General features: G+C 62.5%; 49 protein-coding genes (1 of these 49 running past the window's edge). 21 read left to right on the forward strand and 28 right to left on the reverse strand.

The genetic code is table 11. The features are described from left to right. Positions 1-195: 195 nt before the first annotated feature. Positions 196-1089, reverse strand: coding sequence for a LysR family transcriptional regulator (locus VKR55_RS05505; protein ID WP_324400528.1), 894 nt, complete (start codon positions 1087-1089; stop codon positions 196-198). 149 nt (positions 1090-1238) lie between these two features. On the opposite strand from VKR55_RS05505, the gene VKR55_RS05510 reads away from it, so the two are divergent. After that, positions 1239-2063 (forward strand): MBL fold metallo-hydrolase, encoded by an 825-nt coding sequence (locus tag VKR55_RS05510; RefSeq protein ID WP_324400530.1) that lies wholly within the window; start codon positions 1239-1241, stop codon positions 2061-2063. A 106-nt stretch (positions 2064-2169) separates the two neighbouring features. Here VKR55_RS05510 and VKR55_RS05515 read toward each other — a convergent pair whose 3' ends face one another. The 18 genes from VKR55_RS05515 to dinB all read right to left on the reverse strand — a co-directional run bounded on the left by VKR55_RS05515 (position 2170) and on the right by dinB (position 22714). Beyond that, the gene (locus VKR55_RS05515) at positions 2170-3003 is read right to left on the reverse strand and encodes a glucose 1-dehydrogenase (RefSeq protein WP_324400533.1); all 834 of its coding nucleotides are present in this window, start codon (positions 3001-3003) and stop codon (positions 2170-2172) included. 221 nt (positions 3004-3224) lie between these two features. Continuing rightward, positions 3225-4160 carry a sugar-binding protein gene (locus VKR55_RS05520; RefSeq protein WP_324400535.1) on the reverse strand — a complete coding sequence of 312 codons (936 nt, stop codon included), beginning with the start codon at positions 4158-4160 and terminating at the stop codon, positions 3225-3227. A 91-nt stretch (positions 4161-4251) separates the two neighbouring features. Next, complete coding sequence (locus tag VKR55_RS05525) at positions 4252-5334, reverse strand: ABC transporter permease (protein ID WP_324400537.1); 1083 nt, start codon at positions 5332-5334, stop codon at positions 4252-4254. After that, a complete protein-coding gene (locus tag VKR55_RS05530) occupies positions 5334-6098 on the reverse strand; it encodes an ATP-binding cassette domain-containing protein (protein WP_324400539.1) in 765 nt (254 codons plus the stop codon). The genes VKR55_RS05525 and VKR55_RS05530 overlap by 1 nt, the downstream gene beginning before the upstream one ends. Positions 6099-6148: 50 nt before the next feature. Then, entirely contained in the window at positions 6149-7603 is a 1455-nt protein-coding gene (xylB, locus tag VKR55_RS05535) for a xylulokinase (protein WP_324400541.1), read from the reverse strand. A gap of 98 nt (positions 7604-7701) precedes the next feature. Next, positions 7702-8745, reverse strand: coding sequence for a LacI family DNA-binding transcriptional regulator (locus tag VKR55_RS05540; RefSeq protein ID WP_324400543.1), 1044 nt, complete (start codon positions 8743-8745; stop codon positions 7702-7704). Between the two features lie 141 nt (positions 8746-8886). After that, on the reverse strand, positions 8887-9834 hold the full coding sequence (locus VKR55_RS05545) for an ABC transporter substrate-binding protein (RefSeq protein ID WP_324400545.1): 948 nt from the start codon (positions 9832-9834) through the stop codon (positions 8887-8889). A 93-nt stretch (positions 9835-9927) separates the two neighbouring features. After that, entirely contained in the window at positions 9928-10971 is a 1044-nt protein-coding gene (locus tag VKR55_RS05550; protein WP_324400546.1) for an ABC transporter permease subunit, read from the reverse strand. Further along, entirely contained in the window at positions 10964-12487 is a 1524-nt protein-coding gene (locus tag VKR55_RS05555) for a sugar ABC transporter ATP-binding protein (RefSeq protein ID WP_324400548.1), read from the reverse strand. Before VKR55_RS05555 ends, VKR55_RS05550 begins: the two co-directional genes overlap by 8 nt. A 129-nt stretch (positions 12488-12616) precedes the next feature. Next, positions 12617-14062 carry a xylulokinase gene (gene xylB, locus VKR55_RS05560; RefSeq protein ID WP_324400550.1) on the reverse strand — a complete coding sequence of 482 codons (1446 nt, stop codon included), beginning with the start codon at positions 14060-14062 and terminating at the stop codon, positions 12617-12619. Positions 14063-14155: 93 nt separating this feature from the next. Then, positions 14156-14776 (reverse strand): bifunctional nicotinamidase/pyrazinamidase, encoded by a 621-nt coding sequence (gene pncA, locus VKR55_RS05565; protein ID WP_324400552.1) that lies wholly within the window; start codon positions 14774-14776, stop codon positions 14156-14158. 57 nt (positions 14777-14833) lie between these two features. Then, complete coding sequence (locus VKR55_RS05570) at positions 14834-15916, reverse strand: HupE/UreJ family protein (protein WP_324400681.1); 1083 nt, start codon at positions 15914-15916, stop codon at positions 14834-14836. 5 nt (positions 15917-15921) lie between these two features. Continuing rightward, positions 15922-16965: a DUF4340 domain-containing protein gene (locus tag VKR55_RS05575; RefSeq protein WP_324400554.1), complete on the reverse strand. Its 1044-nt coding sequence runs from the start codon at positions 16963-16965 to the stop codon at positions 15922-15924. Then, positions 16962-18575, reverse strand: coding sequence for a Gldg family protein (locus VKR55_RS05580; protein ID WP_324400556.1), 1614 nt, complete (start codon positions 18573-18575; stop codon positions 16962-16964). The genes VKR55_RS05575 and VKR55_RS05580 overlap by 4 nt, the downstream gene beginning before the upstream one ends. Before the next feature lie 9 nt (positions 18576-18584). Then, positions 18585-19286, reverse strand: coding sequence for an ABC transporter permease (locus VKR55_RS05585; RefSeq protein WP_324400558.1), 702 nt, complete (start codon positions 19284-19286; stop codon positions 18585-18587). Then, entirely contained in the window at positions 19283-20230 is a 948-nt protein-coding gene (locus VKR55_RS05590) for an ABC transporter ATP-binding protein (RefSeq protein WP_324400560.1), read from the reverse strand. Before VKR55_RS05590 ends, VKR55_RS05585 begins: the two co-directional genes overlap by 4 nt. Before the next feature lie 108 nt (positions 20231-20338). Then, positions 20339-21229, reverse strand: a complete 891-nt coding sequence (locus VKR55_RS05595) for an N-acyl homoserine lactonase family protein (RefSeq protein WP_324400562.1) — start codon at positions 21227-21229, stop codon at positions 20339-20341. 237 nt (positions 21230-21466) lie between these two features. Beyond that, a complete protein-coding gene (dinB, locus tag VKR55_RS05600; protein WP_324400564.1) occupies positions 21467-22714 on the reverse strand; it encodes a DNA polymerase IV in 1248 nt (415 codons plus the stop codon). A 293-nt stretch (positions 22715-23007) separates the two neighbouring features. Between dinB and VKR55_RS05605 the strand changes: the two genes are divergently transcribed. Then, a complete protein-coding gene (locus VKR55_RS05605; RefSeq protein ID WP_324400566.1) occupies positions 23008-23766 on the forward strand; it encodes an SDR family NAD(P)-dependent oxidoreductase in 759 nt (252 codons plus the stop codon). A gap of 16 nt (positions 23767-23782) precedes the next feature. Here the strand turns inward: VKR55_RS05605 and VKR55_RS05610 are convergent, their stop codons facing one another. The 3 genes from VKR55_RS05610 to VKR55_RS05620 form a co-directional block, all read right to left on the reverse strand. Then, positions 23783-25108 (reverse strand): UDP-glucose dehydrogenase family protein, encoded by a 1326-nt coding sequence (locus VKR55_RS05610; protein WP_324400568.1) that lies wholly within the window; start codon positions 25106-25108, stop codon positions 23783-23785. A 66-nt stretch (positions 25109-25174) separates the two neighbouring features. Beyond that, positions 25175-26077 carry an FkbM family methyltransferase gene (locus VKR55_RS05615; protein WP_324400570.1) on the reverse strand — a complete coding sequence of 301 codons (903 nt, stop codon included), beginning with the start codon at positions 26075-26077 and terminating at the stop codon, positions 25175-25177. A gap of 19 nt (positions 26078-26096) precedes the next feature. Then, positions 26097-26849, reverse strand: a complete 753-nt coding sequence (locus tag VKR55_RS05620; RefSeq protein ID WP_324400572.1) for a sugar transferase — start codon at positions 26847-26849, stop codon at positions 26097-26099. A 783-nt stretch (positions 26850-27632) separates the two neighbouring features. Here VKR55_RS05620 and VKR55_RS05625 point away from each other — a divergent pair. The 16 genes from VKR55_RS05625 (at position 27633) to VKR55_RS05700 (ending at position 45980) form a co-directional block, all read left to right on the forward strand. Next, entirely contained in the window at positions 27633-28373 is a 741-nt protein-coding gene (locus tag VKR55_RS05625) for a metallophosphoesterase family protein (protein ID WP_324400574.1), read from the forward strand. Positions 28374-28498: 125 nt separating this feature from the next. Then, positions 28499-29080, forward strand: a complete 582-nt coding sequence (locus tag VKR55_RS05630) for a polysaccharide biosynthesis/export family protein (protein WP_324400576.1) — start codon at positions 28499-28501, stop codon at positions 29078-29080. A 469-nt stretch (positions 29081-29549) separates the two neighbouring features. Next, positions 29550-30821 carry an outer membrane beta-barrel protein gene (locus VKR55_RS05635; RefSeq protein WP_324400578.1) on the forward strand — a complete coding sequence of 424 codons (1272 nt, stop codon included), beginning with the start codon at positions 29550-29552 and terminating at the stop codon, positions 30819-30821. Then, positions 30802-33117 carry an AAA family ATPase gene (locus VKR55_RS05640; protein ID WP_324400580.1) on the forward strand — a complete coding sequence of 772 codons (2316 nt, stop codon included), beginning with the start codon at positions 30802-30804 and terminating at the stop codon, positions 33115-33117. Before VKR55_RS05635 ends, VKR55_RS05640 begins: the two co-directional genes overlap by 20 nt. Positions 33118-33248: 131 nt before the next feature. Then, positions 33249-34529: a VpsF family polysaccharide biosynthesis protein gene (locus VKR55_RS05645; RefSeq protein WP_324400583.1), complete on the forward strand. Its 1281-nt coding sequence runs from the start codon at positions 33249-33251 to the stop codon at positions 34527-34529. Between the two features lie 13 nt (positions 34530-34542). After that, positions 34543-35646 (forward strand): glycosyltransferase, encoded by a 1104-nt coding sequence (locus VKR55_RS05650; RefSeq protein ID WP_324400585.1) that lies wholly within the window; start codon positions 34543-34545, stop codon positions 35644-35646. Next, positions 35643-36689 (forward strand): acyltransferase, encoded by a 1047-nt coding sequence (locus tag VKR55_RS05655; protein ID WP_324400588.1) that lies wholly within the window; start codon positions 35643-35645, stop codon positions 36687-36689. Before VKR55_RS05650 ends, VKR55_RS05655 begins: the two co-directional genes overlap by 4 nt. Before the next feature lie 3 nt (positions 36690-36692). Then, positions 36693-38201 carry a lipopolysaccharide biosynthesis protein gene (locus tag VKR55_RS05660; RefSeq protein ID WP_324400589.1) on the forward strand — a complete coding sequence of 503 codons (1509 nt, stop codon included), beginning with the start codon at positions 36693-36695 and terminating at the stop codon, positions 38199-38201. A 190-nt stretch (positions 38202-38391) separates the two neighbouring features. Next, positions 38392-39186: a WecB/TagA/CpsF family glycosyltransferase gene (locus VKR55_RS05665; protein ID WP_324400591.1), complete on the forward strand. Its 795-nt coding sequence runs from the start codon at positions 38392-38394 to the stop codon at positions 39184-39186. After that, positions 39183-40460, forward strand: a complete 1278-nt coding sequence (locus tag VKR55_RS05670) for a glycosyltransferase (RefSeq protein ID WP_324400593.1) — start codon at positions 39183-39185, stop codon at positions 40458-40460. The genes VKR55_RS05665 and VKR55_RS05670 overlap by 4 nt, the downstream gene beginning before the upstream one ends. Before the next feature lie 10 nt (positions 40461-40470). After that, entirely contained in the window at positions 40471-41706 is a 1236-nt protein-coding gene (locus VKR55_RS05675) for a glycosyltransferase family 4 protein (RefSeq protein ID WP_324400596.1), read from the forward strand. Beyond that, positions 41703-42110 (forward strand): hypothetical protein, encoded by a 408-nt coding sequence (locus VKR55_RS05680; RefSeq protein WP_324400598.1) that lies wholly within the window; start codon positions 41703-41705, stop codon positions 42108-42110. Before VKR55_RS05675 ends, VKR55_RS05680 begins: the two co-directional genes overlap by 4 nt. A 70-nt stretch (positions 42111-42180) precedes the next feature. Further along, a complete protein-coding gene (locus VKR55_RS05685; RefSeq protein ID WP_324400600.1) occupies positions 42181-43239 on the forward strand; it encodes an endo-1,4-beta-xylanase in 1059 nt (352 codons plus the stop codon). A gap of 7 nt (positions 43240-43246) precedes the next feature. Then, positions 43247-43546, forward strand: coding sequence for a hypothetical protein (locus tag VKR55_RS05690; RefSeq protein ID WP_324400602.1), 300 nt, complete (start codon positions 43247-43249; stop codon positions 43544-43546). A 74-nt stretch (positions 43547-43620) separates the two neighbouring features. After that, positions 43621-44352 carry a class I SAM-dependent methyltransferase gene (locus VKR55_RS05695; RefSeq protein WP_324400605.1) on the forward strand — a complete coding sequence of 244 codons (732 nt, stop codon included), beginning with the start codon at positions 43621-43623 and terminating at the stop codon, positions 44350-44352. 212 nt (positions 44353-44564) lie between these two features. Next, positions 44565-45980 carry an MmgE/PrpD family protein gene (locus tag VKR55_RS05700; protein WP_324400607.1) on the forward strand — a complete coding sequence of 472 codons (1416 nt, stop codon included), beginning with the start codon at positions 44565-44567 and terminating at the stop codon, positions 45978-45980. 4 nt (positions 45981-45984) lie between these two features. Here the strand turns inward: VKR55_RS05700 and VKR55_RS05705 are convergent, their stop codons facing one another. The 3 genes from VKR55_RS05705 to VKR55_RS05715 all read right to left on the reverse strand — a co-directional run bounded on the left by VKR55_RS05705 (position 45985) and on the right by VKR55_RS05715 (position 51157). Continuing rightward, positions 45985-46827: an amidohydrolase family protein gene (locus tag VKR55_RS05705; RefSeq protein ID WP_324400609.1), complete on the reverse strand. Its 843-nt coding sequence runs from the start codon at positions 46825-46827 to the stop codon at positions 45985-45987. A gap of 92 nt (positions 46828-46919) precedes the next feature. After that, positions 46920-50000: an efflux RND transporter permease subunit gene (locus tag VKR55_RS05710; RefSeq protein WP_324400611.1), complete on the reverse strand. Its 3081-nt coding sequence runs from the start codon at positions 49998-50000 to the stop codon at positions 46920-46922. An 8-nt stretch (positions 50001-50008) separates the two neighbouring features. Then, positions 50009-51157 (reverse strand): efflux RND transporter periplasmic adaptor subunit, encoded by a 1149-nt coding sequence (locus VKR55_RS05715; protein WP_324400613.1) that lies wholly within the window; start codon positions 51155-51157, stop codon positions 50009-50011. 282 nt (positions 51158-51439) lie between these two features. Between VKR55_RS05715 and VKR55_RS05720 the strand changes: the two genes are divergently transcribed. Next, the gene (locus VKR55_RS05720; RefSeq protein ID WP_324400615.1) at positions 51440-52603 is read left to right on the forward strand and encodes a c-type cytochrome; all 1164 of its coding nucleotides are present in this window, start codon (positions 51440-51442) and stop codon (positions 52601-52603) included. 59 nt (positions 52604-52662) lie between these two features. Here VKR55_RS05720 and petA read toward each other — a convergent pair whose 3' ends face one another. Next, positions 52663-53316 carry a ubiquinol-cytochrome c reductase iron-sulfur subunit gene (petA, locus tag VKR55_RS05725; RefSeq protein WP_324400617.1) on the reverse strand — a complete coding sequence of 218 codons (654 nt, stop codon included), beginning with the start codon at positions 53314-53316 and terminating at the stop codon, positions 52663-52665. 714 nt (positions 53317-54030) lie between these two features. Between petA and VKR55_RS05730 the strand changes: the two genes are divergently transcribed. Next, positions 54031-54237: a DUF3311 domain-containing protein gene (locus VKR55_RS05730; protein ID WP_324400619.1), complete on the forward strand. Its 207-nt coding sequence runs from the start codon at positions 54031-54033 to the stop codon at positions 54235-54237. An 84-nt stretch (positions 54238-54321) separates the two neighbouring features. Next, positions 54322-55878, forward strand: a complete 1557-nt coding sequence (mctP, locus tag VKR55_RS05735; RefSeq protein WP_324400621.1) for a monocarboxylate uptake permease MctP — start codon at positions 54322-54324, stop codon at positions 55876-55878. A gap of 128 nt (positions 55879-56006) precedes the next feature. On the opposite strand, the gene VKR55_RS05740 is transcribed toward mctP, so the two are convergent. Both VKR55_RS05740 and ggt read right to left on the reverse strand, forming a co-directional pair. Then, a complete protein-coding gene (locus VKR55_RS05740; protein ID WP_324400623.1) occupies positions 56007-57044 on the reverse strand; it encodes a putative FMN-dependent luciferase-like monooxygenase in 1038 nt (345 codons plus the stop codon). 72 nt (positions 57045-57116) lie between these two features. Next, positions 57117-57671, reverse strand: the final stretch of a protein-coding gene (gene ggt / locus VKR55_RS05745; protein ID WP_324400626.1) for a gamma-glutamyltransferase. The gene runs 1068 nt beyond the window's last position; the window shows 555 of its 1623 coding nt (coding positions 1069-1623); its start codon lies beyond the right edge, outside the window — the gene reads right to left on this strand; the stop codon is at positions 57117-57119.

Here is a 57671-nt window from a genome sequence, read left to right on the forward strand (position 1 = left end):
TGTCACCAATTCGTGACACGCATTCCGAAGGCTTCAGCTATCTCGTCACCTCCATAGCTGCTCCGGCTGCTTCCGGCTGGAGCGTTTGCCGGGTGGGACTTGCACCCACTGGAAAGCGCCGCCTTCTCACGGCGCACACCCCAAGCGGACGTCGGACTTCCCTTTTTGGGGGGAAGCAGAATGTGCGCAATTCGATCAAGTGGTCCGGCGCGCCGGCCGACGAGTCATTTCATCGAGGCGGGAGCGTACGAAGGCCTGGAAATGGTCTGCGGACGGTGTCAGCTTGGCGTCGCGAACTCGAAGCACAGACACCATGTTGCGGACGTCCCACCCGCGAAGATGGATCACGGCCAATGACCCGGCGCCGAGCTCCGCGGTGACAACATAGCGACTGATGGCGCCGATTCCGTAACCTCTCTTCAGTGCAGACACGAGGGTCTCATTGGAAGACAGCTCAAGCCGACGCTTGGGAACAATGCCCAGCTGCGCCAAACGGCCATCGGAAGAGATGCGGGTCGCAGAACCTTCTTCCCGCGAAAGCCAAGTCAATTTTTCAAAACTTTCGCGCGAAAGCCGCCGGGGTGCTAAAGCCGGACTGCCGACGATGACGACTTCATACTCCAGCAAGGGCTCCGTTTCGATTTCTGGTGCCGTCACGGTCCCCGCTACGAAACCCAACTCGGCGCGATGAGATCGAAGCCGTTCGACCGCTTGCTCGGCTGATCCCACTTGCAACGTGACGCGCACTCCCGGATGCGAATATTGGAATTCGGCAATGATCTCGGGCAACAGATAAGTCCCGGTGAGTGACGACGCGACGAGTGCCACCGAACCAGGGCCGCCCTGGCGGAATTGCGCGGCACCGAGGCCTGCCTGCGCGAGGAGGGATTCGGCGCGAAGGACGTAATTCGCGACGAAATCACCGGCATCCGTGAGCACGCCGTCACGCCGTGACCGTTCCACAAGTTTGATCCCCAGCTCCTGCTCCAACTCGGCGACGTGCTTTGAGACCGCCGGCTGGCTGATGCCAAGTTCTGCAGCGGCCGACGAAAACGACCTCTTGCGGGCAAACGCCGCGAATGCGCGCAATCGTGCTTCCAGCCTCATAACCCAAGATTATACCATTGCGCCGATTATGTATTTTTTTCTTTGGCCGATCCTCGGTACCGTCGTGGCACGTCAACCAACTTGTGTTGGGCTGATCCGGATGTGTCCGTTGTAGCCAAAGGAGGAAACCCATGCCTGCCTTCATCTGCTCGACCTGTGGCACGCAGTATCCGCAAAGCGAAGCCCCACCGGCTCATTGCCCGGTGTGCGAGGACGAGCGTCAATTCATTCTGCCTGAGGGCCAGTCGTGGACAACGCTAGAGCGGCTGAAGATTTCGCACCACAACGGATTTCGCCAATACGAGCCAGGTCTTATTGGCATCGGCACGACTCCTAAATTCGCCATCGGGCAACGCGCACTGCTCTTATGTACGCCTGAAGGGAACGTCCTCTGGGATTGCATCTCCCTGATCGATGAGGCTACGGTCACCTTGATTAACGGACTTGGCGGATTGCGCGCCATCGCCATTTCGCATCCGCACTTCTACACGACGCTTGTTGACTGGAGCCGAGCGTTCGGCAATGTGCCGGTGCATCTTCACGCTGACGATGCCAATTGGGTGAGGCAGCCGGATAGTTGCATCAAGTTCTGGCAGGGCGAAAGATTCGAGTTGCAGAAGGGCATCACGTTGGTCCGCGGCGGCGGGCATTTCCCCGGTGGAGCGATGCTTCATTGGGCGGCCGGAGCGGAGGGTAAGGGAGTGGTGTGCTCGGCCGACATGGCTATCGCGAACCTTGATCGTAAATCTTTTTCATTCATGCGCAGCATTCCGAACTTCATCCCGCTTTCCGAGAAGGCCGTCCGTGCGGTCGGTGCTGCGCTGATGCCCCTCGCGTTCGATCGGGTGTACAGCCACCACTTCGAACGGGTGATCCATTCGGGCGCCAAGCAGATTTTGCAAAATTCCGTGGAGCGATACGTTGCTGCGATCGGTGGCGCCTATGACAGGATGTGAAGTGGAGACAACGCCCGCTTCTGACCCTTCGCGGCATATTGCACCGCCGTGCGGTTTTGGCCGCCAGCAGAGTTCGGACATGGCATCGTCGCGTCACGTGCGCCGGCTAGCTCGCCCAATTCTCGCGGAATTCACCGAAGAGCGTGAGACCTCCGCAGACGTAGATGGTCTGCCCCGTGATATAGCCCGCTTCATCTGACGCGAGAAACGCAAACACGCCGGCGATCTCCTCCGCCGTTCCGACACGCCCGAGCGGGATGTGGCTTTCCACGGCTGCGCGCTTGGCTTGATCGCCGGTCCATGCGGCATTGATCGGCGTGTCGATCGCGCCGGGTGCGACCGCGTTGACACGAATGCCCCGGCTGCCAAATTCGAGCGCAAGCGTGCGCGTCAGGCTGGCCATCGCGCCCTTGCTGATCGAATAGGCGAGATAGCCCGGCTTGGGGATGATCTGGTGGACGCTCGAGCAATTGATGATAGTGCCGCCTCCGCCGCGCGCCACGAAGTGCGCGAGCGCTCGCTGTGCACAGAGCACGGCACCGTTCAGATTCACGTCGAGGGTTCGACGATAGGTTTCGATATCGAGTGCCTCGCTCGGTGACTCCCTCTGGAAGCCGGCATTGTTGATGAGGCAGTCAAGCCGCGGCCAGCGCGCCAGCACGATATCGAACATCTGTCCAATGTCGGCCTCGCTGCCGATATCGGCGTGAACCACGAAATGGTCGCTGTCGCCATGCCCTCGCTCGGCAGACGCGGCCCGCACGCGGGCGAGGGTTTCTTCAGCACCTGCAGGCGGACCGACGAAATTGATCGCGACGCTCGCACCTTCCTGAGCCAGCCGGACCGCGACCGCCTGCCCGATGCCTTGAGAGGCGCCGGTCACAAGGGCGTATTGCCCGACGAGACGAGACGGGAGAGTTGACCGATCCGATTGCTGCATGATTGCTCCGGAAACGCAGGTGTCATCGACCGTTGGTTCACAACGAGCCGTCGCGCATCGAAAGGCTATCGCGGGATTCGACAGACCACCAGATCTCCGGACCGGCGGCGATGTCGTGGGGAACCTCTCACTACCCAGTCTCGTGAGTAGCAGAGGCTCCCCACCGAGCCTCTTCCGGAGCGGAAGAGGCACTGCAGGAACGCCGGGGCTGGCGAACGTTCCTACTTCAACATCTTCGCGACGTTATCCTTGGTCACGAGATCAAGACCGGTGTAAACGATCTCCGGCACCTTCTCGCCCTTCTTGATCGCAAGCAGGGTATCCATCGCTTTCTCGCCCATCTCGAACGGACGCTGGCCGACCAGGGCATTGGCATAGCCTTCGTTCAAAAGTTCGAGCTGCATCCTCAAAGTGTCGGCCACGACGAGCGTGAACTTGCCGGAGTCGATGTCCTTCTTGCTGCGGTTAGCGAACGCCTTGAAGCCTTCCGGCGCGAACATGGGCCAACCGCCGACCGGGATGATCGCAGCGAGGTCGGGGGTTGCGGTGCGCAGGTCAGTCATCTGTTGAATGGCGGCTGCAGGATCGTCGTTGCAGAACGTCGGTGATCCCCCGACTTCGGCCCACTTCGAGCCTTTGAGCGCTTCGCGGACTCCATCGACGCGCTCCGCCAGATTCGCGGCACCGGGACCGCCGGAGACCATCGCATATTTGCCGCCCCCCGGCCGGAGCTTCAGCAGTTGCTTGCCGAGCGCGAGGCCGAACTCCTTGTTGTTGGTTCCGATATAGGCGATCCGTTTCGAGCCCGGCGCATCCGAATCGAAGGTGATGACGGGAATGCCGGCGGCGGTCGCCGCCTCGATCGACTTGGTCATCGCCGCAGTGTCGGCGACCGAAATCGCAAGACCATCCACCTTCTGTGTGATGAAATCCTGGATGATCTGCGCCTGGGTCGCCGGCTCGTGCTCGACGGGGCCTTTATAGATGCATTCGATATTGCCGAGCTCCTTGGCGCGCTTCTGACAGCCGTCACGCGCGAAGTCGAAGAACGGATTGTTCATGGCCTTGGGCACGATCACGAATTTGTAGGTCTGGGCGGCGAGCGCCGGCGTCGCCATCATCGCGACGGTTATGCCGGCAAGAAGAAGTTTCCTCATTGCGTCCCTCCACATTTTTGTGTCCATCCTTTGAAAATCGCAGCTCCGGGAGGCGGACAGACAACAGCGCGTTAACCTCCAGGAAGAGCTCTCAAGCCATGCGCGAGCGAAGGCGATCGACCAGCACCGCCAGAATGATGATCACGCCCACCAGGGTCTCTTGCCAGTACGAGGAGACCTGCGCGAGCACGAGGCCGTTGCGGATCACCTCGAGCAGCACGCAGCCGACGATGGCTCCGAGCGGGCCGCCGGTCCCGCCGGCGAGATTGGCGCCGCCGATGACCGCCGCAGCAATGACATTGAGCTCGTAGGACGTCGCCATGTTTGCAGGCGCCGATCCCAGCCAGCCGGATATGATGATGCCCTGGAGACCCGCCGCGAGCGCGCAGATCACGTAAACCGCGATCTTCAGACGCGCCACCGCAATGCCGGTCAGCGCGGCCGCCTTCTCGTTGCCGCCGAGCGCGAAGACGTGACGACCGAAACCGGTGTGATGCAGCACGATTGCCATCGCGACTGCGAGCACCACGAGATAAATGAACGGCGCGGGCATGCCGTACACGTCGCCCGATGTCAGCGCGTAGAAATAATCGGCGTCCGGCCCGCCGGGAAAGCTGCCGCGGCCGTTGGAGACGACGTAGCCCATGCCGCGCACGATCGAGAGCATGCCGAGCGTGGTGACGAAGGGCGACAGCCCGAGAACGGCAATACAGAAGCCGTTGACGAGGCCGACGATCAGCGCAACGCCAAGCCCGCCAAGCACCGAGACGACCAGTATCAAGCCCGGCACGTTGGCGACGACGGTCTTGCCGTCGGCCGCCAGGTGGACGAACCACGACGCACCGGGCATGCCCGGCGTCGAAACGTCCGTCATGATCATCGACGTGATCATCGCGGAAAAACACATCATCGAGCCGACCGAGAGGTCGATGCCGCCCGTAATAATGACGAATGTCGCGCCGAGCGTGGCGATAGCGATGAAGGAAAAATTCTTCGCCACGTTCTGCATGTTGCCCTCGGTGAAGAAATACGGGCTTGCAAAGTTCATCACCACGAACAGCGCCACGAGGGCGAGCAGGACGTAGCCGGTCTGCGAGGCAAAGATTCCGGTCTGCCACCATCTGGCCTTGCCGATGTTGGTGAAAGTGATGGGAGATTCCATGGGCGCGGCCATCACGCGGCCTCCTTCGCTCCGGTGATAAGGGAGGTGACTTCCTCAGGAGTGGTGTCGCCGATCGCCTTGTCGGCGCGCTTCTCCCCTCGGCGCATGACGACGACGCGGTCGCAGACCGCGAAAACGTCGGGCATGCGGTGCGAGATCAGCATCACGGCGACACCCTGCTCCTTCAAACGATGGATCAGGCTCAGGACCTGCTCGACCTGGCGGACCGAGATCGCGGCTGTCGGCTCGTCCATCATCACGAGCCTGGCGTTGGAGAGGCGTGTCCGCGCGATCGCGACCGCCTGGCGTTGGCCGCCCGACATCTGCTTCACGAGGTCGTACGGACGGGTCTCCGAACGCAGCTCTCCAAACAGGTCCAGCGCGCGCGCCGCCATGGCCTTGTGATCGAGAAAGGCGAACGGACCGAACTTCCGCTTGAGCTCACGGCCGAGGAAGACATTGGCTGCCGCCGTGAGATTGTCGGCGAGCGCGAGGTCCTGGTAGACGACCTCGATCCCGACCGCCCGGGCATCGATTGGACGGGCGAAATGCACCAGATTGCCGTCGAAGCGGATCTCGCCATGGCTCGGTGGGAAATTGCCGGCGATGATTTTGACGAGCGTCGACTTGCCGGCGCCGTTGTCGCCCATCAGCCCAACCACCTCGCCGGGGAAAACCTGCATGTCGACGCCGTGCAGTGCGCGAATCGCGCCGAACTCCTTGCCGATCCCCGTCAACTCAAGGACCGGTTGCCCGGTTGCGGGAGGGGTTACCATGGTCCGCCTCGCTCAGACTTGCCGGCTGGCAGTTTGGCTGACGCGTTCACTTAAAGATTCTCCTTCAGCGCGGGGTAGAGCTTTCGCCAACTGTGGTAGGCCTCGTCGTAGGCGGCCGCGGCGGAGGCGCGCGGCGTGAAGGTCGCAAGGCGCCGCGGACGGGTGCACACTTCTCCGGCATTCTCGCCGGTGGCCGCGAGCCTGCCGAGGCGCGCGGCCCCGAGTGCAGCCCCCACCTCGCCCTCCTCGACGCGATGAACGGGAATGCCGAGCACATCGGCGCAAATCTGCGCCCAGAGCGCCGAGCGCGAGCCGCCGCCAACGAGATCGACCTCCGCGATGTCAGAGCTCGCATGTCCCAGAGCGGCAAGATTGTCGCGCGCCGCAAAGGCGACGCCTTCGAGCACGGCCTGCACGATCTGGTCTCGCCCGGTTGCGGCACGCAGGCCGATGAAGGCTCCGGCCGCGGCAGCGTCGTTATGCGGCGTGCGCTCGCCGTTGAGATACGGCAGGAATTTGACCGGGCTCGGCCCGTCGACCGTGTCGCCGAGCGGCATCAACAGCTCGGTGGCCGGCGTCGCCATCACGCTCGCGAGCCAGGCGAGCGAAGCAGCAGCAGACAACATCACGCCCATCTGGTGCCACAGGCCGGGAAGCGCGTGGCAAAAGGCATGCACGGCCAATGCCGGCGCCGGCGCAAATTGATCGGTGACACGGAACATCACGCCGGACGTGCCCAGCGACAGGAATGCATCGCCAGGGGTGATCGCGCCGAGCCCGATCGCGCTCGCTGCGCAATCGCCGGCGCCGCCGGCGACCACGACATCGTTCCCCAATCCCCAGCGCCGGACGAAGACAGGCGCAAGATGTGCGCTGACCTCGCTGCCTTCGACAAGCCGCGGCATGTGATGGAGATCGAGCCCCGTCGCACGCAGGAGCAGCGCGGACCAGCGGCGCTGACCGACGTCGAGCCACAGCGTTCCGGCCGCATCCGACATGTCCTCGACCATCTCGCCGGTCAGGCGATAGCGGACATAGGCCTTTGGCAGCAACACCTTGGCGACACGCTGGAAAATCTCCGGCTCGTGCCGCGCCACCCACAACAGCTTGGGTGCGGTGAAGCCGGGCATCGCCAGATTTCCGGTGATGGCGTGGAGCGACGGACAGTACCGCTCGAGCGCGGCACATTCGGCTTGGGAACGGCCGTCGTTCCAGAGAATGGCTGGCCGAAGCGGACGGCCATCGTCGCCAAGCAGGCTTGCGCCATGCATCTGGCCGGAGAGACCGATGCCGCGGACCTGGGCGACCTCGCGCGGACAGGCGGATGCAAGGTCGTCGACCGCGCCGATGGCCGCCTCGAACCAGGCATCGGGATCCTGCTCGGACCACAGCGGCGCCGGATGCGACAGCGCAAGCTCGCGCGAGGCGGTCGCGAGGATCGCGCCCGCCTCGTCCACGAGCACCGCTTTCACACCGGACGTGCCGATGTCCATGCCGAGATACACGCTTCCTCCCTTTTGGCCCGGTTTGCGGTGCGCGAACTGTGCCGCCTTTCTCGCAAATCAGCCGCTTACCAACTCTGGCTGCCAGCAGCAGCAGCCGCCTATGGCAGATTGTCCCTCATCACGATGTCGATCCGGATCTTCTCCTGTTCGCTCAGGATCGGCTCGCTCCTGGCGAGCGCGAGCAGCACGCGCACGGCGGCCCGCGCCTCATGGCCCGGGTTTTGCGAAATCGCCGCAGCCATGACGCCCTGCAGCAACAGCTTGCGCGTCAAGACCGTGACGTCATGGCCGACGAACACCACCTGCTTCTCCCGGCCCTGTTCCATCAGCGCCTTGGCGACGCCGGCTGTGCCGGCGCCGACATTGTAGAGGCCGACGATGTCTGGATACTGCCCAAGCAGCCGTGTCATGTGTCGTTCGGAGCGCTCATCCTCGTCGCGGCCTTCGAGAACGGGCAGCACGTCGAGCCCGGAAAACTCCGACGCCATCACCTGGTTGAAGCCGAAGATGCGCTCGGCATGGTCGCGCAGGCCTTGCGAGCCGGCGACGATCGCGACTTTTCCCTTGCGGCCGCCGACGAACCGGCCGACCAGTGCGCCGGCGGTACGGCCGGCGGCGATATTGTCGATGCCGACATAATGCTGGCGCCGCGACGAGGGCACGTCAGAGACCAGGGTAACGACCTTGGTGCCGGCATCGATGAGATCGTTGATGGCGGCGCGGACACTCGGATGATCCAGTGCCACCACGGCGACGCCATCGAAGCCACCGGGGAGCCGTTCGAGCGTAGCGGCCAGAACCGAACCGTCGAAGACGTCGGTTGCGATCATCTCGATCAGAAGGCGGCGGGCCGAGAGCCAAGCCGACATCTCGCCGAGATAGGACTGGATTTGCTGCATGAACGGGTTCGGCCCGGACGGCATCACGAACGCAAAGCGCCAACCCCGGCCGCGCGCGAGCTCGGCCGCCGCCATGTGGGGCTGAAAGGCATTGCGTTCGATCGCCTCCTTGACGCGGCGGATCGTGTCCGGCCGCACACCGGGGCGGTTGTGCAGCACGCGGTCCACGGTCGCCAGGCTGACGCCGGCCTGGCGCGCGATGTCCTTCAGTGTCAGCGCCGCGGGAGTGTCCGGCTCCTTCATGAGATGAGGCTAGCAGAGTTCTTGAGGCACGCAACTCATTTTGAGGGGCCGGCCGCTGCTTTCGAGTCCCGGTTGTGCCGGCAAAAGGGCATGGAGCGCCGCCCGGTAGGGCGACGCTCCGTAACGTATATCGCGGGCGCGCTACTGCGACCGGTCGGAAGTCCAGCCCTTGTATTGGGCGACGTTGTCGCGGGTGATAAGCTTCGAGGGCAGGAGCTCGACGGGTGATGCCGGCTTCTTGCCGTTGAGAATGCCAACGCCGAGCTGCACGGCGCGGCGCGCCATGAAGAACGGATCTTGCGAGGCCGAGGCCTGGATCTGCGGCGTTGCGGGGTCCTTGAGCGCGGCCTCGATGTCGGGCGCGCCATCGACCGAACTGATGACGATGCCGGAACGCTGCTGCTGGCGCGCCGCAAGATCAGTGCCGATCGCCTGGGGATCGTTGATGGCGAAGATGGCATCGATCTTCGGGAAGCGGGTCAGATAACCCTGCGCGACCGTCAAGCCACCCTCGCGCGATCCCTTGCCGTCCTGGTCGCTCGAGAGAACCTTGATTCCGGCGTTCTTCGAAAAGACGTTCTTGCAGCCCACCACGCGGTCGATCACGGCGGAGACCTGCGGGCCGTTCTCGATCACCACATTGCCTTTGCCGCCGAGCTTGTCGACAATGTACTGACAGGAGATCTCTCCGGCCTGGACATTGTTGGTCGTTACCGTCGCGTCGGCGCCTTCGGCGGCCGTATCCACGGCAACGACGACGAGGCCTGCCGCCTGCGCCTTCTTGATCGCGGGCCCGATGGCCTTCGGATCGCCGGGATTGAGGAGGATCAGGTCGACCCCCGCGGCGATGAAGTTGTCGATCTGGGTCACTTGCTTGCCGAGATCGTATTCAAAGCCGACGGTGGTGATCTTCACATTGGGATTGGTCTTCTTGGCCTCGAACTCGGCGCCCTTGGAGAGCGCCACGAAGAACGGGTTGCCCATCGAGCCGAGCGAGATGCCGATCGATTTGAGCTCCTTCGCAAAGGACGGAGCGGAGCTGAGAGCGAGCACCATTGCGGCGCCCGCGAACGAGATCGTCTTCAACATGAGCTTCCTCCCTGGTCTGTCTTCACCCCCGGGTACGGCAGACCAGATGCCGTAACCGAATCTGATGTGGCGACATCGAGCCTCGATGCTCCCTCAAGTGCGCGCCGAGCCTTGCAGCCGATAGCGATCGAGCGCCACGGCACCGATGATCACCAAACCCTTGATCACATATTGCCAGATGTCGGAGACGCCGATGAGAATGAGGCCGTTCGACAGAACCGCAATGATCAGCGCCCCGACCAGCGTTCCCCAGATCGAGCCGATACCACCGACAAAGGACGTGCCGCCGAGGATCACGGCGGTGATCGCGTCGAGCTCGTAGGATTGGCCGAGCTGCAGCCCGTTGGCGGCATAGAGCCGCGCTGCCTGCATGGCACCGCCAAGGCCGGCCAAAAGTCCCGACACGCCGTAGACGAAGGTCAGCACGGCCCACACCTTGATGCCGGCCAGGCGCGCCGCACTCTCGTTACCGCCGACCGCATAGATGTGCACGCCGAGCACGGTCCGACGCAGCACGAGCCAGGAGACGAAGATGACGAGCAATGCGATCACCGACAGCCACGGGATCGACACGACACCGGGAACGAGCGTGAGCGAGCCGTTACCAATGAAGGCATAGGGAATGGAAGGATTGAAGATGGTGGTATCGGCGCCGAGCAGGCGGGCGAGACCACGCACGGCAGTGAGCGAACCGAGCGTGACGATGAACGGCGGCAGGCGCAACAGGGCAATCAGCGCGCCATTGATGACACCGAAACCAAGGCCCGCGAGGACCGAGGCCAGAACCCAGAACGCGCTGAGGTCGGGAAGCTGGGAGATCGTCAATCCGGCCATCGCGGACGCGGCTAGGATCGAACCGACCGACAGGTCGATGCCCCCGGTGAGGATAACGAAGGTCATGCCTGCGGCGAGCACCGTGTTGACTGCGGCTTGCTGCAGAACGATGCCCAGATTCTGGCCGGAAAAGAAGCGGCCCTCCGACAGGAAATGAAAGCCAAGGCACAACAGCAGCAGCACCGGCAGCATGCCGGCTGCGCGGATCAAGAGCCTGATGCGTTGGCGCTTCGTCTCCTGCGCGGCCGCGGCGCCATTGGCCGTGGCCGGCGCGGCTCCCGCCTGCGGAGAACTGTCATGCATGAGCGTGCTCCGTCCCGGTTGCGAGCGCCATGATGTCCTCCTGGTTCAACGGCGATGCCGCGGTTCGCTCGATCTCGCCGGCAATCCGTCCAGCACGCATGACAATGACGCGGTCGCAGATGCCGATAATCTCCGGCAGATCGGACGAGATGACAAGGATCGCGGTACCCGATTTCGCGAGATTATCGATGATCGAATAGATCTCGGACTTGGCCCCGACATCGACGCCGCGCGTCGGCTCGTCGAGGATCAGGGCTTTTGGCGTGGTCGCCAGCAGCCGTGACAGCAGCACTTTCTGCTGGTTGCCGCCGGAGAGCCCGCCGGCCGGCACGCCGACATTCGCGGCGCGGATGCCGAGCGCAGCGAAGGCCCTGTTGGCACGGTCGCGGGCCTTGTCCCGATCAAGGACGTAGCCGAGCCTGGCGTCCCGGCCCAATACGGCGAGGTTGATGTTGTCCAGACATGACATGTCCAGGAACAGGCCGAGCGCCTTGCGGTCTTCGGTCAGATAGGCAATTCCGGCGTCGAGCGCCTCGCCTGGCGTGCGGATAGTGACCGGCCGGCCTTCGATCTCGAGATGGCCGGAGGTCCTGGGTGATGCACCGATGATGAGATGCGCAAGCTCGGTGCGTCCCGCCCCGATCAGGCCGGCAAGGCCGACCACCTCGCCTGCATGCACCGTGAGCGAGCAGCCCTTGACCCGCTGCCCATCGGCCATGTCGATGGCCGCAAGCACCGGATGCCCCCGCCCCGCTTCCGGATCATGATCTTTCTTGTAGAAGGACGACACATCGCGCCCGACCATCAGGCGAACGATGGTGTCGGCGCGGATTTCGGGCTTGTCGAGCGAGCCCACCAGCCGGCCGTCGCGCAGCACCGTGACACGGTCGCCGAGCGCATAAACCTCGTCCATGCGATGCGAGATGTAGATGATGGCGAGCCCCTCGGCGCGAAGCTGGCGAACCAGCGCGAACAGCCGCTCGCTCTCACCCGCCGAAAGCGCAGTGGTCGGCTCGTCCATGATCAGGATCTTTGACCTTGCATGCAACGCGCGGGCGATCTCGACGAGCTGGCGCTGGCCCATGGATAGATGCGCCACCAGGGTCGATGGCAAGAAATCAGCGCCCAGCCGCTCCAGGATCGGGCCGACGCCAACGCGCATGGCGCCGCGCGCGAGCAACCCGGACCGCGACATCTCGCGGCCGAGATAAATATTCTCCGCAACGGTGAGATTGGGGGCCAGCGAAAGTTCCTGATAGATGATCGAGATGCCGGCTGCCCGCCCACCCAGGGGGCCTTCGATCCGCACCGGCTTGCCCTCGATCCGGATCTCGCCGCCGGGATCGGGCCTGTAGGCTCCCGACAATATCTTCATCAGGGTGGATTTGCCGGCGCCGTTCTCACCCATCAAGGCATGGATTTCGCCGGCATAGACGGTGAGGTCGACACCGCGCAGCGCCTTGATGCCGAAGAAGGATTTTGAGACCCCGCGCATCTCGAGGATCGGTTCGGCCATCGTGCCTCCCGTGCACAATGCGTTTGTGATCCGCGTCTCGTTTGGAAGGCTCGCGCGGCCTATTCATTAAACAAAAAGGCGGCAGTGCAGGCAATACCAACTCGGGTATACCCGAGTTGGTTGTTCCGGCTAGTCGCGCGGCCTGTAGAGTTTGCGCCACTGCGGTAGCCGCTCGGCATAGGCATCGGCGAGCGCAGGCACAGGTTCGAATGTCTCGATGCGTCGAGGACGTGTGCAGATGGCCTCGATCGCCTCCCCGGTGACGGCAAGACGCCCCAGTCTTGCCGCTCCAAAGGCCGCTCCCGTATCACCGTCGGCAAAGCGATGGATCGGGAGGTTCAGAACATTTGCCAGGATCGACAGCCAGAACTGCGAACGGGAACCGCCTCCAATCGCGTCAGCTTCCTCGATCACGATACCGGTGTCCGCGAGCGCATCCCTGCAGTCGGCAAGTGCGAAGGCCACGCCCTCAAGCACGGCTTGCCCGATGGCGGCGCGATCGGTGCCATGACTGAGCCCCGCCAGCAATCCACGCGCCGCGGGGTCATCGTGTGGCGTACGTTCGCCGGACAGATAAGGCAGGAAGCTCACAGCCGAGGGCGCCTCCGGACGCGGACCCAGCGGCGCAAGCAGGTCAGCCTCGGACGCCCCAAATAACCGCGCGATCCAGGCGAGGCACGACGCCGCAGAGAGGATTGCCCCGGCGTGAATCCACATTCCAGGGATCGCGTGACAGAACGTATGGACAGCTCGCTCAGGGTTGGCAGCGACGACGTCGGTCGGCGCCAGCAATGCGCCCGAGGTTCCGAGCGAAATAAATGCGCTTTCGGACCTTATTGCACCGATACCGACAGCGCCCGCCGGATTGTCGCCGGCGCCTCCGGCCACCATCGGCCGTTTGGTCATTCCCCAACGCAGCGCCATGTCGCGCCGCAGCCGCGCTGCAGGCGCACACCCTTCGATGAGAGGCGGCATCTGACTGCGCGACAAGCCCGTCGCGGACAGCCCTTCATCCGACCAATCGCGCCGCGCGACATCGAGCCACAAGGATCCCGACGCGTCCGAGACATCCTCGATCGCCTCACCGGTCAGGATCAGGCGCAGATAGGCTTTCGGCAGCAAGACGAGTTTGGTGGCCGCGAAGATCTCCGGCTCGTGCTTCGCGACCCAGAGCACTTTCGGCGCAGCGTATCCGGGCATGGCCTTGTTGCCCGTCGTCACACGCAAGGCTGGCCAGCGTCGTTCCAGTTCGCGGCATTCAGCGGCGGAGCGTCCGTCATTCCAAAGGATGCAGGGGCGCAGCGGCTTGAGGTCCGCGCCAAGCAGAGTTGCACCATGCATCTGGCCCGAGAGGCCGATACCGTCAACCTCCGCCAGTTCGCGAGGACGGTCCGCCTTCAAGGCATCGAGCGTTGCAAAGGTTGCATCGATCCACTCCGCCGGCTCCTGTTCGGAATAGCCGGGACGTGGAGACATCGTCGCAAGCGATCGGCTTCGGCTTGCGACCACGCGTTGCTCATCATCAACGAGAATGGTCTTCACCGCCGATGTGCCGAGATCGATACCAAGGTACATGCTGCTTCCCGCCCGCGAATGGCTCGCCGCAAAATCATCGCGCTCGGCGGCATGCCGAATCGCGGCAACCGCATGGCGCAAGGCGAGGATGACCTAACTGATGTCGCCGATCCGCTGCACGCCGGCCTGTTGCATAGCGCTCCACGCGGATGCAAGCGAGCCGGCGAGATCGATTGCCCTGCAGCCGGACTCGACGACGATGGTCTCGAAGCCGAGCCTGCGCGCATCGACCGCGGAATAATGTACGCAATAGTCGGTCGCCAGTCCGACCAGAAACAGCCGTTGCAGGCCGCGGTCGCGCAAATAACCCGCGAGCCCCGTCGGCGTGCGCCGGTCGTTTTCGAAGAAGGCGGAATAGGAATCGATCTGGCTGCGAAACCCCTTCCGGATCGCGAGCTCCGCCCGCTCGGTCGCCAGTTGCGGATGAAAGGCCGCACCGCTCGTGCCCTGCACGCAATGGTCCGGCCACAGCGTTTGCTCGCCGTAAGGCGTTATGATGGTCTGGAACGGAGCCGAGCCGGGATGGGCCGTCGCAAATGAGCTGTGACCGGCCGGATGCCAGTCCTGCGTCAGCACCATATGGTTGAACTGCTGTGAAAGCCGATTGATCACCGGCACGACGGCATCGCCCTCACCCACCGCCAGCGCACCGCCCGGGCAGAAGTCATTCTGCACGTCGACCACAACCAGCAAATCATCCGGCCTGATCTGCATCAGCTATCCCATGTCGCAACTTTCCCGCACATCTTAGCCGAAATCCGGGCCCGCCTGCTATGCCTCGAACACGCGCGTGAGAAACCAGTAGCTGCCGAGTACGGTAATCAGTGCGGACAGCGCGTAGACCAGCGGCGCGACCCGCACCGGTTTGGTCCTGTCGACGGCCATGAGCCGGTCCAGGGCGATCAGCGCCGGCACGACGATCGAGACGATGGCCACCTGCCCGATCTCGACGCCGATGTTGAAGGCCGCAAGCGCGGTGACGACAGCGTTCGTAGGCAGGCCGATCTCGCGCAGAGCACCGGCGAAGCCGAAACCGTGAATGAGCCCGAACGCAAAAGTCACCCGCCAGCGGCCGTCGATGTTGCGCGTGAAGAAGTTTTCCATCGCGACATACACGATCGACGCCGCGATGGCGGGTTCAACAATGGTGGCGGGAACGACAACGACGTTGAGCGTGGCGAGCGAGAGCGTGATCGAATGGGCGATCGTAAATGCGGTCACGATCTTGACCACCGGCACAAGTCGGCGCGCCCACAGGACGACGGCGACCAAAAACGCGATGTGATCGTAGCCAAGGAAGATGTGCTCGATGCCGGTAACGAGATAGCGCTGCAGGGTGGAGAGCAGCGATGGCGCCGGCGCCGAAAGCGTGACGGTGGTGTTGACGGCGTCAAGCAGCGCCTGAGGGGCGTTGTCACCCTCCCCGACCAACACCACCTGGCGCGCCGAGGGATCGGTGTCGGTCAGCACCGTCGAACGGTAGACGATATCGCCCGGCGCCGCGCGGCAGGAAAAGCTGTTGCGGAAGAGAACTCCGTCGCCGTCGGGCACAAGCGTCGCCGCACCGGGCTCACACGGCTTGCCGTCGCCACCGGTCACGGCGACATGCGCACTGACGTAGGCGATGATCGACATCGCCGACACTCCGACCAGCGCCGGATCGACCCGGTCGCGCTGCGTATCGAAGATTTTCGTAGCAGCGAGGCGATCGGCGTCGCTGCCTTTCAAACCGATCTCGACGTGGACGGTGCGATTGCCCTTCAATATCACCCGCGCCGTCGACAGGTTGACCTGATGCGCGGAGGCCGCGCCGGCCATGCCAAGCGCGATCGCGGCCAATAGAAGTAATCGCATGAGGCTCACGAGCCCGCTCCCACGGCCTTGAGCAGTTCGGTCAGGCGTCGCGGCTCGAACTCGGCAACGGTGATCACCGCCCCGTCAGGCGCAAGACGGGCATAGCGGTCGAGCTTGTCGGCCGACGCGCCGAACTCGAGCCGGGCCAGCGGCGTCGAGCTGTCGCGCGCGTAGAACAGCACGATCAAGGTCGGCAGGGCGAGGCCGTATTGTGCGAGACGCGAAGGATCGGCCGCCGCCACGCGGCTCTCGGCAACGGCGGTGTCGAAGGCGCGGAAGGCGGTATCGATAATGGGCGCCTGCGCGGGATCGGCAACGTGCACAACGCCGCCGGCCGCATGGCTATGCTGGCCGACATGCTTGAACCAGGCGCCGGCGGCATCGCGCTCGAAGCGGGTGAGCTTGCCGCCGGACACGATCTCGACGGCCCATATCTCGGACATCGAGACCGGAAGCAAAAGGTCCGCACCGCGGCTCGCCACCAGCGTCTTGCCCTGCTGACGCCGCGCGATGTCGAATACCAGCCGCCACTCCTCCTCGACGTGGCGCGGCATCAGGTAGACAGTCGGCGCGCCGCCGACCCGGACATAGTGCGATGTGCCTGCCGGGTTGGGCGCGCCGAAGTTCAAGGTCGCCGCCACGCCTGCCGCGGCGTCGAGCACCACAACAAAGGCGGGTGGATCAAGCCCGAATGAAGCGAAGCTTTCGGCGGCGAGCTCGCTCGGTGGGATCTCGCGCGCAGGCTGGCTCACGTTGAGGAATTTGAGTGCGGTGCCAAGGTGGGCCGCCAGTTCGGTCGCCACAGTCCCGTTTGCACCATCGATCGACCAGCCCGCCCGCTGACGATGCAGCGCGACATTGTCGGCGCCCGATCGGATCTCGATCTCTCGAATCTCGTTCGCCGCGACGGTGACGAGTCCCTTCGGAGCGGATACCAGCTTCTTGCGCAGCTCCGGCCATTCTCCCGAAACCACCAGCGCAAGCAAGAGCGCCAGCAGGACGGCCGCCGCGAGTGGCGCCTGCCATCGCGCGGGCGCCGCGCCTGTCAACGCCGCCTCCACCACATCCCGATGCCGAACAACGCGGTCGAGAGCGGCAGCAGCACCTCCAGCACGACGAAGGTGTTGCGCATCTGGCGGCCGGTGAGCACGATTTCCGGCAGGTTGTAGGTGCGCGGCGCGAGATTTGGGGCGGCATTATCCTCGGCGAGCCAGCGTGCGATGGCGACCGACAGCTCGCCGTTGGAGACGTAAGGGAAATATTCGTTGGTAGCGAACTTGCTGGTGCCGGCGACCACCAGGCGAAAGGTCTTGCCGGGCTCAGCGCCGGGGAAGCTTCCCTCCAGGGCGACCACAAGCGGATGGGCGCCGCGGCCATCTTCCCCGGCGGCTTGTCCGCTCGTAGCAACCATCATCCCGCCGGCTGAGGAAGGCGGCCGCAAATAGCTGTCCTGGCTGCTCGCGGCGAGCACGGTGCCCTTTACCGTCGCCGGTGGTTGCGACACACGGATCGGCCTTGCCTGCGCGAACACCGTAAGCGCCAGACGCGCCGTGATCGGGTGCGAGGGATAATAGGGAACAGCAACCTTATCGGGATCGGTGCGGAAGTGATTCAGCGGGTCGATGACGATGGCGGAGTCGGTCGAGAGACCCAAAGGTTCGAGCACGCGGCTTTGCAGGTCGGGGCCGACGGGAAATTGCGGATCGATCAGCATCATCAGCCGTCCGCCGCCCTTGAGATAGTCGGCCAGAAGATCCGCCTCGCCCGATGCGAGCGCGGTCCGCGGACCGAGCTCGGCCACCACGTTGCAATCGGATGGAATCGCGTCGGTCGTGGCCGTGACCAGCTCGCGCATCGCAAAGCCGATCTCGTGCAGCGCGAGCTGAAAGCGGTCGAGTTGCTCGGGCTCGGCGACCAGCACATCGTCCGCACCGCGGATGTCGTGGCCGCGGAGCGTCTCGACATGGCTGAAATGATAGTGGCCTCGCATCGGGCGGAATGTTTCGCCGTGCCCGGTCACGAAGCAGATCGTCTGGGCGCGCTGGCGGAGGGCGCGCAGCGCTGCGTAGCCGAGCCGCGCGGCATCGGTGACATTCTCTACCATCACCTTGCGGTCCAAGGCCTGCAGCACCGCCGTGTTGTAGGAATGGACGCCGGCGTCGCGCGCCAACCCCGGCTCCTTGTCGAGATCGATGGCGCGGAACGAAAGCAGCGGATGGTCGCGGGCCGCGATCTCGATCATGTCGCGCGTCGCGAGCGCGTTCTCGTCGCTGGCGTTGTAAAAGTAAGTCAACGACAGCGGCGCATGCAGCCCATCGATGACATCGGTGAGCTGCGGCGGTGGCGTATTCCGGCCCTCCCGAGTTGCGTCGAAATGAACGTCGTGGCGATAGAGCGCGACATTGGCGGCGATCACCACGCCGACAGCGGCGCAGACGATGAGCGTATTGCCAGCCCACGCGGACCAACGCGATCCGCGGCCGCGCAGCGGCAGGCGGACCGCGAGCCCAAACAGCGTCAGCAGAGTGAGAAGCCAGGCCACAAAGAGGAAGCTGTTCGAAATCCTGTCGCTGAAACCGGCAAAGCCCAGGGCTCCGAACAGGACGGCGGCGGCGACGAGTGCGCCAAGAGCGAGATCGGATCTGGCGAACCGCGACATCTCGCACCCTCACCGCCGCGCCAGCGCTCGCACGGTCAACAGCAACGTCAGCAGCGTGACGCTGAGAAAGAAGCCGACGTCCGATAGATAGACCGAACCGACGGCGAAGGGACGAAAATGCACGGCGAGCGAGAGGTTCACCACCAGTGTGTCCGCCGGGCTCGGCAGCAGCCAGCCGAAATTGTCGATGATCCAGAGCAGCAGGAAGGCGCTGAGCGAGATCAGCGCCGCGATGATCTGGTTCGCGGTCAGCGCAGACGCCAATAGCCCGGTGCCGACCACAGCGGAGCCGAACAGGAGCAAGCCCAGATAGCCGCTATAGATCGGACCGAAATCGGGGTCGCCGAACCAGATCAGCGCCGCCGCGTAGCAGCCCGACAACAGCAGCATGACCACGATCAGGCTCATGCTGGCGCAATATTTCGCCAGCACGATCGCAACCTCGGAGACCGGCGAAGTGAGCAACACTTCCATGGTCCGCAGCTTTTGCTCCTCGGCCAGAAGCCGCATTGTGATCAGGGGCCCGGTCAGCATGAACAGCACGAACATCTGGAAGAAGACGTGCACCATGCTGGGCTGATGGCTGATGAACAATGTGAGTGTGAAGCTGTAGCCCATGATGAGCAGAAACACGGTCATCACGGCATAGGCGATCGGAGAGGAGAACAGCGCCATCTCCTCCTTGCGCAGGAGTATCGCGAAGCTCCTCATGCGGCGGCCCTCGACGATTGGCGCGTCAGGTCGAGAAATATGCGCTCGAGGTCCGGACGGCTTTCGGTCAGCTCCGAGACGGCGACACCGGCTTCAACCAGCGCCGTCACGATGTCGGCGGCGAGAGACGCGCGCGGCTCGACCCGGATCCGGTAATGCACCGCCGCCGAGCCGGTGTCCGGCTCGACGGCGATCTCGCGCACGCCGGCGACGGCGCCGACGACGCCTCGCACGGTCGCTTCCGGAGCGTCGGCTGCGAGCCGCAACATCATCCCTTCCGTTTTCGCCTTCAGCGCATCCGCGGTCAGAAGCATGCCATCGAGCAGGATCATGACCCGCGAGGCGACCTTTTCGATCTCGGGAAGGATGTGCGAGGCGATTAGCACGGTTTGGCTTCCAGCGAGCGAGCGAATGAGATCGCGAACGCCAATGACCTGGTGCGGGTCGAGCCCGCTGGTCGGCTCGTCCAGCACCAGCAGTTGCGGACTTCCCAATAGCGCCTGCGCGATCGAAACGCGCTGGCGGAAACCGCGAGAGAGTTTTCCGGTCAGGAGCAACATGACGCGGGCGAGATCCAGCTGCTCGACCGCGGCGTCCACCGCGGCCTTGGCCGCCGCCCCCCGCAATCCCTTCAGGTTGGCCATGAAGCGAAGGAACTCGCCGACCCGCATGTGATCGTACAGCGGTGCGTCCTCCGGAACATAGCTGATGACGCGGCGAACCGCGAGGGAGTCGGTCACGACGTCATGGCCGACGACCTCGATTTGGCCGGAGGTTGGCACGAGGTAGCCGGTCAACATGCGGAAGATCGTGCTCTTGCCCGAGCCATTGGGCCCAAGAAGGCCGACGATCTCGCCCTGTTCGACGGCAAAGGACACGTCGCTGACGGCGCGGCGCGGCCCGTACCATTTGGTGACATGCTGCGCCTGCACAAGCGGTGACATCGATTTACAGGATCCAGATGCCGCAAGGAAACGCGCGCGCCGAACGGCCCGAACGCGATCCCGCGCGCAAGGCGCGGGATCGGAAACAGTTCGCGGCGCGCCGTTCGATCACTCGTAAAATTCGGGCGAGTGCTTGTGAGCCTTGTAGACGTCCGGATCGTGCGCGAAGATGATGTCGGCGCCCTCGGCGTCGTGGACGCGCCTCACCCAGGCATAGGCATCGAGCATGCCGACAGGATCATAGACGCTGCCAACGCTCGGCAGGATGTTCTTGTCGAGATTCTCCTGCAGATAGACGGCATCGCTGGTCAGCACGACGGTTCCCGTCTTGGGCAAACGCACGACCATGATCTGGCTGCCCGGCGTGTGTGACACGGCGCGATGGATGTAGACGCTGTTGTCGCCGAACAGGTCGAGATCGCCGTCGAGCTCGATCGTCTTGTACTTGCTCGGCATCGGGCCCCCGATGCCGTTGCGCAGCATGGAAAAATCGTCAGTGATGAAGAAGGTGGCATAGCCCGGCGCCGGCCAGAACGCATTCTTGATCTCATCGCGCTGATACACGAAGGTCGAGTCGAGGAACTTGCCGATATTGCCGGCATGGTCGACGTGGAAGTGCCCAAGCACGACATATTTGATGTCGGAGGGCTTGACGTTGATCTTGGCGAGCTGGGCATCGATGGCGATGTCGGGCGAGCGGCCCGGATCAAGCGCCTTCACGAACGGTCCCCAATAGTCTGGATTGGTGATGATCTTGTCGTTGTTGCCGCAATCGAACAGCACGTCGCCCTTGGGATGACGGATCAGGAAGAAGCCCACGGGAATCTGGACCTTACCGCTGGCGCCGTTCTGGATCAGCGACTTGTCGAGGTTGAGCGCGCCAGAGCTGAAGACATAGAGCTTCATCTCTTTCGGAGCTTCACCCGCCTTCGCCCCGGCGGCCGTCAAAAGAAGTCCTACCGTCAACGCGCCAAGGACTCTCGCACAACGCTGCAGCATGTCGTCCTCCCTGTTAGCGTAATATTCTTTTTGGACAGCCCCTCCTTGCCACAAAATTGTGGCGGTTGTGCAGACGACCGACATACGCGCAGCCACAAATTGCATTCGCCACTTGCTGCGAGGCAGCAAGACCAGGGTCGATGCTGGCATCCCTGCTCGGCTGCGGCGCAGACGTTATTTCACAAGGCGAGATATCGCTGGGCTCGAACGTCGTTCGGGAGGGCTTGCCTGCAACCGTTACAGATCCCTTTCAGCGAGCTTGCGAAAATCGTCGGGCACGGAACGGGAAAGACCGAGCACTGCCGAGCCGTATCCGATCGCATCCCATCCGAACCGGTCGCGGATTTTGTCGATGGCACAGTCTGCCGCCCAACGCGCCAGCCCTTTCCTGGAGCCGGGACGGCGCGCTTCATCCCCGAGTCCGAGCGGAAGTTCCATGTCCAGATCCCAGTGCTCCTCAAGATGCGACACGGAGATCGCCAGCAGCGAGATGGTTTTCTCGTCGGGGTGATCCGCGAGGGCGGCGCGCACCAGTTCCTCAGCCAACTCAGCGAGGATCACGGTCGCGCAGATCGGCGCGTCGAGCGTGACCGAGCGCGTGACCGAGCTCAGGTCGGCAAAGCGAACGCGGACGGTTACAGTTCGACCGGGCCTGGACTTCGCCCGGAGCCGTGTGGCGATGCGATCCGCGAGATGAAACAGAGTGGGCCGGATGACGCGCGCGACGGCGGGTTTCCTGCCGAGCGCTGATTGCGCGCCCGCCGATCGGGCCCGGCGGTGAGGCTTGAGGCGCCGCGGATCGCGATTCCACGCCAGCGCCGCGAGTTTTTCTCCTGCGGCCGGACCCAGCAATCGTTCAAGCGACCATCCGGGTGTCTTTGCGAGCTGCCCGATGGTCGAGACGCCGATCGCGGCCAGCCGCGCCTTCGTGACCGGACCCACGCCCCACATCAGCTCGACAGTCAATTCGTGAAGGAACTCAAGCTCGGTGTCGGGATCGACAACAACGAGCCCGTCGGGCTTGGCGACTTGCGAGGCAATCTTCGCCAGGTGTTTGGTGCGCGCAACCCCGACCGAGATCGGAAGGCCAAGCTCGGTGCGCACACGGCGGCGGATGGTCGCCGCAATCTCGGCAGGCGTGCCGAAGAGATGAGTGCAGCCCGCAACGTCGGCAAAGGCCTCGTCGATGGAAATCCGTTCGACGAGAGGGGTGAAATCGCCGATCACCTTGATGGCGGCATCACCAAGCCGTTGATAATCCTTGAAATGGCCTCCGACGAAGGCGAGCTGCGGACACAGCTCGCGCGCCTGCCGTCCCGACATGCCGCTACGGATGCCGAACGCCTTGGCTTCGTAAGAAGCGGCAAGCACAACCCCGCCACCAACGGCGATGGGCTTGCCGCGTAACGACGGGTCGAGCAGTTGTTCAACCGAAGCATAAAAAGCATCCAGGTCGGCATGAAGGATGGTGGCTGTTGTTGCCATCCCGACCGTCTATCCGTGATCTTTGACCGAGCCTGGTTCCGTCGTCGGCTCACTAAGCCGCATGAGAACAAAATAGGAACAGAACGGGCGGTTGGTCAACCCCGAATTTGAGACCGTTGCCCGACCCAAGTCCGGCAAGACGTTGATCTGTCTGGATGCGGCTACGGGAAAGGGCGCTGGTCTCTGAGGTACGCAACTGAATTCTGATCTATACACCTCAGGGATGGACTGGCTAAGGTCCGGACCGTTCGGGGCACGCATGGCGCGCCCCGAACGTCATTAGGGAGGAAGTCATGGCCGCCATCTATTCGGATCTCGCCGGCAAGGTCGTTCTCGTCACCGGCGGTGCATCGGGCATCGGCGAGGCGATCGTGCGGCGCTTCGCGCAGCAGAAATCGGTTGTCGTGTTCTTCGACATCAAGGGTGAGGAAGGCATGCGCCTCGCGCGCGACCTCTCGGGCCAAGGTCTTGGCGCGCACTTTTTCAAAGTCGACCTCACCGACATCGCGGCGCTGCGCGGCGGCATCGCTGACGCGCGCAAGGCCCACGGTCCGATCAATGTTCTGGTCAACAACGCCGCCCATGACGAGCGGCATGCGACGGAAGAGATGACGCCGGAATATTGGGACGACCGCGTCGCCGTGAACCTGAAGCATAGCTTCTTCGCTGCGCAGGCCGTACTGCCGGACATGAAGGCGGCGAAGGCCGGCGCCATCATCAATTTCAGCTCAATCTCGTGGATGGCGGGGCAAGGCGGCATGGCGGCCTACACCGCGAGCAAGTCCGGCATGCTCGGTCTCACCCGCTCGCTGGCGCGCGATTACGGCCCCTACAATATCCGCGTCAACGCGATCGCGCCCGGCTGGATCATGACGCAGCGCCAACTCGAGAAATGGCTGACACCGGAGGGCGAGGAAGAGCTGATGCGCCGTCAGTGCCTGAAGCGCAAGCTCGTCCCGGATGAAATCGCGAAGTTCGCGGTTTTCCTTGCGTCCGACGAAGCATCGGCGTGCACGTCACAGCATTACGTCGTGGATGGCGGCTGGGTGTGAGTCCCGCCGCCGGTTGCTAATAGGCGAGCGGCCTGGGTCGCCCGACACCGCAGTAGTGGAAGCCGTGTCGCGCCGCCTCCTCGGGCGAATAGATGTTCCGCAAATCCACGATCACCGGGCTTGCCATGATCAGCGCCAATTCCTTCAGATCGAGTGCGCGAAACTGCTCCCACTCCGTCACGATGACCAGTGCGTGAGCGCCTTTCGCGCAATCATACGCGCTCTCGCAGAAGGTTACGTCCTGCAGCACTTTCTTCGCCTGCGACATACCCACCGGATCGAAGACGCGGATAGCGGCCCCCATGTCCTGCAGGGCGGTGATCAGCGGAATTGAGGGGGCGTCACGCATGTCGTCGGTATTTGGCTTGAATGTCACGCCCAAGACGGCGATGGCCTTGCCGCGCAGATTGCCGTTGCCGCCGAACGCGTGCGCAACCTTGCGCGCCATCGCGCGCTTGCGCTGATCGTTCACCGCCATCACTGTCTCGACGATGCGCAGCGGCGCCTCGTTGTCCTGCGCCGTCTTGATCAGCGCCAGCGTGTCCTTCGGGAAGCAGGAGCCTCCGAACCCCGGCCCGGCGTGCAGGAATTTCTGACCGATGCGGTTATCAAGACCGATACCGCGCGCGACCTCCTGAACGTTGGCCCCGACTCTTTCGGCGAGGTCGGCTATCTCGTTGATGAATGCGATCTTGGTCGCCAGGAAGCAGTTCGCGGCGTATTTGGTCAATTCGGCGGTGCGGCGGTCCGTGTGGAGAATCGGCGGCGCGTTGAGATGAAGCGGCCGGTAGACTTCGGTGACAATATTGCGCGCCCGCGCGTCGCTACATCCGATTACAATCCTGTCCGGGTGCTTGAAGTCACGTATCGCTGCGCCCTCGCGCAGGAATTCCGGATTTGAGACCACGGCAAATTCCGCGGCCGGGTTGGCCTCGCGTATGATCCGCTCGACCTCATCGCTGGTTCCCACCGGGACTGTCGACTTGGTCACGATCACCGTGAATTGCGTGAGCGCGCAGGCGATCTCGTGCGCCGCCGCATAGACATAAGACATGTCGGCGTGACCGTCGCCGCGCCGGGATGGTGTTCCGACCGCGATGAAGACAACCTCGGCATCGGCGACTGCCGATTTCAGGTCGTGTCCAAAGACAAGACGGCCCTGCCTGACATTGGAGGCCACGAGCTCGGCAAGACCCGGCTCGTAGATCGGAAGCTCTCCCCCTTTCAGAGCCGCCACCTTGGCCTTGTCACTGTCGACGCAGACGACATGATGTCCGAAATCGGAGAAGCAGGCTCCGGACACAAGTCCGACGTAGCCGGCACCGATCATGGCAATACGCATTGACGCCTCACTTGACTTGCTCCTGCACCAACGCCCCCGGCGAAGACCCTTCGGCACCATCGTCGGCTAGGCATTGAGGATCGCTTCTCCGTCGAGGTGCGGCGGGAAGAAGAAGAAATTGTTGACATAGAACCGCCCCTGCCTGCGGCCCCCGTTGGGCAACAGCGCGGTGGCATCCTGCAGGGCGGAAGAGCGGAAATCCGCAACAGCCAGCGCCGCCCCGTCATTGAGGAAAAATCCCCGATACGCTCTTTCCTCGAAGAACTCGAAGACAGTGCGCGTTGCTTCGCTTCGATGTCGATCCTCGGCCTCGACGAGGAACACGGGCTGCGAGTGCTCAATCAGCTCGATCGAGCCGTTGAGGACGTGCAACTCATGACCTTCGACGTCGATCTTCACGAAGGCAACGTCCTGATCGACGACGCGATCAAGCCGAGCCGTCGGCACCTGGAAGGATACGCCTCCTCCTTCCAGGCCACCGACCCTCGGCTCAAGCGAGGCGAGAGCGTGGATCAGCTCCTCATCGCCTTGTGGGATGAACAGCTCTGCGCTTCCGCTGTGATCTGACAACGCGACCTCGTGGATGCACACATTTGCAGCCGAAGTCCGCCGGAGCAGATCGGCCATCCTGTGCGAAGGCTCGAAGGCGTGCACCTGCGCGGAGAGACGCGCCAATTCGCGGGTGTAGAGACCGCAGTTCGCTCCGACGTCGACTGTGACGGCTCCTTCGGGAACGATTCTGTCGAGGACGTGCAACTCGGGATCCGCCGATTTCGGATGATGCATCAGATGCCAGTGAAGCCAAATTGTCGGAAACGCGTCCTTGAGGATTTCCTTGGTTCGATGTCGTGCGCCCATTTCCGCTGTCTCTCTGATAAACGGGTTGAAGGTGGAGGGCTCTGCCCGGCCTCGACCGGACGAATGAGGTTGTGCTGCTATTCGAATTGCTTCGTCGATGCGCCTGCTCACCGGCATCGTCGCCTGTCGATCAGAAGCCGCTGCCCGAAAGGAATTCGTTGCGGATGGTCCGCATGATGATCATGACGTCCATGCGCAATGACCATTTCTCGATATAGTGGAGATCATAGTCGATGCGCGAGATGGCACGGCCAGCCTCGACCGTGCTGCCCCTGCAACCGCTCACTTGAGCCAGGCCCGTGATGCCGGGACGTGCGGTGTGGCGCTGAAAGTAATATGGCACGAGATCCTCGTAGGGCAGGTCGGCCGCAAGCATCCCCGGAACGTGCGGACGGGGACCAACCAGAGACATATCGCCCTTGATCACATTGAAGAGCTGCGGAACCTCGTCGAGGCTGGTCTTGCGTAATATCCTGCCGATCGACGTCACCCTGGAATCGCCACGGACCGTTTGCTTCACGCCAGTTGCGTCACCCGTGTCCGCGCGCATCGAGCGGAACTTGTAGATCTTGAAGCGCCGATTGCGGTAGCCGTACCTGTACTGAAAGAACAGAACTGGTCCCGGCGACGTCAGCTTGATCGCAACCGCTATTGCCATCAGCAGTGGCGCAAGGAACAGCAGGGCCGCGCCGGCAACCGCGAGGTCGAAGACCCTCTTTCCGACCGATGCTGCCGGCTCGGTCCAATTCAGCCGGCGCGAACGCCGGCTGCGGTAGACTCCGCCGGAGCTGCATTCGATCGGGCGTACCGATATGAAATTCCGCTCCCTGCGGAGCGGCGTGACGTTGTCCCGGTACAAACGAACTGCAAGAGTGGGCGCCATTAGTTTCTTCGTCTCCACCAAATCCTGGTAACGCGACGTTTACGAAGCGCAAAACAATCCGTGTTCGGGCGACAACACTGCCGCCGAAACATTCTCAGACTCGAGATTCCCCATCCGCCCGGAATGCGCTACGATCCGCCTTGCTCGAACCTTCCGAAAGTTCTTGAGCGAAATGGGGCGGCAAACCGGCGCTGCTGGACACACATTTGCAGCGCGAGATCGGAACCGCCGGTGCACCGCGCAAAAATTTTTGTGTCGAGAGACGGTTAGTTCGCTTTGCTCATGAAATGAGCTGCGCTCGCTTCGACACTGCTATGCATAATCTGAAAATCAGGAACAAACTTCTGCTGACACGGATGCGAAACTGAATTCGATACCGGCAACTCCAATCGCACGCATCGTTGTAGCGCATTTTTAGCGACAATCTTCACTGAAAGCTAAGCGGCCACCCGTAGTCTGCCGGATTGCAAGCAGCGCCCCTTGGCCTTCACAAGTGTTCCGATGATCCCGCAGCTTCAAAGAACTCTTACAGATTCTTTCAGCGAGCTGCCCGCTTGTGAACGAAGCCAGACGCGGGCGTCCGCTGATCCGGCCGATTGCCCCGTCATCGCTCCACGGAACGAATCACCCGATCGGCGATTGCGGAACCTCATCATCGCAGGAAACATCGTTGCCTGGATTGTGATCGTCGTGATCGTCCGAGCGATTTTCTTCTAGTATCGTCTTTGCCGCCCCAGCCAGCTTCCATTTGACCGCAGACCGGTTCCGTGATCGCTAGCGCGGATGATGCGTGCACGGTCCGCAGCAAGTTCCAACCCGATCGCGGCGTCGACGCCACCGGACACCCGTCTTTACGCCATCGGCGACATTCACGGCTGTGCCGATCTCCTGATCGAGACGATCGAGCGTATTGAACGGGACCTTGAACGCAGGCCCATCCGCTCCAGCGTCGAGATCTATCTCGGGGACTACGTTGATCGCGGCCCCGACGCAAAGGCCGTTATCGATGTGTTGGCCGCGCGGCTTGTTGAAGGACGGGCCGTCTGCCTGCGCGGCAACCATGAGGATCTGATGGAGCGGTTCCTGCGTGACCCGATCCACCTCGAAGCCTGGCTGCAACTCGGTGGCCTGCAGACGCTGGCGTCCTACGGCGTCACTCCACGCACCGATCGCGTTGAGAGCGACAAGACGTTGCATCGCCGGTTTTGTGAAGCCTTTCCCCGCGCTCACGAATTGTTTCTGCAATGTCTCAAGCCATGGTGCGCTTGCGGAGATTACCTGTTCGTTCACGCCGGCATTCGGCCGGGCATTCCGTTGGAAGCCCAGAAGCTCGGCGATTTGCTCTGGATCCGCGACGAGTTTCTCACCTCGCAACGTGATCACGGCAAGCTGATCGTGCATGGGCACTCGCCGGTTCCGCATCCTGATATTCATCACAATCGAATCAACATCGACACCGGCGCGTGCTGGACGGGAACACTCACTTGTCTCGCACTCGAGGGAACATCGATTCTTTTTTTGTGAGCGACGCCTCGTTTGTGGGCAGTTTCACGGAACTCGTCACCACATTTTTTTGCCTTCTTTGCCAAACAATCATCCGCGGCCGTCAATGAGCTGGTTCCGGAGATGCCGTCATGCAGCAAGGTCGAATGCGCGCAGCCGCGCTCGCTCTTCTCGCCATCGCTCTGGTGCTGTCAGCAACAGCACCCGGAACGGTGTCGCCCGCATTGGCGCAACAACAACCGCCGAGTACATCACCGCCTCCTTCGGCAGCCGACTACGTGCTCGGACCAAACGACAGGATTCGACTGAAAGTTTACGGCGAGCCCGATATCAGCGGCGAATATGAGATCGACAACACAGGACAGATCTCGGTGCCGCTCGCAGGTCACATCAATGCTGCGGGGCTCACGACGAGACAGTTGGAGCGCGCCGTCGCCGCCGCATTGTCGAAGGGAATCGTGCGCGATCCGCGCGTGAATATCGAAGTGGCCTTGTATCGGCCCTACTACATTCTCGGCGAAGTCAAAAAGAGCGGCGAATACCCTTATCGTCTCGGGCTCACTGTCCTTGACGCAGTCGCAAGCGCCGGCGGCTTCACTTATCGCGCCAACGAAAACAAGGTTTATCTGCGGCGCGCCGGGTCCAGTGCCGAAGAGAGCTACTCACTCGATATTCCCATTCTGGTCAATCCGGGCGACAACATTCGTATTCCCGAACGCTTCTTCTAGTTCTCGTCCGTGTTCGAAATTTCCCCGCGAACGGAAACGTGATCGGCCGTTGATCGTAGCCGACGCGCAAGTGAACAAGCGCGTCATAGTGCCGGCCGGTTGCGGTGCAAATTTTTTTGCGCATTGCAGAAAACTTTTTCGTTTCATTCACGTTGCATTGAACTGGGGACCATCCCTCCGATCCAACGACGCGATGCTCTGTGATGCCGATGATGACGACAGCGCGGAATGACTCTGGACTGCCGCCTTCACAGGCAGGCTGCGACTGCTTTCCGGGCAGCGATTTGCATCGTGGAAAACTATCCGTCGCAAAGGGCCGCCGATGAGCCGCACGGTTGCCCCTTGTCGTTGGGAGAGTGCGTGTCGCTCGGCGACGCCACGTCCGAACAGTTCCCTTCTCCGATGCGGTTTCGCTTCGGCACCGGTCGCTGTGATTGCGCTCGCCGTCGTAACCCCTGCGGACGCGCAAGTGATTCAAACCGGCAACGACGCACTCGCTCCGCCCTGGAACGTGCAGCGGATTTTCGACCCGACGCCGCTGCCGATGCTGACGGACGCGCAAACGAGCGAGCCGGTGGCGCCGGAAGATACGCCGGTGAAGACCCGCCAGCAGCCGGGCTACGAGCCAGTCGGGATTCGCTCCGGCTCCTGGTTGTTCAATCCGTCGCTGACGGCCGGCACCTTCTACGACAGCAACGTTTTCTCCTCCAACACGCTCAAACGCTCTGATGTCGCGGGCGTGATTGAGCCGTCGCTGCGCGCCCGAACGCTCACGGACCGGTATGGCGTCGATATGACGCTCGATGCGCAATCGACCTTCTATCATCAGAACTCCAGCCTCGATCAGAACAGTGTCAGTCTCAAGGGCAACGGCTGGTACGATGTCACTCACGACTTCGCTGTCCTTGGAAGCTTTCAGGTCGCCCATCTCAATGAAGGCGTCGGCACTTTGAGCTCGCCCGCCAACGCAGTGCAGCCGACGCCGTACGACCTGTTTTCGGGCGACCTCAGCCTACGCAAGGAATTCAATCGCCTCACGGCGTCGACGGGTCTTCGCGTCGAGTCCTACGACTTCGGTTCGACGCGGGCGCAGGACGGCACGTTCATCGACGAGAGCAGCCGAGACGGCCAGATCTATTCCCTGCACAGCCGCGTCGACTATGCGTTTTCACCGGTGCTCGGCTGGTTTACCGGCGTCGAAGGCAACGAGCGCGATATCCGTGGCACTTCCGGTCACACCCTGGACTCGGCAGGTTATCGGACGCTGTCAGGCGTCACGGTTGGTTTGACCTCGCTCATTACCGGCGAATTCGGCGTCGGTTATGTGCAACAGCATTTCGCCGATCCGACGATCGGCACCATCGACGGCCCGTCCTATCGCGCGAGGCTGACATGGAGCCCGACGCGCCTGCTCGACATCCATGCCAACGCCGAGCAACTCGTCACGCAGACTGCGGTGACGAGCTCGGTCGGCGTGCTCGCCGACACCGCGCAACTCGGTGCGGACTACGAGCTTCGCCGCAACGTCGTCCTCTCCGTCAATGGCGGTTACGAGGTCGACCGCTTCTTCGGCCAAACGCGCAAGGACGACGTCACGACGGCCGATGCCGGCGTCAAATACCTTCTCAGCCGCTATGGGGTGATCTCCGGTTTCTATCGATACACCATCCGCAACAGCGACATTCCCGTCTTCAGTTACGACAAGCACCAGGTTGGGTTGAATGTTACAGCGCAGTTTTGACCAGCCTTACATCGTGGAAGACCCGCCGGCAAAACCGGCCGAGGCACCACAACAGCCAACCGTCGATTTGCGCGAAATGGCGCGGATCCTGCGCCGGCGCTGGAAGGAGGCAGCGGCCGCGCCGGTGGCGCTGCTCATCCTGGCGATCGTCTACCTGGCAACGACGACGACATTATATACGGCGACCTCCACGGTCCTCGTCGATCCACGCCGCGCCACCGCGATCGAAGCGAACCAGTCCTCCATTTCAACGTCGAATTTTGGAACCGACGACGCCACTATCGAAAGCCAGGCTCTGCTGATCCAGTCGATCGCCATCCTGCAGGGCGTCGTGGACAAGTTGAAGCTGACCAAAGATCCCGAATTTGGCCCGTCGCCCGGCCTGCTCGATCCAATCAAACGGCTGTTCGCCCACCGCGGCTCGAGCGCGAGCGCCGCTGCGGAGGATCTCGCGCGAACGCGCGCGGTCGACATCCTGCAGCGGCGGATGAAGGTGACGCGCCAGGGAACAACCTTCCTGGTCGACATCAACGTCAATTCCGCTTCGCCCCAGAAAGCCGCCGCGATCGCCAATGCCGTCGCGGAAGTCTATCTCCAGGAGCAGGTCCGCGCCAAGAACGACGCCACAAAGATTGCATCGAACTGGCTTTCCGGCCAGATCGACGAGCTGAAATCCCGCGTCGTTGCCTCCGAAAAAGCCGTCGAGGATTTTCGCGCAGCCAACAATCTCACCGTCTCGCAAGGCGTGACCGTCAACGATCAGCAGATCACCGATCTCAACAACCAGCTCGTCGCGGCCCACGTCCAGACCGCCGAAGCGAAGGCAAAGTTCGAGCAAGCCCAGCAAATGTCCAAATCCGGCGGCGATCCCGGCGGAATCAGCGCGGCAATTACCTCTGAAGTGATCACCAAGCTGCGCGCGCAGTATGCCGATATCGCCAAGAACGAAGCCGATCTCTTGAGCAAATATGGTCCCCGTCATCCCGCCGTCGCGAACGTTCGCGCGCAGCTCCGCGATACCCAACGCCTGATCAATGAAGAGATCCACCGCATCCTGCAAGGCACGAAGCACGACTACGAGGTCGCGCGCTCGCGCGAGGCCGCCCTGCAACAGAGCTTTGACAAGCTGCAGGGCGTTTCGAGCTCGTCCGGCCAGGCGCAGGTCCATTTGCGCGAGCTGCAGCGCGAGGCGGAAGCGAACCGCACACTTTATGAATCCTACCTCGCCCGCTCCAAGGAGACGACGGCGCAGGAAAGTCTCGATCTGCCCGAATCCCGCGTCGTGACGACGGCCAGCACACCGGTCGCGCCGTCCTGGCCCAAGAGTTCACTCATTCTCGGTCTCGCGCTGACAATCGGCCTCGGTATCGGATGCATCGTCGCTTTTCTTGTCGATTATCTCGACTCGAAGCTGAAGACGCTCGAGCGGGCGGAACAGATATCCGGCGTGCCGGCGCTGGCCGCCCTCCCCTCGATCAGTGCGGGCGAACTCGCGGGACTGGCGAAACGCGGACGACGGGAGCTTGGCCACTACGATCCGCGAGCCCAACGCCTGCTGCCGCCCTTGTTGCAGCCGCCGTTGATGCGCTACGCGATCGAGGCGCCCGGCACTTTCTTTGCCGAAGCCATTCGCTCCGTCCGGCTCGCGCTTCAACGCACCATGCGCGTTCAGCCGATCAAGGTCGTGCTCGTGACCTCGGCGCTCGACAATGAAGGAAAGACGACCCTTTCCGTCAATCTCGCGCAATCGCTGGCGACACTCGGCATCCGGACGCTTCTGATCGATGGCGACCTGCGCAACCCGCAGCTCACACGCTCCCTGTGCCCCCACGCCGAGGCCGGTCTGATGGAGGTCGCGATAGGCAAGGTCCACGCGGAGCGCGCCATGGTGGTCGACCACTCAACCGGGCTCGTGATTCTGCCGTCAACGAGCGTCAAGCAGGTCGACATCATCACCGAGCTCATGTTCTCCGAGCGGATCGTCGACGTCTTCGATCATTTCCGTCATCGCTACGAACTGATCGTGGTCGATTCACCGCCACTGGTGCCGCTGGTCGACGGCCGTGCGCTGGCCGAACTCGCCGATCGCATCGTCCTCGCGGTCGCCTGGGACCAGACCCCGAGCGAAGTGCTAGCCCATACGATGGACCTGCTCGCGCCGGTGCGAGAGCGGATCCTCGGGACGGTGTTGACGCGTGTCGATCTGAACCGCCTGCGCTTTTACGACTACTATCAGAGCTCGGCCTATATCAAGCCGTATGCAGCCTCCAGGCTCACGATGGAGGCGGCGCAATGATGCCGGCCCCGCGCGCCATCCCACCGGCAGGCGATCACGCCCCGAGATCGTTCGGCGTTCCCGCCGTCGGCCCGGCCAGATTCAACCGACCGCAACGTCGTCCCCTCGCCCGGCCCAGGGAGGTAGCCGGCTTGATCGACGGCGCTATCGTCGGGTTGCTCCTGCTCGCCGTCATATCGATCTTCACGATCTCGTCGGCGATGCTCACCGATTGGAAGATCCATTACCTGACCACAGGGGGCAACGTCCTCGAGAAGTTTCACCCGGCGACCTATTTCACCGGCCTCGCATTCGTCCTGCTCCTCATTCGCAACGGCGATCCGATCGGCGCCATCAACCGGATGTTCGCCGAGGCAAAACTTCTGCTGATCTACCTGTTCTGCTGGTTCCTGTTGCTCTTGCAAATGCTGGCGCTCGAACGGCCGTTCACGGTGATCATCGACACTTTCCTGCTGCCGGTGATGCTGTGCCTTTCGATCTGGTATCTTTCGCCGGCACAGCGGCGACCGCTGATCTGGGCAATCCATTTTGCGATCCTGCTCAATGTCATCCTCGGCTACTACGAATATTTCTCCGGCCATCGGCTGTTTGAACTGAATCTGGGAGCGAACCTGATCGTACATGGCGAGTGGCGCTCTTCCGCTCTCCTCGGCCATCCGCTCACGGCGTCTGGTGTCGTTGCGGCCTACATCCTCGCGCTCATTCTGCGCCCATCGCTGTGCCCCTGGCGGGCCCTGCGCCTGCCGCTGATCGGATTCTGCCTGGCGTCGCTGATGGCATTCGGCGGCCGGACCGCGCTCATCACCGTCCTGGTGATCAGCAGCGTCCTCGCCTGTGTCCAGGTCTTCCGGATATTGCGCGGCGGCCGCATCCCTCTTCTGCTCGTCGCCATGGCGATCTGCGTCGTATTTGCCGCCGGCGCCTGCATCGTTGTCGCGCTCGATCTTGGTATTTTCGACAAGATGCTGGTGCGGTTCGGATCTGACCACGGCAGCACGCTGGCGCGTTATGCGACGTTCGCCCTGCTCTCCCATTTCGACTGGCATGAACTGATCCTGGGTCCGGATCCGGTACGGGCGAGCGCGCTCCAGACCGCCTACGGCCTCAACTATGGAATCGAAGACTTCTGGATTTCCTGCATCGTGCAGTTCGGACTTGTTCACACCGTCCTGCTCAGCATCGGGCTTGCCGCTTTCTTCGTTGAAGTCCTGCAGCGCGCGAGCGGCGCGGCGTGGGCGATCGTCGTCTTGATCCTGATCGTCGCTGTGAGCTCGGTCAGTTTCTCTTCGAAGAACATCCAGCTCGCCCAATTCGTCCTCTTGATCACCTTGCTCCTGCCGCGAACGCGCCAGCGCGTCGCGCCAGTCCGTGCCATCGGCGGCCGATATCGGCCGGCTCCGATGTCCGTCTAGCCCGGAGCACCACATGGCAATCTATGTCGACCACACCCATCTCGGCCGCCACATCACAGGCCTCGAGCGCATCACCCTGGAGCTGTTCTCCGCTGCGGCGCTTGCCCCGCTCGACGTCGTCCCCGTCACCGCCCGCGGAGTGACGCAGATGGTCATGAGGCAAACGTTCGGGCTGCCGTTCCGCCTTGCGGCCTCTTCGTCGATCCTGCTGTGCCCCGGCTTTCCGCCATCGCCTCTGCTGCGCCCCTTCGCGTCGCGGGTGCTTCCCTACATCCACGATATTTTTCTGCTGTCGCGGCCGGCCGATCTCAACCCACGCGCTCGTCTCTATATGTCGGCACCTTTCAAGCTGGCACTGCGCCACTACCCACGCTTCCTCGCCAATTCCAGCGACACGATGCGAAAGCTCGCCGCGCATTGCCGGCCCGACGCGACGATAACGCTGTATCGGCCGACAGTCCGCAATGTCTTTCATCTCGATGTAACAGGGCGCACCGAACGCGCGGAAAAGCCGTTGCGGCTGGTTGCGCTCGGCACTGTGGAGCCCAGAAAGAATTTCGTCGCAGCCGCGCAAATCGTTGGTGCACTGCGTGCGCTTGGCTATGCTGATGCGACCTTGGAGATCGTCGGACGGCGCGGCTGGGGCGACGAATGGCGAATGCTCGAGCGGCTTCCCGGTGTCAAGCTGCACGGCTACCAACCTGCCGATCGCGTCAGACAGTTACTTCACGATGCCGATCTCCTCATCTGTACATCCCATGATGAAGGCCTGGGCTTGCCGCTGCTCGAAGCCCAATATGCCGGCCTGCCGATCGCTGCGCCCGATGCGGCGATTTTCCGCGAAGTGCTCGATGGCTCCGGCATTTTTATCGACCCCGGAGAGCCGGACGCTGCTGCCGCCAGAATAGCGGCGATGTTGTCGGAACCGGACTGGCGCGCTCGCTATGTCGAACTTGCCGCGCGGAATCTGGCGCGCTGGAACGCGCTCGCGACTTCCGACCGCAACGTGGTCATCGCCCTCATCGCCAAGCTCGCGGGCCGACAAGCCCCTCCGCGCATGGCTGCACCGACCATTCAGCCCGGCGCCAACGAAGCGAGGCTGGACGGCACGACATGAGCTTGGTCACTAGAGACGCCATTGACCCATCGCCGGCGCGATCTGTCCCGGCGGCCGTTGCACACCGGGATGTCGCCATCGACACGATGCGCGGCGTCGCCATCCTGATGGTGGTCGGCATTCATTCCTTTCGACAACCGCTGGGTTCGTGGGAAACGTTGACCGATGCGGCATTGCGGCCGTGCGTGCCGATCTTCCTCTTTGCCTCCGGCTATCTGACTGCGCTCTCGGGACGCGTACCTCTGGTCCGCCGGTTGAAGACAGCCATCGTGCCCTACGCGATCGCGTTCGTCCCGGCGTATGTCTACATGGCCTTGCACAATCCCGCGATGGATCATCGCCTCAGCACGACAGTTGCGAGGTTCGTGCTCGCTTATGTGTTCGTCTATTACTACGTCTTCGTCTATCTTGGCTGCACCATTGCGCTGTGGCTCGCGTTTTCCGCCGCCGGCAACGCGGCCGGGCCCTCAGGTCGAGTTGTCGCCTTCCTGCTGGCGATCCTGTTCGCCCTGATCGCAGGCAGTTACCTCGACCCTCTCGCATCTCGTCTGGGCCTTCCCGAAGCACTGACCGAAGAGCTTCGGATGCGCGACATTCCCTTCTGGTTCTCCTTCATGGCGCTGGGTGCGCTCGTCGGACTCACCGACATGCGATATCGACTGGCCGCCACGCCGGCACTGATGTTCGGCGCAGCACTCCTGGCTTACAGCATCTATGCAGCGGTCCGCCTGTTCCGCCTTGGCGACGCCGCCGATTATGATTCGATAGCCTTCTTCGGCTATGCCGCGTTGCTTTGCCTGACGCTATTCCTGCTCGATGCGCGCGTGCCGTTCCTGGCAAGCTGCGGCTCCGGCAGCTATTTCATCTACCTGTGGCACATCTTCATCGTCATGGCGCTGCGCGATCACGCCTCGCTCGATCGGCTCGGATCGGTAGCGAGCTTCGCAATCACCTATGTCGTGACAGCGTTCGGCAGCATTCTGGCACTACTGGCGGTCAGGGCCAACGTTCCTCCGCGCCTGTCACGCTGGCTCGGAGCCTGAGCCATGCTGATCCGACACACCCTGCTTTACCTGCCGGCGCAGATCGTGGGACCGCTGTTCCAGCTCATCTCGGTCATCGTCTGGACCCACGTTGTCGACGAGCACACGCTCGGCGTGATCACGCTCGTCACCGCCACGCACGAACTGTTGCAGATCGCCTTTCTCGCCTGGTGGTCGCAATATGCCCTGCGTTTTCTCGGACGCTATCACGATACAGGTGAAGTGCAGCGATTTCATCAGACGGAAAATTCGCTCTTGCTGGCCTCCGTTCTCGTCCAAAGCCTTATCGTCGTTGCCGTCCTTCTCCTCGTCATCGCCCCCGATGGAAATGCCGGCCTGCTCGTCGCAACGGTCGGCTACGTGATCACGCGCACGCTCAATCTCTATGTCGGTGATCGAGCCCGCGTCGACCATCAGGTCTGGGTCTATACGATCCAGCAGATCGTCGGTCCTGCGGTCGGCTTCGTAATCGGCCTCTTGCTGATCAAGCTGCTCGGCCACTCAGCCGAATGGCCGTTGGCCGGCTATGCGCTTGCGCAGTTGGCCGCCGTCGTCGTGGTCCTCCCCGTGATCGGCCACAGCCGCAGCATTTGGGCGCCGGACCGCGCGATCGTCAACCATGCGCTGAAATACGGCATCCCGCTGATCATCGGCGGCGCGTTCGGCTGGGTCGGCCTCAATGCATCCCGCTTCATCGTCAACGACGTGCTCGGCGTCGGCGCGACCGGCCTGTTCGCCGTGGGCTACGGGCTCGGTCAACGCGCCGCGACGTTCGCCGCCATGCTGGTCACCGCCGCCGCGTTTCCACTTGCCGTCAAGAGCATGGAACGGGACGGCAGCGTGGTCGCGATGCGCCAGCTCGCCGACAATGGCGCACTTTTGCTCGCGATACTGGTTCCGAGCGTTGCCGGCATCTTCATTCTGCGAATGGGGTTCGTGCATCTCCTGATCGCAACCCCGTTCCAGCAAATGACATTGGCGGTCTTGCCACTCTCGACGCTGGCCGGCGGGATCCGCAGCGTCCGAGCGCATTTCGTCGATCAGGCGTTCCTGCTGCACAACCGCACCGGCCTCATGATCGTTGTGACGGCGATCGACGCCGGCGTGACCGTCGTGCTGACGCCTGCCTTCATTGCCCACTGGGGACTGGTTGGCGCCGCCGGCGCCACGGTGGTCGCCGCGTTCGCCGCCGCTGTTGTGAGCTTCGCGATCGGCCTCGTCCGGTTCGATCTGAAGCTGCCGATCAATCATCTCGCGCCCATCACACTCGCGACGACGGTGATGATGGTTGTCTTGAGTGGATTTCAGGAGCCACGCTCCCTTGTCGAGCTTGCGGGACAGATCGCGGCAGGCGCGACCATCTACATCGTCTGCATCGGTCTGCTCTACGTAACGTCACTCATGAAATTGTTCCGCTCGTCGCGATTAGAATTTGAAGAAAGCGCGATCATCGGAACCGAGAAACTGCCACCGAGTCGCAACGCGCATGGCAGCTCTCAATTCAGTGAATGAATTATCATCGCTCGCATCATGCCGCGCGACGATACCGCCATCGTTGCGTCGCAATAGTGCGATGAGTTCTCGACGCTCGTCGAAGACGACGCGTCGCTTCGACTTTCTGGTTCCGGTTGCTGCCGCAAGGGGCACTCTGTTTGTGTTTTGTGCATGCGTTACTCGATCACGACTTCATCAGGAGATCGGCATGTCGGACACAACGCCACCGTACCAGCGCAACCTTACCGTCGACGGCGTCGCGATAAACGTCTTTTCGCTTAGCGAGGCAGTCGCATCGATTGTTTCAGCGGCCGAGCACGGCGACAACTTCAGCGTCTGCACGCTCAATCTCGATCATGTGGTTCAGCTGCAACGACGATCCGATTTTCGCGCGGCCTATCGCCGGGCACGCTTTGTGACAGCCGACGGCTTTCCGATCGTCGTGCTGGGCCGTTTGCTCGGAACCCAAATCCGTCGCACGACCGGAGCGGATCTGGTCGAACCCGTCTGTCAGCAGGCTCGAGACAAAGGTCTGCCGATCTACTTGCTCGGTTCCAGTAATGTGACGCTCGCAGCAACCGCGAGGCGTTTGTCGGAGCGATTCAGAGGATTGCGGATCGCCGGCTTTCACGCTCCCGGCCCGAATTTCGATCCGCACTCGGAGGAGGCCGACCTGGCGATCGAGGGCATCCGAGCCTCAGGTGCCAAGCTCTGCTTTGTCGCCCTCGGCGCTCCGCGGCAGGAATTGTTCGCCGCGCGCTGCCTGGACGAGCTCGACGGCACCGGCATGTTGTGTATCGGCGCCGCGCTTGACTTCATCGCGGGAACGAAGAGCCGCGCGCCTTCCGCAACACAGAAGGCGGGACTCGAATGGGCGTGGCGGATGATGCGCGAGCCGCGCCGGTTGGGACCACGCTATGCACGCTGCATGGCCGAGGTTCCGCGACTGGTGATTCGCACCATTCCGCAGATTGTCGATGCACGGATAAGGAAGGCGGCATGACCTCGACGCTGACGCTGGCGTTGCGCGCCCGTAACGCCCACTACAACCAACGCCGCTACCAGATCTGCCTCATCCATCCCTTTGATCCGCGCGGTCAGAAGGTAGGAGGCCTCGAGACCTATATCCGCGACTTCATCGGCTTTCATCCGCCGGATACCGACCTTCTCTTCATCGGCGTCGACTCTGCGGGCGATCTGAAGCTCGGTGAAATTCATCGGCTTGTGTTTCGAGGACGGACCTTCGACTTCCTCCCGATCCTGCAATATTCCGACCTGAAGGCGCGCGAGGCCGCGCGCAGCATCAGAACTTCGCTGACGGGTCAGTTCTTCGTGGCGCTGATGCGCCATTTCGGCACCATCGCGCGGCTTGTGCGTTCGCGACGCTGCAGCATCGACTTGCGTCGCGTCGAGTATTCCTGGCTGCCGAAGGTGCTCGGTCTCCCATTCGTCCAGATGCTGCACGGCGAGGGTGTGCCAAAGCTTCAGATGGATTCGCTGTTACGGCGATACGCCTTCGTCCATCACGCGGGCGAGCGGTTTGCGGTGGCGGCGAGCGAAAAATTTCTCTGTGTCAATCCCCACATCACCGAGCGCCTGCGCAACACCTATCCACGCCGAAAGGACAAGATCGATACGCTTTGGACCTGGGTCAATACCGACATCTTTCAGCCGCAGCCGTTCCCCTCCGACCTAACGCCGTTCCGGATCGTGTTTGCGGGCAGGCTCGACGAATTCAAAAATCCCATGCTGATGTTTCGTGTGATCGACCGCTTGCGACAGCAAATGAACGGCGGCATCGAATTCCACTACATCGGAACCAGCGACCCGAACCGCTTCTCCGAATTTGCTGCGATTGAAGACATCACCGTCCGTCACGGTTTCAAGGATGCCGTCGGCATGGCGGCGACGCTCGCCAGTGCGCATGCCGGCATCCTCACGTCGGAATTCGAAGGCATGCCGCGCTTTGTCCTGGAAACGCTGGCGGTTGGCCGGCCGGTCGTCGCGATGCATTTGCCGCAGCTCGAAGCGGCCATCCGCGACGGCGACAACGGCTTTCTGGTCACGCGACACGGCGCACGAGGGGATATTGCCGACACGCTTGTCCAACGACTCATCGCGGTACGAGATGCGGTCGCTTCCGGCGAGATGAACCCCGCCAGGATAGCGGGCGCGATCTCCGACTTCACGCCGGGACGGCAGCTCGCCCGTGTTTTTCGCTACCACCGCGAGATTCAGGATGCGCGCGGCATGGCGATGTCGAGCTCGGCGCATTGAGGCTGCAAGCATGCGTATTCTTATGCTTACGAGCGAATTCGCGCCGGTCCGAGGCGGCATCGGAACCTACGCGCGCGAGGTCGCCAGGGCGGCCTCTGCTCTCGGCGCCGACATCGAGGTGATCGCTCCCGACTATGGGCGGGACAATACGGTCGAGGACCGTCGCCTGCCGTTCGAGGTGCGGCGCTTTGCCGGCGGCCTGCACTCGATGCGGGACCTTCCGTCCAAAATCCGGCTTGCGCGGCGTTCCATGGCTTCCGGCCAATACGACGTGGTTCACGCCGCCGATTGGCCGTTCTTCATACCCGTCGCGCTGTCGCAGCATCTGACTGATGGGCGCATCTTTATGAGCGTGCACGGCACGGAGATCAATGAGACGCAGACGCTGCTCAAGCGGCTCGCGATCAAATGCACCGGCGTGTTCGGCTTGAGAACCGAAATCATCGCCAACAGCCGATACACCGGCGAGTTGTTTCGCGAGCGGTTCGCCGTTGAGGCGCAACGCGTCCACGCCATTCCGCTCGGGGTGTCGGAATTCTGGTTCGGTGAGCGGAAGGACCGCGCTGCGACGCGCGCAGCCTATGGTATCCCTCCTGAACGGATTGTCATGGTCACCGTCGCGCGGATCACGCGCCGCAAGGGACATCCGGCCACGCTTGCCGCGCTGTCCGACCTCTCCAGGGAGCTGCGCAATCACCTCACCTGGCTTGTGATTGGCCCGGACGGAGAAGCCGACTATGTCAGGGAATTGAGGTCGCTCGCCGGCTCGATCAGTTGTGATATGCGCTTTATGGGCGCGTTGCCGGATCACGAAATCCGCGACATCTATGGCGCGGCCGACTTCTTCTGCCTCACCGGCGTGCACGATCCTTCCGGTCGGGTCGAAGGTTTTGGGCTTGTCTATCTGGAAGCGGGCGCCGGGCGCTTACCGAGTGTCGCGACATCCATCGGCGGCGTTCCGGACGCGGTGCTGGCGGGCAGGAGCGGCCTCCTCGTGCAGTCCTCGATCGACGACATCGCGCGCGCCATCACAAAGCTTGCCGAGAATGCCGACTTGCGATCCGCACTCGGTGCGGGCGCCCTGGCCCATGCCCGCGAACTGTCGTGGGCGCGCTGCGCCGCCCGGACCTATGGCCTGCAACCGGCGGCGCGGCCTTCACACCGCATTCCCGATCATGTCCCGCCGGCAATCCAGCCGCGCGAGCCCGCGTCTGCCATTAAGGCTTATTCCGCATCATCACCATGAAGCAGCTCACCCTCATCGCATTCTGTCTTGCGCTTGCCGCGACCGGCGCGCACGCCGAAAGCTGCGAGCAAAGCCGCGAGTATGTGCTCGGCGGCCTCGCCGGCGATCTGGCCCTTCCGCCGCACGCCTACAACGATCTCTTCAAGACGTGCCTGGCGACGGCAGCCATGAGCAACATCAAGGCGGCGTATATCCTCAGGGATGGCGGGATCGCCGTCATCCCCAAGCAGAACGACGTAGCGGCGACTGCCGCAACGCTTTCGCAATTCTGCGACACCTACCCCCATGCCACGCTGCATTTCTTCACTCAAAAGGAGCTGCACGAAACCGGATCGATCGCGGAGATCGTCAGGATCCGGTCGACCGCATCGACGCCGTGCCAGAAGATCAAGGGGCTTGAGTGAGATGACCCTCGTTTCGCGCCGCCGTCTTTTTCAAATCGCCGCCGCCGGCTTGGCCGCGACCGGCGGCCGAATGGCCGCTGGCGCACCGCTGACGCCGAGTCTCGGCGCGATCGCGGCCAAGAAAGGCTGCCTGTTCGGCGCCGCCGCCGCCGAAAGCATCGACAATGATGCCGCCTATCGCGATCTCTACGTCACGCAGGCCAAGTTGATCACGACTGACGTCGCGCTGAAGATCGCACGGATCGCACCGCAGCCGGGCCCGAAACATTTCGAGACAGCCGACCGCCTGCTCGCATTCTGCCGTCAGCACAACATCGCGATGCGCGGGCACTGCCTGATCTGGAACGAATGGGTGCCGGACTGGGTCAAGAACATGACGATCGGCGAACGGCGCATGTATTTCGACTCCTACATCGAAGAGGTCGTTGCGCGATATGTCGGAAAGTTGCATTCGTGGGATGTCGTGAATGAGCCCTTCTGGCCAGGCCACAAGGCGCCGGGCGGCTTTCGCGTCGGCCCGTGGTACGACGCTTTCGGGCCTGACTATGTGCGACGCGCTTTTGAACGCGCGGCCCGGGTCGATCCGGCTACCAAGCTGGTGCTGAACGAGGCGCAGACCGAACGCGACGATGAGCTCGGGCTCGCCGTCCGCAGCGGGCTGTTGAAGCTGGTCGCGGACCTCAAGCAGTCCGGCGTGAAACTCGATGCCGTTGGCCTGCAAGGCCACCTGCAGCCGCAATATCCACACGACCCGGCCCGTTTCAACGAATTTCTTCACAAGCTCGCCGATCTCGGTGTCGACATCTACATCACCGAATTCGACGTCTGCGACGACGTATTCCCCGATGATATCGCCGCACGCGATGCGGCGGTGGCAAGGACGGCGCAACAGTTTCTGGAGCCGACGTTGCGCCATCCCGCGGTGAAGGCGCTGATCACCTGGGAGTTCGCCGACAACTATTCGTTCTATCGCGGCATGGCCCGCGACAGGAATCCGCTCTCGACGCGGCTTCCCCGGCCATTGCCCTATGACGACCAATACAAGGCAAAACCCTTGTGGGGCGCGATGGCGCGGGCCTTCACGAAGGCCCGGCGTTCCGATCCCTCCACCAGCGGACGCGCAGATTGAGCCGCGCATGAACAGAAAGACTCTGGTGCTCATGATCGTGGTGATGCTTGGTATTGGCAGCGCCGCATCTGCTAGCGATATGACGCCATCGACGTCCGATGCGCGGGCGTCGATGCCCTACTCCGGCACGGCCACCATGCAGGACGATGGCGCGATCGTGCTGCACCTGCGCCTCACCAGCGACGGCAAGGATGTCGATGACACGCTGACCTACAAGACCACCGATCGGGGCTACGACGATGTTCGCCGCCATCTCGGCGGCCTCAATCCCGGAGAGAGCAAGATGTTCACCCCATGGAAGGATTGAACAATGACGTTCCGCCATGAAGCGCCGATCGCCGCCGACACATAACAATCATCAGGCTCGATGGAGTATTGCCCATGTTGTTCGCAAATGCAGGCCGCCTGCAGTATTCGATCTCGGACATCCCGAATTTCTTGAGGGCACGCGCCCTTGCCGCAAAGGCCGATGCGGCCATTGATCAGGCAAAGTTTCAGGAGGTGGTCGCCAAACACGCTTCCGAGGGTTACGACAGCTACAAATATTTCGATAAGCAACTCTGGTTGCGGACGAAGATGATGCGCGTCGTCGAGCTCGGTCTCGACAAATCGGCGCACGCCTCGGTGCTGGACATGGGCTGCGGCGCCGGCTACTTCCTTTATTGCTGCAAATACCTCGGTCATCGCGTTCACGGACTCGATCTTCCGGATTACGAATTCTACCGCGACATGATCGCGCTGTTCGGAATTTCCCGGACCGGATTCAGGATTGAGCCGTACAAGAACCTGCCGCAGCTCGGCAGGCGGTTCGACGTCATCACCGCGCACCAGATCTGCTTCAACGGTCACAAGACGGAGTGGCTTTGGGGAGCAGGCGAATGGGATTTCTTCCTCGGAGATCTCGAGGAAAACTACCTGAATCCCGGCGGCACGATTGGGCTTGAGTTCAACGAAGAGCCAGCCATCGGTTTTTACCCCAAGGAGGTGCGGCGATATTTCGAATCACGGTCCGCCCGCATTTTCCGCGGCCGGGTGATCCTTTCCCAAGGCAACCAGCGTTCGCGGCAAGCTCGGACGGAAAGTCCGCTTGCTGCGGCCGGAACCACTCGCTAGATGCAAACTTTCAGGAGGTTGTCCACTCGGCCCCAGTCGTGACCGCTGATGTCACCGAACAAGTAGTGATCGCATCACACGGCTGGTGAGACAGTGGGCATCGCGCTTACCGCACGGCGCTCCTGCCTCGCCAAAGCGGCGGTAGGACGTTGCAAGTCACCACATTTTTCCGTTGCGCCCTGCCCGCATTGGCGGGAAGCTCGGTCGAAACCATGAGTAGCACCCTTCCCTCCCTGCTTCCCGGCGCGACACACGACCTGGCAAGATTCGCCGCGGCGATCCGGTTCGAGGACATCCCAATCGACGTTGTCGAACGCATCAAGCTGAGCCTGATCGACGGTCTCGGTGTTTGCCTGCAGGGATCGACATTGCCCTGGACACGGATCGTCCACGACATCGCGCACGAAGAAGGCAGCAAGCCGGTCGCGTCGATCTGGGGGAGCGGCCATCGCACGTCGCTCACGAATGCGGTGCTGGTGAATAGCACGGCGGGCCATGCCTTCGAGATGGACGACATCCACAAGGAATCCATCATCCATCCGAATTCTCTTGCCGTGCCCGTGGCGTTGGCGCTCGCCGAGGCCGACCCTTCCCTTAACGGGCGCGACGTGGCGCTGTCTTTGGCCGTGGGCTACGAGGTCGGACTTCGCATCGGCAATGCGGCCACGATGTCGCTGTTCCTGAATGGCTTCCATCCGCAAGGCACTTCAGGCGCTTTCGTCGCAGCGGCGACGGCGGGAAAGTTGCTCAAGCTCGACACTGAGGCGATGCAGAATGCGCTCGGCATCGCCGGATCGATGGCAGCGGGACTGATGGCGGCGCAGGAAGGCGCCATGGTCAAACGCCTGCACGCCGGCCGTGCGGCGCAAGGCGGCCTGCTCGCGGCATTGCTGGCAAGGCGCGGCTTCACCGGGATTTCCGATGTCGTCGAGGCGGGCTATGGGGGATTCCTGAGCGCGTTTTCGCGAACGCCCAATCCGCCGCGCTTATTGGAAGGGCTCGGCAGCGATTGGGAGGCCGGCAAGGTCGGCTTCAAGATGTATCCCAACGTGACCAGCATCCACGCTGCCCTCGACGCGCTTCGGTCGATCCTCATCGAAGAAGACCTCGCAGCATCCGACATCCGCGAAATCCATGTCGGCTGCGGTCACATGACCTTCGTCCACACCGCATGGGACTATCGTCCTGCCGGCGTCACCGCCGCGCAGATGAACATGTATTACGGCCTCAGCGTCATGGTGCTCCGAAAGGACGTCTCGGCTGCCGACTACAGCGAAGCCCGGATTGCCGATCCCACCATTCTGGCGTTCATCCCAAAGATCAGAATCGAAGAAGACGCAGAGCTCGAAGGCAAGGGCCCGGCCTTCCGCCACGCGGCCCGCCTCCGCGTGCTTACGACGGATCGCCGAACTTTCACGCGGGAAGTCCTGCACCGGCGCGGCAGCCCCGAGAATCCGATCGCGCGACCCGACGTCGAACGCAAGTTCAAATCCAACGTCGATTGCCTGCTTGAGCCGGGTGCGCGCAACCGGCTGGTCGAATTGTGCTCGTCGCTCGAGACGCTGCAAAGCGTCGCGGCGATCATCGATATCGCCGCAGCGCCAGTCATGTCACGAATTCCCGCGTGAGCGCCTAATCTTTTGTCGGCGACCAGCGATAGGCCTTGGCACAGGCGCCGCCCATCAGCATGGCCCGCTCGCCGGCGCTCAGGCGGTCGGTCTCGATAAAGGGTTTGACGGCCTGCTCGTAGTTGACGACCGCGAACGCGCGGGTCCAGTCCGTGCCCCACAGGCAGCGCTCAAAACCCCAGGCGTCGAACACGCGAGCGAGAGGATCCCAAATGTCCGGGAACGGATACGGCTGCCGTGACAATGTGCAGGCGCCGCTGACCTTGATCACTACATTCGGGCGTTTGGCGAGCGCGAGCACTTTCGGCAGATCGGCCCAGGGCTGCGGCGGCGCCGGCGGCACGCGCGGTTGCAGGATGCCAAGGTGGTCGAGGATGAAGCGTGTGTCGGGGTGGCGATCGATCAGCGCCGCGCCGGCGTCCAGATTGTCCCAGCACAGCATGTTCAGCGGGAAGTCGTAGCGAACGGCTGCGCGGGCGATCCGGTCGAGCCCCGGATCGTTCGGATCGCGCTTCTCCCCTTTTCTCAGCATGATGCGGATGCCGACTGCGCCCGGCGTCTTCTTCCAGTCGGCGACGACATCGGCCACGCCGGGATCATCCGGGTCGACCGGCTTGACGATCGCCATTCGGCCCGGATGGGCCCGTTGCACCTCCACCGCATAGCTCGCGTCATAGCGGTACATGGAAAAAGCGGAGATGAAGATCGCGCCGGCGACCCCGACCTTGTCCATCGCGGCCACCATCTCGTCGCCGGTGACATGAGCGGGCCAGTTCGGCACGGTGTCCCAGGGTCGCTTCGGCGTGTTCGCCTCGTAGGCATGGACTTGGGAATCGATGATTGTCATCGGGAAGCTCCTCTGTGCCGGGGCGAGCTTGGTATCATGGCACGTCGGCTTTCAGAAGCGCCGGAGGCGCATGGACGCATGAAACCGCCAACTCAGACCGTCCTCATCGCCCCACCGGCCGTGACCTGCTCGGCTTCCCTGGTATGATCGGCAGCGATCAAGAGATAAACCGCAGGAACCACGAACAATGTAAACAGCGTACCGACCGCAAGCCCGCTCGCAATGACGAGCCCCATGTTGAACCGTGACACGGCGCCAGCGCCGCTGGCGAGAATTAGCGGGACAACGCCAAGCACCATCGCGGCCGTCGTCATCAGGATGGGACGCAACCGGATTCCGGCGGCTTGCTCGATCGCCTCGCGCTTTGCGACGCCGCGGCGCTGCAGGTCATTTGCGAATTCGACAATCAGGATCGCGTGCTTGCTGATCAGGCCCATCAATGTCACTAGGCCGACATCGGTGTAAATGTTCAGCGACGCGCCGCCGATCCCGAGGCTGACAAAGATCAGCGCACCGGCAATCGACATCGGCACCGACACCAGGATAATGCAGGGATCGCGGAAGCTTTCGAACAGCGCCGCCAGCGAAAGGAAGATGATGAGGACGGCGAACCCGAAGGTTTCGACGAAGCCGGTCGATTCCTGGATATATTGCCGCGACAGGCCGCTGTAGTCGACGGTATAGCCCGCAGGTAACGTCTTGGCGGCGAGATCTCTGAGGAAATCGAGCGCGTCGGCCTGCGCGACGCCGGGCGCCGCGACGCCCTGGATGGTCGCGCTGTTGAGCTGCTGAAAATGATTGAGCGTCTCCGGCACCGTCCTGGTGGTGATCCGCGCGATCGTCGACAAGGGCACGGGAACGCCGGAGACGTTGGCCACATAGTAATTGAGCAGTTGATCCGTGTTCAGGCGGAACTGCCGCTGCACTTGCGGGATTACCTTGTAGGAACGCTGATCGAGGCTGAAATAATTCACATAGCCGCCGCCCAGCATCGCCGTCATCGCACTGCCGACATCGCTCATCTTGAGCCCGAGCTGGGCGGCCTTGTCGCGATTGATTTCAACAGTCGATTCGGGGTTGTCGATCTTCAGATCCGTATCCAGAAAGATGAACATGCCGCTGTCGATCGCAGTTTTCAGGAATTGCTGAGCGGCAGCGTCGAGCTTTTCGAACGAATCCGTGGTCTTGATCACAAATTGCACTGGCAGGCCCTGGCTCCCCGGCAGCGGAGGGAGCTGAAACGCCGCGATGCGCGCGCCAACCACCTTGTTGTTGAGCTCCTGCTGGACGATCGGCTGGAGCTGGTTGCTGGTTCGCTCGCGCTCGTCCCACGGCTTGAGCACCATGCCCGCGACGACTCGCTGCGGCGAATTGAGCTGGAACACGTGATCGGTCTCCGGATACTCTTTCATGATCTGGTAGACCTGCTTTGCGTACATCACCTTCTGCTGCAATGTGGCGTCGGGCGCCAGGGTCGACGTCGTAATCACGACGCCCTGGTCTTCCTGAGGTGCGAGCTCGCTCTTGGCACCCGTGTAGAGGAAATAGATGCTCGACAGGACGAGCAGCGCAAAGAGGGTGGTCACCGGCAGGTAGTTGAGGCTGTTGCGCAGCCGTCTCAGATAGAAGCGGCGCGTGGCCTCGAACGCGCGATCGATCAACCGTGCGAGTCGCTCCTGCCAGCCGTTCGTCGTGCTCGGCGGTTTCAAGAGGCGCGAGCTCATCATCGGTGACAGCGTCAGTGCGACAATCGCCGATATCGTGACGGTACCGACGAGAGTGAACGCAAACTCGGTGAAGAGCGCACCGGTCAGGCCGCCCTGAAACGCGATCGGCACATAGACTGCGATCAACACGACGGTCATGGCGATGATCGGGCGGCCAAGCTCGCGTGCCGCCGCGATCGCCGCGGCCGCCGGTGCCGTGCCCTGCTCGAGATGCCGGTTGACGTTCTCGACGACGATGATCGCATCATCGACGACAAGCCCGATCGCGAGCACAAGCGCGAGCAAGGTCAGGAGATTGATCGAGAAGCCGAACGCCAGCATCATCGTGAAGGCGCCGACCAGCGACAACGGGATCGCGACCATCGGGATAACGACCGATCGCACCGACCCCAGGAACAGGAAGACGACGACATTGACGATCAGCAGCGCTTCCGCCAGCGTCCGCGCCACGTCATAAATGGCCGCATGCACGAAATTCGTCGAATCGTAGACGATCTGGCCATGGAGACCGTTCGGAAGCGCCGCGTGGATGGCCGGGAAGATCTTGTGCACCCCGGCGATCACGTCGAGCAGGTTGGCGGTCGGCGCCACCTGGATGCCGATATAGACTGCGGGCTTCCCGTCGAAGGCGACCTGCGTCTCGTAGCTGTCGGCGCCCAGCGAGACGTTGGCGACGTCCTTCAGCCGCACGATCGCCCCGCCTGACTGCTTGACGATGAGGTTGGCGAATTCGCGTTCGTTGTGCAGGCCGGTCGACGCGGTGAGGTTGACCTCGATCATCTGCCCCTTGGTGGTTCCGAGCCCGGAAATGTAGTTGTTCTGCGTCAGCGCCGCCGAGACGTCGGCCGCCGTGAGGCCGTAGGCGGCGAGCTTTTGCGGGTCGAGCCACGCCCGCAGGGCAAAATTCTGAGCCCCGAGGATCTCCGCCGTCTGCACCCCCGGCACCGCCTGCAGCTTCGGCTGCACGACGCGGGTGAGATAGTCGGTGATCTGGTTGCGCGCGAGAACGTCGCTATCGAAGCCGAGATACATGGCGTCGATGGTCTGACCGATCTGCACCGTCAAGACCGGCTGCTGCGACCCGGAGGGAAGCTGATTGAGGACGGAGTTGACCTTGGTGTTGATCTCAGTCAGCGCCTTGTCGGCATCGTAGTTCAGGCGGAGATAGATCGTGATGGTGCTCACGCCGCTCGCGCTTTGCGAGCTCATATAATCGATGCCATTGGCCTGGGCGATCGCCGCCTCGAGCGGCGTGGTGATGAACCCCGCGATCACGTCGGGATCGGCGCCGTAATACGTCGTGGTCACGGTCACCACCGCGTTCTGCGTGCGCGGATATTGCAGGACCGGCAGCGAGCCCATCGCGCGCAAGCCGAGCGCGAGGATCATCAGGTTGACGACGGTGGCGAGAACGGGCCGGCGAATGAAGAGATCGGTAAAATGCATGGCCGCACTTATTCTTCGGAGACTTGCGGATTGGCGCTGAAGGGTACGCTGATCTTGTTGTCGATCCGGACAGGTGATCCATTGTGGAGCTTGTTCTGTCCCGCGCTCACCACGACGTCACCGGGCTCGATGCCGACCAGGACTGCGACCTGGTCTCCGCGCGTATCGCCGGTCTTCACGAACACCTGCTGCGCGACATACTGCTTTTGGCCGCCTTTTGGGTTTTCGCCGTCCTTACCCTCGGGGCTGTTTTTGACCACGTAGGCGATGTCGCCGAAGGAGTTGTGGTAGATCGCCGTCCCGGGCAGGGTCACGTAGTGCTGCGGCGCGCCCACCTCGATGTCGACGGTTGCGAACATGCCGGGCAGCAGCTTTTCGTCGGGATTGTTGAAAGTCGCCCGGACCTGGACATTGCGGCTCGCCGCATTGACAAGCGGATTGATCGCCAGGATCTTTCCGTCGAATTTCATGTCGGGATAGGTATCGACCTTGGCCGTGACGGCCTGCCCGACCTTGATCTGTGCAAGTGCCTGCTGTGGCAGATAGAAATCGACGAAAATCAGTTCGAGCTGCTGCAGCGTCACGATCGGAGTGCCGGGTGCGATGTACTGGCCGAGATCGACTTGCCGGATTCCGAGCCGACCCGAGAATGGAGCCGTGATCGATTTATATCCGACCAGCGCCTGCTGCTGGGCCACTTGCGCCTGATCACTCTTTAGCGTTGCAAGGTCCGTATCGGCCGTTTGCTGACTGATCGCGTTGGTCTTCAACAAACGCGTGTCACGATCGTAGTTGAGCTGTGCGAGCGCCTGCATCGCCTTGAGCGCATCGAGATGCGCGATATCGTCGGCGGCTTCGAGCTCGACAAGCAGGGCTCCCTTCTCGACCTTATCGCCGGACTTGAAGTGAATCGCCTTGACGATGCCAGACACCTGCGGACTGAGGTCTGCGCCTCTTTCCGCCCTGGTGCTGCCGACGGCCTCGAGCCGCTTCTGCCAGGGCTGCGTCGCGGCGGTGATGGTGGACACGGTTTGCGGCGGATTGCGCAGGCCCGCCATAGACTTTTGTATCATCCTGGCCTTGAAAGTCTCAAACCCGAAGATCGCCGCGAAAGCGGCGCCGACAAGAACCAGCATGATGGTCATGCGGCGAAACATCCGGGAATCCCACGCCGTGGAACGGCACCCGTTAACGCGAAAGCTACGCCTTCGGTCTCACCCTCGCGCGGAATTGTTCCGCAGGGCCTGGCCGGCGCTCCCTTGGAACCGGCGCGGAAACGGAGGGTCGGCCGCCGTCATCCTTTGGTCGCACCCGTAGGAACGCTGGGCGACCGGCTTTCGTTGAGCACGTCGTCAGCGGCGCCTGGCGCAACCGCACGCCAGCCTCCCGTAAGGAGTGCGCACAGGACCCTCCCTTGATCGGCATCAGCTTGGACCGACATGAACTCCTTCGAACTGAACAAGGTGATCGGAGCAGTTCTGGCGAGCTGCATTGTGCTGCTATCCGTGAGCCTGTTTTCACACGCGATATTCGCCCCGGTTCGGCCGGCAAAGCCGGGTTTCAAGATCGAGGCCAAGCAAGAGACTGCCTCGACCGCCCCGGCTGCCAAGCCCGAGGCGGCCGCTCCAATCGAGACACGACTGGCAAGCGCAGATGCCAACAAAGGTAAGCCGGAGACCAGAGTCTGCATGACTTGCCATACCCTGGAGAAGAACGGTTCGAACAAGGTCGGGCCGAATCTCTGGGGCGTGGTGGACCGGCCGAGGGCTTCGCACCCGGGTTTCGACTATTCGTCTGCGATGAAGGCAAAGGGCGGCAAGTGGACGTTCGACGAGCTCGATAAATTCCTGACTCACCCTCAAGGCTACATCCCCGGAACGAAGATGACGTTTAACGGGATTCAGAACCCCGATCAGCGAGCGAATCTGATCGCCTATCTGCGCACCCAGTCGGACAACCCTGTGCCGCTGCCGAAGCCGGCCGCCACGCCAGCCCCCTCGGGGAATGCGCAAAAACCGCCGGCGACCGCTAACGCCCAGACCCCACCGCAGCAAAATTCGGGCGGCGCGCAACAGCCGCCACAGCAAGCCGCCGCGAAGCCCGAGACTGCGGCGTCGCTCGACACCCTACTTGCCAGTGCAGATCTCAATAGGGGCAAGTCGGAAACCAAGATCTGCATGACTTGTCACACCCTGGAGAAGAACGGGCCCAACAAGATAGGGCCGAACCTCTGGGGGGTGGTCGATCGGCCGAGGGCCTCGCATCCGGGTTACGACTATTCGTCCGCGATGAAAGCGAAAGGCGGCAAATGGACCTTTGACGAGCTCGACAAATTCCTCACCCACCCGCAAGGCTACATTCCCGGAATCAAGATGACGTTCCCCGGAATCCAGAGTGCAAAGCAGCGCGCGGACCTGATCGCCTATCTGCGCACCCAGTCGGATAATCCGGTGCCGCTTCCGAAGTCCACTGCATCAAGCTCCACCAATAGCAATACGCAAAAGCCGCCATCGCAGCAAACCACCGGCAGCGGCCAGAACTCGCCGCAGCAAAACTCGGGCAGCGCGCCAAAGCCCCCGCAACAAAATCATCCACCGCAGTAGCTGATCAAGAACTGCAAGCGCGGCATCGAGATCCGCGCCTGCCGTCGTGAGCGCTGCAACTAGATTTGCTCGATGGAAGAGAACTCGAAGTTGGAATTCGGTGGGTTCTCGCCGATGCGGACCATCGTATCGCTCAGGAAATGATGGGGTGGAACCGGCAGATTATACGGTGCCGGGACTCCCTGATAGACGCGTCCGGCGAGATCATATTTTGAGCCGTGGCACGGACAGAAATAGCCGCCCGGCCAATTCGGTGCGGGCGTGGTCGGATTTGGCTGCGGTTCAAATATCGGAATGCATCCGAGATGGGTGCAGATGCCGATCACGAGACCGAACTCGGGTTTGACGGAGCGATGCCAGTTTTCCACGTAAGGCGGCTGCTGCACTTCGGACGATTTGGGATCGGCCAGCATTGCCAGCAGCGCCGGATCCTTCAACTTCTGCACAGCCTCCGGCGTGCGGTGGGTGACGAAGACAGGCCTGCTCCGCCAACGAACCACCACCTGCTGGCCCGGCGCGACTTTCGTAAGATCAAGCTCCACCGGACTGCCGGCCGCCAGTGTCGAAGCGTCGGGGTTCATGTTGCTAACGAACGGAACAAGTGATGCCGCAGCACCGAGTGTGCCGAAGGCCGCAGTGGCGATGTAAAGAAAATCGCGGCGTGTGGATTTGTCGGACGCCGGTACGATGACGGTCTGGGTCGTTTCATTCATGATGGATACCGCGTATCTCCTGATCGTGATTAGCCGCTTGCAATGTGTGCAACCACAGAGATGTGGCGACGCTTGCGCGTTGACCTAACCTTCGTTCTTTGGATCAAGTTCCTCCTCAACCATTGCTAAGGTCGGCTCGCGACCAACTTGATCACAGGCGGTTGGCGGCACGCGATGCCAGCGCCTTGATGCCGGATATAAATCTGGATCAATCGCGTCTCTCTGGCGGCACGTTGGAAGGCGCTACGGCGCAGTCCCGCCACGTCGCCGCAGTCCTTCGGGGTTGGCCGAATCCATCACGGCTCGCAGCGTTCGGGCGGCCTCACCAGATAGGATTCCCGAAGTCCGACAGCAGCGACAAGCCCTCGATATCGACAATGGTGAAAGAGCTGCCATCCATCGTGATGAGCCGGTCAGGCGATGTCGCCATACTTCCCCGCATTGCAGCAACGCACGTGCAGCGAGCATGAGGACAATGCCGTCGCCGTGAGACGCGTCTCCGGGCTCAATCGGGCCCACCGGTCCGAACCTTGTTCGCACCTGCCGCATTTCTATTGCGACTGTTCTGCTCATGAGGCCGTCAGCGAGATCGATAGCCTCCACGAAGTCATCGATGATTGGGAGGTCAAGTTTCGCCAGGAGTGATATACTATTTGAAGAATAGCCGGGCCGGCGGGCACACTTCCGCCTGACAACGACCGCGTGGGAGGACATATGAATCGAGAGCTCAGCAAGCGCACAGGATGGAGCTGGTGGTACCTGCTCCTTCTCATTCAGTTCATCGCGGTGCTCTGGCCCCCATTCTACAACAAAGCCGAGCCGGCCTTGTTCGGCATGCCGTTCTTCTATTGGTATCAGCTCCTCTGGATCATCATTGGAGCCATCCTGACCGCCATTGTCTATTTCGCGACCGAGGAGTAGCCCAAGCGTAGCAGCGGATCGCGCCGCTGAGGCCGCCGCCAAGGGAAGAACGAAGTAACGAGGAAAGCTAACCGGAGGGGTACCGTGCAGAACGTGAACTGGACCGCCTTCTTCATTTTCCTGGCCCTGTTTGCCTTCATAACCTGGCTTGGGTTTGCCGCCGCGCATTGGCGCAAAGGCGACCTTGATCAGTTGCACGAATGGGGCCTTGGCGGACGTCGCTTCGGCACCCTCATCACCTGGTTCCTGATCGGCGGCGACCTTTACACCGCCTACACTTTCATCGCCGTTCCGGCGCTGGCCTTCGGCGCGGGCGCGGTCGCGTTTTTCGCCGTCCCCTACACCATCGTCGCCTATCCGATCCTTTTCCTGGCCTTCCCGCGGCTCTGGTACGTCTGCCATCGCCACAACTACATCACCGCAGCCGACTTCGTCCGCGGACGCTTCGGCAACCGTTGGCTCGCGCTCGCAATGGCGGTCACCGGCATCATCGCGACGCTGCCATACATTGCGCTGCAGCTCGTCGGGCTGCAGGTCGTGATCGGAGGCCTGGGCATTTCCGGCGCGGGCTATGCCGGTGATCTGCCGCTGGTCATTGCGTTCATCATCCTCGCGGCTTTCACCTATTCGAGCGGGCTCAGGGCGCCTGCCTCGATCGCCATCGTCAAGGACATCCTGATCTACCTCACGGCGTTTGCCGCGGTCGTGGTCATTCCCATCCAGCTTGGCGGTTTTGCAAAGATCTTCGCTGCGATTCCACCTGCGAAACTGCTTTTGGCTACCCCCGGCGCCAACACGACGGGTTCGTACGGCGCCTATGCGACGCTGGCATTGGGCTCGGCGTTTGCGCTCTTCCTCTATCCGCATTCAATCACGGGTATCCTGAGCGCGAGCAGCGGACGTGCCGTGCGCCGTAATGCGGCGCTGTTGCCCGCCTATTCGTTCATGCTCGGTCTGCTTGCACTCGTCGGATTCTTCGCCATCGCCGCCGGCGTCAGCAAGCTTCCGGAGTATGCGGACGGCTTCAAGCAGTTCGGCAACAATTTTGCGGTGCCGGCGCTGTTCCTCCACAGCTTCCCGTCGTGGTTCGTCGGCATCGCCTTTGCGGCCGTCGGCATCGGGGCGCTTGTGCCTGCGGCGATCATGTCGATCGCGGCCGCCAACCTCTACACCCGCAACATCCATCGCGAGTTCATCAACGGCGCGCCCACGGATCGGCAGGAAGCTCAGATGGCAAAGTGGGTGTCGCTGATCGTGAAATTCGGCGCGCTGGTTTTCATCGTGTTCGTGCCGTCGAAATATGCGATCTACCTGCAGCTCCTCGGGGGCATCTGGATCATCCAGACGTTGCCTGCCGTGATGCTCGGCGTCTATACCCGCTGGTTCAACGATTGGGCGCTGCTCATCGGCTGGGCCGCGGGGATCGTCACCGGAACGGCAATGTTCATTGCGGCGAACCTCACCCCGACCTATGCGCTTGCGATAGGCCATCTCACGTTTCCGGGCTATGCCGCGCTGTACGCGGTGATCGTCAATCTCGTCGTGACGGTCGTCCTGACGTTGCTGTTCACTCCCCTGCGCAGCGGCTCAGCCGACGAGACCGCGGCGGCCGAATATCAGGCGCCATCGCAAGCGGGATAACGTGTAGCAAGCCGCGGCGGGTTCGTCAGCCGCGGAGCACGTGCTGGAGACCGCGCTCTGGCGTTGCACCAAACCGTGTCTCCGCACTCATCACTACGCTGAGTGTAATCGACGATTTCGCGTCTCGATCAATCGAACAGCGCGACGTCGGCGGCAGTGGCTTTGGTCCAGCCCAACGTCGGCGCAACGTATTCGGCGACCAGCTCGATCGATCGCAGGATGTAGGGATGCGGCGGGTCGATCGAATGCGCCTGAAATACGAGATCGGTCACTCGTTCGAGCGTGCTGTCGGCACGAAGTGAGGCGATGACGTCGGCAGGCGTCCCCACATGGACGTCAAACGCCGTGATCATATCCGTCAGCGCCTCTCCCGGGTCGGCGTGACCGCCGGCGAGCAAATGTGGGCGTGCACGCCGCAGGCCAACGCCCGCGAGCCGCATCGCTTCCTTGTGATCGTCGGCCGCGAAGACGCTGCGCGAGGCCATAATCCGCGGCTCGCGTCCCGGTGGCAGCGCGTCAAGGTAGGCGTCGATGATGGGATGCTGAATCTCGGCAAGCGACGTGCGCGGCGCTTCCTTGGGGCGCGGCTGCGTGCGCGACAACAGCAAGCCGTCGCCCGCCTTGCCTGCCCTCGCCCCACCGCTCACGGAAAAGGTCGCCTGCCAGATGCGGTCGCAGAGTTGCGGTCTGAGCGGATAAAGCGTATCGCCGCCCGCAAGCGGACGTCCGGCGAGCGCATTGCGAACGATATCGAGATTGCGCGCGAAGATCTCGTTGCGCTGCGCGCTGTCGAGACCAAAGGCCGCAAAGGCCGTGGGGTTTCCGCCGGTCCCGACCCCGAGCTCGAACCGGCCGCCCGCCAACAAGTCGAGAACGGCCGCATCTTCCGCCACCCTCACCGGATTTTCCAGCGGCAAAGTGACGATGCCGGTCCCGAGCCGAATGCGCGAGGTCTGCGCGGCGACGAAACCGAGAAAGGCGAATGGCGCCGGCAGCCCGCCCTCATGCTCATGAAAGTGGTGTTGCGCGATCCATGCGGAATCAAGGCCGACTTTTTCCGCTTGCCTGATTTGCTCGGCCGCCAGGCGATAGCGTTCCGCCGGCGTCGCTTCATCGAGCAGCCGCGTGAAAAAGCCCAACCTCTTCAGATTCGCGAAACGCTTCATGAGGACACCAAGCAAACGATGCTCAAGTTTGCGCGGAGATCGCCGGCCAGTCAAATCGGAGCAGGTCGCTGGTCAGTACCCGATCGCCGCGCCATCGCTGCGCGGGTCGGAGCCGCCGGAGAGGACACCAGAGCGCGGATCGATGGTGATGCCGTGGGCATGGCCGGCCATCTCGTTCCACGCCTCCCAGCGGTTGACGATGTGGCCGCGTCCTTCCAGCGTATCGATCGTCTCGCGGGGAAAGCGCCCCTCCAGGTGCAAGGTGTCGCGCGCCTCGCCAAGCGCGAAGCGGCCGGACAAAAAGCGCGGCATCTCGATTGCCTCCTGCACGTCGAGACCGTGGTCGATCATGGCCGAGTAAAGCTGCAATTGGATTTGCGGCTGACCGTCGGCGCCCATGCAGCCGAGCACGCTCCAGAGCTTGCCGTCGCGCTTGGCCATTGAAGCGATCAGCGTATGCAGCGGAATCTTGCCGGGCTCGAGACGATTGGGATGGTTGGGGTCGAGGGAGAAATAGGCGCCCCGGTTCTGCAGCACCACGCCGGTGTTGCCGGCTACCACGCAGGCGCCGAAGGCGCCGTAGAGGCTCTGGATCAACGATGCGGCGTTGCCGTCGCGGTCGATGGC

The sequence above is a fragment of the Bradyrhizobium sp. genome (genome assembly GCF_035309285.1).
Lineage (GTDB): Bacteria > Pseudomonadota > Alphaproteobacteria > Rhizobiales > Xanthobacteraceae > Bradyrhizobium.

Coding starts and splice junctions, on each gene's coding strand:
- VKR55_RS05630 (WP_324400576.1), top strand. CDS start 28,499: ATGCGCGCAGCCGCGCTCGCTCTTCTCGCCATCGCTCTGGTGCTGTCA.
- VKR55_RS05510 (WP_324400530.1), top strand. CDS start 1,239: ATGCCTGCCTTCATCTGCTCGACCTGTGGCACGCAGTATCCGCAAAGC.
- VKR55_RS05530 (WP_324400539.1), bottom strand. CDS start 6,098: ATGGTAACCCCTCCCGCAACCGGGCAACCGGTCCTTGAGTTGACGGGG.
- VKR55_RS05690 (WP_324400602.1), top strand. CDS start 43,247: ATGAACAGAAAGACTCTGGTGCTCATGATCGTGGTGATGCTTGGTATT.
- VKR55_RS05545 (WP_324400545.1), bottom strand. CDS start 9,834: ATGTTGAAGACGATCTCGTTCGCGGGCGCCGCAATGGTGCTCGCTCTC.
- VKR55_RS05655 (WP_324400588.1), top strand. CDS start 35,643: ATGAGCTTGGTCACTAGAGACGCCATTGACCCATCGCCGGCGCGATCT.
- petA (WP_324400617.1), bottom strand. CDS start 53,316: ATGAATGAAACGACCCAGACCGTCATCGTACCGGCGTCCGACAAATCC.
- VKR55_RS05695 (WP_324400605.1), top strand. CDS start 43,621: ATGTTGTTCGCAAATGCAGGCCGCCTGCAGTATTCGATCTCGGACATC.
- VKR55_RS05705 (WP_324400609.1), bottom strand. CDS start 46,827: ATGACAATCATCGATTCCCAAGTCCATGCCTACGAGGCGAACACGCCG.
- VKR55_RS05730 (WP_324400619.1), top strand. CDS start 54,031: ATGAATCGAGAGCTCAGCAAGCGCACAGGATGGAGCTGGTGGTACCTG.
- xylB (WP_324400550.1), bottom strand. CDS start 14,062: ATGTACCTTGGTATCGATCTCGGCACATCGGCGGTGAAGACCATTCTC.
- VKR55_RS05585 (WP_324400558.1), bottom strand. CDS start 19,286: ATGAGGAGCTTCGCGATACTCCTGCGCAAGGAGGAGATGGCGCTGTTC.
- VKR55_RS05665 (WP_324400591.1), top strand. CDS start 38,392: ATGTCGGACACAACGCCACCGTACCAGCGCAACCTTACCGTCGACGGC.
- pncA (WP_324400552.1), bottom strand. CDS start 14,776: ATGCAGATCAGGCCGGATGATTTGCTGGTTGTGGTCGACGTGCAGAAT.
- VKR55_RS05710 (WP_324400611.1), bottom strand. CDS start 50,000: ATGCATTTTACCGATCTCTTCATTCGCCGGCCCGTTCTCGCCACCGTC.
- VKR55_RS05595 (WP_324400562.1), bottom strand. CDS start 21,229: ATGCTGCAGCGTTGTGCGAGAGTCCTTGGCGCGTTGACGGTAGGACTT.
- VKR55_RS05550 (WP_324400546.1), bottom strand. CDS start 10,971: ATGCATGACAGTTCTCCGCAGGCGGGAGCCGCGCCGGCCACGGCCAAT.
- VKR55_RS05570 (WP_324400681.1), bottom strand. CDS start 15,916: ATGCGATTACTTCTATTGGCCGCGATCGCGCTTGGCATGGCCGGCGCG.
- VKR55_RS05625 (WP_324400574.1), top strand. CDS start 27,633: ATGATGCGTGCACGGTCCGCAGCAAGTTCCAACCCGATCGCGGCGTCG.
- VKR55_RS05685 (WP_324400600.1), top strand. CDS start 42,181: ATGGCCGCTGGCGCACCGCTGACGCCGAGTCTCGGCGCGATCGCGGCC.
- VKR55_RS05700 (WP_324400607.1), top strand. CDS start 44,565: ATGAGTAGCACCCTTCCCTCCCTGCTTCCCGGCGCGACACACGACCTG.
- VKR55_RS05520 (WP_324400535.1), bottom strand. CDS start 4,160: ATGAGGAAACTTCTTCTTGCCGGCATAACCGTCGCGATGATGGCGACG.
- VKR55_RS05525 (WP_324400537.1), bottom strand. CDS start 5,334: ATGGCCGCGCCCATGGAATCTCCCATCACTTTCACCAACATCGGCAAG.
- VKR55_RS05670 (WP_324400593.1), top strand. CDS start 39,183: ATGACCTCGACGCTGACGCTGGCGTTGCGCGCCCGTAACGCCCACTAC.
- VKR55_RS05720 (WP_324400615.1), top strand. CDS start 51,440: ATGAACTCCTTCGAACTGAACAAGGTGATCGGAGCAGTTCTGGCGAGC.
- VKR55_RS05715 (WP_324400613.1), bottom strand. CDS start 51,157: ATGTTTCGCCGCATGACCATCATGCTGGTTCTTGTCGGCGCCGCTTTC.
- VKR55_RS05610 (WP_324400568.1), bottom strand. CDS start 25,108: ATGCGTATTGCCATGATCGGTGCCGGCTACGTCGGACTTGTGTCCGGA.
- VKR55_RS05650 (WP_324400585.1), top strand. CDS start 34,543: ATGGCAATCTATGTCGACCACACCCATCTCGGCCGCCACATCACAGGC.
- VKR55_RS05580 (WP_324400556.1), bottom strand. CDS start 18,575: ATGTCGCGGTTCGCCAGATCCGATCTCGCTCTTGGCGCACTCGTCGCC.
- VKR55_RS05640 (WP_324400580.1), top strand. CDS start 30,802: ATGTTACAGCGCAGTTTTGACCAGCCTTACATCGTGGAAGACCCGCCG.
- VKR55_RS05660 (WP_324400589.1), top strand. CDS start 36,693: ATGCTGATCCGACACACCCTGCTTTACCTGCCGGCGCAGATCGTGGGA.
- VKR55_RS05540 (WP_324400543.1), bottom strand. CDS start 8,745: ATGAAGGAGCCGGACACTCCCGCGGCGCTGACACTGAAGGACATCGCG.
- VKR55_RS05590 (WP_324400560.1), bottom strand. CDS start 20,230: ATGTCACCGCTTGTGCAGGCGCAGCATGTCACCAAATGGTACGGGCCG.
- VKR55_RS05675 (WP_324400596.1), top strand. CDS start 40,471: ATGCGTATTCTTATGCTTACGAGCGAATTCGCGCCGGTCCGAGGCGGC.
- VKR55_RS05555 (WP_324400548.1), bottom strand. CDS start 12,487: ATGGCCGAACCGATCCTCGAGATGCGCGGGGTCTCAAAATCCTTCTTC.
- VKR55_RS05680 (WP_324400598.1), top strand. CDS start 41,703: ATGAAGCAGCTCACCCTCATCGCATTCTGTCTTGCGCTTGCCGCGACC.
- dinB (WP_324400564.1), bottom strand. CDS start 22,714: ATGGCAACAACAGCCACCATCCTTCATGCCGACCTGGATGCTTTTTAT.
- VKR55_RS05605 (WP_324400566.1), top strand. CDS start 23,008: ATGGCCGCCATCTATTCGGATCTCGCCGGCAAGGTCGTTCTCGTCACC.
- VKR55_RS05515 (WP_324400533.1), bottom strand. CDS start 3,003: ATGCAGCAATCGGATCGGTCAACTCTCCCGTCTCGTCTCGTCGGGCAA.
- VKR55_RS05740 (WP_324400623.1), bottom strand. CDS start 57,044: ATGAAGCGTTTCGCGAATCTGAAGAGGTTGGGCTTTTTCACGCGGCTG.
- VKR55_RS05620 (WP_324400572.1), bottom strand. CDS start 26,849: ATGGCGCCCACTCTTGCAGTTCGTTTGTACCGGGACAACGTCACGCCG.